Consider the following 47,242-nt stretch of genomic DNA (forward strand, 5'->3'; position numbering starts at 1 on the left):
TCGAAGGCATGAACCAAGCTGCACTGACCTTGGCCGTGATCATCTGGGTCTCTGCGGTCATCCTCGGATTCTGGGCACCCGGACGGCAGAAAACCGCAAAGGCGCTGCCGTCGGAATCGACAGCAGCGCCTTTGGCTTGACAGCTAGTGAGTGTCAGGCGGATGCGCGGTCACGTTCTGCAGCGAGGGTGAGCGCGATGTCGACGATCATGTCTTCCTGACCGCCCACCAGACGACGCTGGCCGGCTTCGAGCAGCAACGTGCGGACATCGATGCCGTAGCGCTCCGACGCGGTCTCCGCGTGGCGCAGGAAGCTCGAGTAGACACCTGCGTAGCCGAGCGTGAGGGTTTCACGGTCGACACGAACGGGCCGGTCCTGCAGCGGACGGACGATGTCGTCGGCAGCATCCTGCAATGCGAACAGGTCGCAGCCGTGCTCCCACTCCTCGATGTTGGCGACGGCGATGAATGCCTCGAGGGGGCAGTTACCGGCACCGGCACCGTGACCGGCGAGCGATGCATCGACGCGGGTGACGCCGTTCTGAACTGCCACAACGGAATTGGCAACCGAGAGCGACAGGTTCTCATGCGCGTGGATACCGATTTCGGTGCCCTCGTCGAGGATGTCGCGGTAGGCGCGAACACGGTCGGCGACGTCGTTCATCACCAGACGTCCACCCGAGTCGGTGACGTAGACGCAGTGCGCGCCGTACGACTCCATCAACTTGGCCTGCTTCGCCAGTTCTTCGGCAGGCGCCATGTGGCTCATCATCAGGAAGCCCGAGACGTCCATGCCGATCTCGCGGGCGGTTTCGATGTGCTGCGCGGAGACGTCGGCCTCGGTGCAGTGGGTGGCAACGCGAACCGAGCGCACGCCCAGGTCGTAGGCATGCTTGAGTTCACTGATCGTGCCGACACCCGGAAGCAGCAGCGTGGTGAGGCGAGCGTGCTCGAGCACCTCGGCCGCTGCTTCGATCCATTCCCAGTCGGTGTTCGAGCCGGGACCGTAGTTGAGCGAGCCGCCGGCGAGACCGTCGCCGTGTGCAACTTCGATCGCGTCGACGCCGGCAGCGTCGAGAGCGGTGACGATCCGCTTGACGTCGGTGGGCGAAATGCGGTGGCGGACAGCGTGCATGCCGTCACGAAGGGTGACGTCCTGGACGAAGATCTTGCGGTTGCTCACTTGGTTGCTTCCTTCTGCTGGGCGATGCGCTCCGCGATCTGCATTCCGGCGGACGTCATGATGTCGAGGTTGCCGGCGTACGCGGGCAGGTAGTGTGCAGCACCCTCGACCTCGAGGAATACCGACACCTGGTGGGTGGGGCGATTGCCGTCGACGAGCAACGTCTCGACCGGCTGGTCGGCCGGGATCTCGGTGATCTGGACTTCCTGCTTGAGGCGGTAGCCCGGGACGTAGGCGGAGACGTCGCCGACCATCTTCTCGATCGACGCACGGATCTCCTCGTGAACAGCCGGGTCCGGGGCGTCGACGAGGCAGAAGACGGTGTCGCGCATGATCAGCGGCGGCTCAGCCGGATTGAGGATGATGATGGCCTTGCCGCGGCGGGCACCGCCGACTGCCACGATCGCCTCGGATGTGGTCTCGGTGAACTCGTCGATGTTGGCGCGCGTTCCGGGACCGGCAGACTTGGAGGCAATGGACGCGACGATCTCCGCGTACGCCACCGGGACAACCCGAGAAACAGCGGCAACCATCGGGATCGTGGCCTGGCCACCACACGTCACCATATTGACGTTAGGTGCGTCCAGGTGCTCGTCCGCGTTGACGGCCGGCACGACGTACGGGCCGATCGCGGCAGGTGTCAGGTCGATCATGCGCTTGCCGAGCGGTGCCAGGCGTGCGTTGTTGGCGACGTGCGCCTTTGCCGACGTTGCGTCGAAGACGATCTCGATCTCGTCGAAGTTCGGCAGACCGACGAGGCCCTCGACGCCTTCGGCGGTGATCGGCACGTTCAGGCGCGCCGCGCGAGCCAAACCGTCCGACGCGGGATCGATGCCGACCATGGCACCCATCTCGAGGTAGTCGGAATTACGCAGCACCTTGATCATCAGATCGGTGCCGATGTTGCCCGATCCGATGATCGCGACCTTGACCTTGCTCATGCGATGTCCCCTTTAGTGGAAAAACTTGTGGTGACCGAACCGAGTCCGGATACGTTCACGGTGACGACATTTCCCGCTACAACCGGCGCCATGGGGCCGAGAGCGCCGGAGAGAATGACCTGACCTGCAGTCAACGGCTGACCGAGTTCGCGGGCCGTGCGGGCGAGCCAGACAACTGCCTCGATGGGATCGCCCAAGCAGGCGGTTCCGACGCCGGTGGACACCTCGGTGCCGTCGACGCTCATCGACATGACAACGTCAGCAGGTTCAACCTCGGCGAGGGTGTGACGCTCGGTGCCGAGGACGTACACGCCGGACGACGCGTTATCGGCCACGGTGTCACCGAACTTGATGTCCCAGGACTCGATGCGGCTGTCGCAGATCTCGATCGCCGCGACGGAGTATTCGATCGCGTCGCGAACCTGGGCGTTGTCCAGCGGTCCGTCGACGAGGTCAGCACCGAGTACGAAAGCAACCTCGGCCTCGACCTTGGGCTGGATCAGGCGGTCCATCGGGATCGACTCGCTGCCGGTGAAGTCCATATCGGCGTACAGAACACCGAGGTCGGGCTGATCGACGCCGAGTTGCTGCTGGACTGCCACCGAGGTCAGGCCGATCTTGCGGCCCACAACGACGGCACCGGCATTGCGACGGATTTCGTCGACGCGGCGCTGCACGGCGTATGCGGCAACGAGGTCTTCACTTCCGATCAGATCCCGCACGGGTGCGCAGGGCACGCCGGTTGCGGCGGCGGTCGCGAGGCGATCCGCGGCAGCGGCGATGTCGGTCTCGCTCGCTGTACTGGAATTCGAGGGCTGGCTCATGACCCCTACTTTCCAGGCTTGTACCCCACTACGCCAGGCTGATGTCTCACTCACCGATACGATTGACGAATGACTGGTGCCGCAAACCTCGACACCGTGCTCGGTAAAGCCGTGACGATCTTGCGCGCCTTCCGCCCCGACGACCACGCCGTGCCCCTCGCGACGCTTGTCGCGCGGACCGGATTGCACAAGGCGACAGTGCACCGCCTCGCCGGTGAACTGGTCGCGAACCGGCTACTCGACCGCGTCGAGGGTGGCTACCGCCTGAGCGGCGGCCTGTTCGAACTCGGCATGCTCGCCTCGCTCGAGCGCAGCCTCCTGGAAATGGCGATGCCGTTCCTGCAAGACCTGTACGAGCGAACCCATGAAACTGTGCATCTCGGTGTGCGCGACGGTCATGACGTCGTGTACATCGCCAAGATCGGTGGACATCGCCAAGCCAACTCCCCCTCGCGCACCGGTGGACGAATTCCGCTGTACTGCACGGCAATCGGCAAGGCTTTGCTGGCGTACTCGGATCCGGAGTTTCGCCGCGAAGTGCTCGCGGCACCGATGACCCGACGCACCCCGCACACGATCGTCGCACCCGGCATCCTGAGCAATCAGCTGGACCGGGTCTTCGAAACCGGAGTGGCCTTCGAACGCGAAGAATCAGCGCCGGGCCTCACGTGTGTGGCCGCGCCGGTATTCGGAAGCAACGACAAACTGGTGGCAGCCATCAGCGTCACCGGCCCCACCACTCGGTTCAAGCCCGAAAGCCAGGTAACCGTCCTGCGTGCAGCCGCCGAAGGGTTGCGCAGCACGATGGCCCGCCGCGAGCACCTGCGCTGACCAGGGAAATAGTCACGCCCGATACGCGGGCGCCTTGGCAGAGCTGCGAGTCTCCAGGGTCTCGAGCAACGGCAACGCCCGGAACGGCACAACCACCGACAGAACCATCACGCTGGTGGAGCGCGTGGCTACTCCCGAACGATTGAGGTCGAGCAGCGTCTGCTGCAAACCTTGATGCGACGCGGCCGCAACTCGGCACAGAACGTCACCGGCTCCCGTGGTCGCAAACGCTTCGATCACACCGGGTATGGCTTCGAGTTTGACCGTGACGGTGTCGAGCGCACCTTGGGCGATCTCCAGGGTCACAAATGCCTGCACACCGAAACCTGCTGCAGCCAAGTCGATATGGGGCTCGTAGCCGGCGATGATTCCGCCGTCCTCGAGCCGGCGCAGTCTGGCCTGCACAGTGGCCCGAGCTACCCTGGTCACCCTCGACAGTTCGAGTGCCCCCGCCCGCGGATGCGTGTGCATCGCTTCGAGCAGCGCCAGGTCCAGACCGTCGATCGACACTGCACTGCGTACCGATTCCGCCATGGCTTCCAACCTATACACAGCGACTGGAAAACCACACCCATCTAGCGGTATTCCGTCGAAACGGCTAGCAGGAAGCACGCCCGTTGACTAGCTGCATAGCGCCGGACTTAGCTACATGCATCGACACCGCTGGGAGGACACGAGATGACCATCGAACACAGCATCACCGACGAGGAACGACTGGCCGGACTCGATCTCGAACAACTACGCCAACTGGTGGGACTGGTCGAATACGACGACGCTTCGGATCCCTTTCCGGTCCACGGATGGGACGGACTCGAGTGGATCGTCGGCAACGCCACCCAGACTTCCCACTTCTATCAGTCCGCCTTCGGCATGACATTGGTGGCCTACTCGGGTCCATCCACCGGTAACCGCGACCACCACGCGTTTGTACTCGAAAGCGGCGCAGTGCGTTTCATCGTCAAGGGAGCAGTAGACCCGGCAAGCGAGTTGATCGAGCACCATCGCGTACACGGCGACGGTATCCGCGACATCACCTTGAACGTCCCCGATGTCGACAAAGCCATAGCGCACGCAATTACGCAGGGCGCGCAGGTCATTGCCGAACCGCACGACATTGCCGATGATCACGGCAGCGTCCGCCTCGCCACCATCGCGACGTACGGCGACACGCGCCACACACTTGTCGACAGGTCCGGATACCACGGACCGTATCTGCCCGGATATGTCAGTCGCACATCGTCATTCGTGGCCCGCCACAGCGCTCCCGAGCACATCTTCCAAGCTCTCGATCACGTGGTCGGGAATGTGGAACTCGGGAAGATGGACGAGTGGGTCGACTTCTACCGCCGCGTCATGGGCTTCACCAACATGGCGGAGTTCGTCGGTGGGGACATCGCAACCGACTACTCCGCGCTGATGAGCAAAGTGGTCTCCAGCGGCGACCACCGCGTCAAGTTTCCGCTCAACGAACCCGCCATCGCGAAAAAGCGATCACAGATCGACGAGTACCTGGAGTTCTACCAAGGCCCGGGCGCCCAACATCTGGCACTCGCCACTGCCGACATCCTGGCCGCCGTCGACGCACTTGTTGCCGAAGGAATCGAGTTCCTGTCGACACCGGCGTCGTACTACGAAGATCCCGAGCTGCGGGCCCGCATCGGCAAGGTACGGGTCCCCATCGACGAACTACAGAAACGAGGCATCCTCGTCGATCGAGACGAGGACGGCTACCTCCTGCAGATTTTCACCAAACCGATCGGCGACCGACCCACCGTGTTCTTCGAACTCATCGAACGCCACGGCTCACTCGGTTTCGGCTTGGGCAACTTCAAGGCACTGTTCGAGGCGATCGAGCGTGAACAGGCGATGCGCGGAAACTTCTAGGTGTCCGCGCTCCACTGCCACACAACAGACGGGCGACCCGTTGTACTGACCCGCACCCGCTCGTCGGTACGTTCCAGTCCGGGTAAGGATTTGAGTGTGCGGTTGAGATTGCCGGGGTCCGGACGGGCGCCGGAAAGTTCCTCGGCGACGGCCAACGCATAGGACGCCGGAAACGACGCACCGGTCAGTGCCCGAGTGAAGACCTCATCGCGCCACAACAGAGAGTCCGCAAGGATCGGCCGGGTATCCGCCACTATCCGATTGTGATCGAAGGCAAGATCACCCGGGTTATCCCAGCTCACCCATTCCGGGGTGATGTCACCCGTAGGCACGTCACCCGAAGTGATCACGGCCCACATCGTCACCGACAGTGTCGGACCACGCGGGTCTCGATGAGGTTCGTCGAACACCGCCAACTGTCCGCTCGCCAGAATCGCGTCATCGGGTAGCCCGAGCTTGGTGGTCACTGCTCGCCGAGCCGCATCCTGGAGCCGTTCACCCGCACCGAGCAGTACACCGGGCAACGCACGCTGCCCGGTGTACGGTTCTGCCTGCCGCTGCGCGACGGCAAAACGCAACTGGCCCGGTTCCGGATTGCCGAAACGCAGAGCGATAACGTCGATCGAGACAAGTGACTGTTCCACGCCATCCATCATGCAGGCACGCCGGCGCGAAGCCGACGGTCGGCCCGGTCCGGTCCGTCCGAAGTAAGCACTACCGGAACGCCGGCCTCGCTACCCAGGTAATCGATAAACGGCTCGGCTTCTGCCGGAACGTCCCGTCTCACAGCCGACATGGCCCGCAGCGCTTCCGTCAACGCTGCCTGGTGTTCGAGATCCTTCCACTCTCCGACGGGGATCAGTCCGACAGGTGTACCCGCGCACCCGTCATACCTGTCCACACCCTGGATCGGGGTTCCCGCCGTTGTCGCACGCTCCAGCGCGTCGAGGTGCGTGAGGGCCAACCCGTCGACGCCGCCGCAGACCTCGATCGCGTACCGCAGCAGCAGTGTGTCGAGGTGCCCTACCCGAAATGACCCCTGGTACTCGCCGACGCCGTTGTGCGGTTCCGGCAGGACCGCCCCGAGCGCGCTGTCCTCCGTCGGAAGGGGCCCGGCACCGTGACGCGTGGTGTACGTGCGGGTCACGCCGAGCACATAACTCTCCCTGCCTATTTCGGAGACCATTGCGCGGGCATTAGACGGTTCCACCGTCGACCACGTGGTGTGCGGGTGAAATCCACGCCACTCGTCCAGGAGGACACCCTGTGCGCCTTCGAAGACCAATCGGCCACGTGCACCGATGGACTCCAGCGCCCCAGGGCCTACAATATCCACTACTGCAGCACATTCCGCGTACATGTCGACCATGTCCACTATCTCTGGAAACCCATGACGACTGTCGGTGATCAACGGTCCGTAGTACGCCGCCATGTTCTCGAGCTTGCGAGCAAGCACATCCGGCCGTTGGCAGTCCCCGACAGTCGGCGCATCAGGGCGCTCGAGCGCGTACGCCGCCGTCTCACCGATTCCCTTGCCACACGAGCCATGTCGATTGTCACCTCGCGCATCCTCACGCGCTCGATTGGCCGCAACGTGAATCGGCGTGGTCAACAGTGCCCGCCCGTCGATGGTCAACAGATCGAATGGATCTTGCACGCCAACAGCTTCCAACGCTCGCGCTTCCCTCGCCAAAGAGATCGGCTCGACCAGCATGAACTGGGAGAGAAACGTGGGGACACCGTTGAGCGTCCCCGATCCGAATTGCGAGAAGGTGTGGTGGCGTTCTCCGTTCACGACATTGTGAGCGGCCTGCGCACCTCCGTTGAATCGAACCACTGCTGCCACATCGATATCTGCCTGCGGTGAGCAGAGCCAGTCGACCGTGGCACCCTTTCCGGCGTCGCCGAAGCCGAGGTCGACTACAATAATGTCACTCCGAGCGTCCATTGTGTCCTCCCTCAGTCTCTGTCCTAACTCAGTCGAAATCGACATCATCCGAGCCTGTTCCGAGATCCTTCGGCAATGCAGCCACCCGTGCGGGCGTCCTTCTCGTGATTCTCGCCAGTGCCTTGTGCACCGTCTTGGCCTCGGCTGTCGATCCCACATCGCGAAGGTCGGCCAATCCGTCACTCAAGTCGATGCGGTCTTCACCGATCCCCACGGTCAGGGCGATGAGTTCGCACACGGCAGCAGGATCGTCGAGCTTGAGGAAGCGTTCACCCAGGAGATCCGTCCAGTGGTCCGCGATCTCCGGATCGTTGTAGTACGACGACTGATTGGGCAACACGAAGTAGACGTTCCACTTTTGCTCCAGTTCCCGATACACCGAGGGAACGGAAATATCGCGCCGAACCTTGTCACCGATCACGTCGCGAATGTGACGACCCGACAGTCGCGGCTTGTTCAATTCGTCGCCGATGATGAACAGGTAACCTTTGCGGCCCCTCTTCTCCCAAGCGTCGGTGCTCGTGTGACGCGCCATGAAATATGCTGCCAGTTCGTAGCTTTCCGATTTCTGACCACCACCGTTTCCTTCGAGGAAGATGGTGCGCAACTGCTCGTCCATCGCGTTACCCGATTCGAATTGCCCTACCTGCAGGGGAACCCGATCGGAATCTGCGTCGCCGATTCCACCGAACAGAATCTGCGGGTCGTCTGCATATCCTTTGCGTTGCAGCAATCCGTGCAGCTTCCCGAGCTTGTCCTGCATGATGCGCGGAACGGCACCCATCGAACCGGTGACGTCGAAAAGCACTGCAATAGGCAAAGAATCAGGGTGTCCATCCGAATCCCGGCATTCTCGTTTGTCTACACCGAACGGATCGAGACTCGGATCTGCTTTCCAACTGTTTCGCGGACGCGACCGTAGCGTGTCGGTGTACCCGAAATCGTCGACACCGCGTGCGGCACGGAATGTCTTGCCCGCCAGGTATGTGTTGTCGTCCCAATATCCGTATCCCATGATGAATCACTGCCTTTCAGATTGGGCGGACGGTAAACGCCCGAAAGGTGCGTTCGCCGTATAGAAGCTCGAGGAGTTCGTCGAACTCGCCGAGGAGATCAGTGGCGTCGGGGCGTCGTCGTGGATTGTCTTGCATACACCCCAGTGCAAAAGTCTTCATACGACTGGGGATTCGGTCGCCGAGCATGGTCGTCATCAACTGATGCGCCATGTATATGTCCCACCCCGGGGAAGCTGCTTCGCCAAGTTCCGGTGGATAGGCACTTCGGCAGGAACTGATCTTTGCTGCCGGCCGCATTCCTGAACGAGTCGCAAACGACCAGCCCACCAGCACCAGGCCATGTAATTCGGGCTGTATCAGCACATTTTCCTCGACGATCGCTGTATGGACCCAATCCGCCTGGTGGGCTGCCGCAAGTGCGCGCAACAGGCGTCGGTGCATCCAGGCCCAGTCTCGTGGATCGAGGCCGTTCGGGTAAGCGCGGCGAACATCGGCGAGGGTGACAAAGCCGGTGGACAGATCATCGAGCACATTGATCCGGCGAACTTCCCCTGAAGTTGGGTCGGCCGCCGAAATGCGGTCGACCAGCGTCGGGACGTACGGCGCGCCGCGGATGTCGGTGAGCGCCGACCTCTCAGTCTCCATCAGCGGGTTCGCTCGCCGACTCCGAGGGATCTTCACCACAACAGATGCCCCGGATCGGTCCTGCGCACGGTAGAGAGTTGCCACCGAACCTCGGGCGAGGACATCACCCAACACGTACTCGTTGTTGTCCCCGACATATGTCGCGGATGACTGCACTGCTTCGGCTTCCGCCACCCAACTGCGGTACAGCTCATTCAACCGAGTTGTTGCGGCAGCGTATCGCGCAACATCACTCGCCTGCGCCCGATCCGGATGGATCGCAGCAACCAAGCAATGGAATTGACGCTTCGCCTGCCGGCGCGATTCCGAATCCGTGGTGGCGCTTCCGAACAGCTCGGTCGAGGTTGTTGCCGCCTCGACAGTTTCGAGATCGTTCTTCACCGTGTTCATGAGTTTTAGTCTAAGTGACTAAAACTGATCGCGCAAGACGGCTCCTTCCGAGCAGCACAGTCTTGCTAGGCCGGTTCCGCCACTAGCGCACCGGGGCGACTTCTTCCGAGGAATACCGCAGAAGCGAACAGGAAGAACAGTGCGCCGACAAAGGTGCCGATGTTCGCCACGTTGGGATCAAGCGTGTTCCCGTCTTTCAGAATGAACGAACCGACTGCGGACACGCCAAATGCGATAGATCCGAGAGCATTGAGCCACACACTTTGCCATTCCGCCGATCGAGACGCCCAGCGCGTATTCGAGCGCCACAGCATGAGTATCGCCAGAAAACTTGACGCCAAGAACGCAATCGACCCCTCGGCGTCGGGATTCCACACGAGGTTGATCTCTCCACGAACATTGAGCGTGCGCATAGCTGATCCGGTGCTGATATTGAACATGATGGTGCCGAGCAATTGCACCGCTGCAGACAACCACACAACGCGTACCGCAGGCCTACCCGAATCAGTGATGATGACGGGACCGGCGAGCGCCAATTGAACAATCGCCGCTGCGGTGAAGAACCACGACCCGACAAAGAAGAGAAGATTCACGAGCGTTGCTCCGAAAAGCGACGACAAGTAGGGGGCTGAACCAAGTGCAAAGAGCGTCGATCCGATCACGAAGCCCCAGGACTGTACGCGAAGTGTCGGATGAATCAGCATGCGCTGCATTGTAGTTCAATGGAAGTGCGATACCCGGCATTTCTGCTGTGCGCCACACTCCGTTCACCCGGCTCGTGTTCAGTTACAGAGGCGATACTCTCGCCCACTCACTCGGATCGTCGGGCACGTTCCTGCCCGTGAAGGGAATCACCATGGCCAGCGTTACTTTCGACCGCGCAACTCGTTCATATGGGGGAACCGATCGACCCGCACTCGACCAACTCGAGTTGGATATCACAGACGGAGAGTTCCTTGTACTCGTCGGGCCGTCGGGCTGCGGGAAATCGACGTCTCTGCGGATGCTCGCCGGACTCGAACCTGTTGATTCGGGCCGCATCCTGATCGGTGATCGTGATGTCACCGACGTCGAACCTCAGCATCGCGATATCGCGATGGTTTTCCAGAATTACGCGCTCTATCCACACATGAGCGTGGGAGCAAACATGGGCTTTGCTCTCAAGATCGCCGGGGTGCCGAAGCAGGAACGGGAAGCACGGGTCCTCGAAGCCGCACGAGTACTCGATCTCGAGCAGTACCTCGATCGCAAACCGAAGGCACTTTCCGGTGGGCAGCGGCAACGAGTTGCCATGGGTAGGGCCATTGTTCGCAATCCCCAGGTATTCCTTATGGACGAGCCGCTGTCCAATCTCGACGCCAAACTGCGAGTGCAGACTCGAACGCAGATTGCCTCCCTGACCCGCCGACTCGGTGTCACCACCGTGTACGTCACCCACGACCAGGTCGAAGCGATGACCATGGGTGATCGTGTTGCGGTGCTCAAAGACGGTGTGTTGCAGCAGGTAGATACGCCTCGCCGCCTGTACACGAGTCCCGCCAACATCTTTGTCGCCGGATTCATCGGCTCACCCGCCATGAGCTTCATCGATCTCGACCTCGACGACGGCGAGATGTCACTCGGCGGGACGGCGTACCGCGTTCCACGTTCCGTCGCCGATGCCTCACTGACTCCCCACGTCACAGTGGGTATCCGGCCGGAGTCGTTTGTGCGGGTGGACAAAGGAATTACCGTCGTTGTCGACGTTGTCGAAGAACTGGGCGCCGACGCATTTGTCTATGGCCACACCATGATCAACGGCAAGCGCCACGAGTTGGTGATTCGCGAGGAAGGAAATAGTGCGCCGCCGATCGGCTCACGATTCGACGTTCTTCCCGTAGCCGAAAGCATGCACCTCTTCGACCCGACCACCGGCACCCGCCTGTCCACCGATGACACCGCTGTGCACGTGTAAGCACTGAATCACGAAGGTCCCGCCGCAGTTTCGTTCGCGGTGGGACCTTCACGTCTTCAGATCGACTGCAATTCGAGCGACGCTGCTCGCCCAGCCACCAACTCCTCGAGGTCCGTGACCGACTTTCCGGCCAACGTCGCCCACAGGACAACGCCTGGATCTTCCTTCAGACTCACCATGTTCGGCACGCCCACTGCGACGGCGCCCGCGGCAATCGCCGACGCCAATCCCGGAATCGAGTCCTCGATCGCCACAACCTGATCCATGGAGATCGGGCCGGTCAGCGCCGAGAGATCCGTTCTGGCCCGCAAGTACGGCTCCGGGTGCGGCTTACCGTGCTCGACCATGTCTCCGGTAACCATCAACTGAAATGTTCCCGGTGGGAGCGCGCTCGCAACAGCCTCCGCCAACGGCGCCTCGCTCATCGTCACCAACACACTGGGTATTCCGGCGTCGCGAACCTGCGCCAACAACTCACGGGCACCCGGACGCCACTCGATGGACTGCCGAACACCCGCCACGACGGCGGCCACCAGTTCATCGACTATCTCGCGGATCGTGAGATCCGCCCCCGCCGCGCGAAGGATCGCAGCAGAGTCCGGCAAGGCCTTCCCCACCAGTGCTGTTGCCTGTTCGTCAGACCACTCCACCCCGTACCGCGACATCAAGGCACGCTCCGCCGCAAACCAACTCGGCTCGGTGTCCACCAGTGTGCCGTCCATGTCCCAGAAGACCGCTTGCAGCATCAGGACTTTCCTTCCTCTTGTAGCTCAACACGATCGGATCCAACGACGCGCACCACAACACCCTGTGCACGGATATCCTCGATAATCCCCAGTGGTGCACCGTCATCGGTGATCAACTCGTCGATCACGTCCCAACCACACACTCGATGTAGCGAGGTGTGCGCCAATTTGGAACTGTCCATCAGGAGAACCCGCCGACCGGCACACCGAATCATCTCCGATTTGAGCCGAACGACTTTCTCTTCCTGGTGATACATGCCGTCGCGATCAGCACTCGACGTCGAGAAGTACAGAGCGTCGACCCGCAGTTCGCGCACGGCCTTGGCTGCACCCTCGCCGACAAACGATTCATGACCGGAGTCGAAGTCGCCGCCGATAGCGGTCACCGAAATGCCGGTCACTTCGGACAGTTCACGAAGTGAGGGCAGATAGTTCGTCACAACCCGAAGTTCTTCGATCTCGATCAAGTGGCGGATCATGTGGGAGGCGGTGGTGGAATCGTCGAGCATTATCACCTGCCCCGGAGCAACCTCGGTGGCAGCAGCAGCGCCGATCGCCAACTTTTGTTCGGTGGCGATGCGACGCCTCAGCGGTGCTGCAATCTCATAACTGCTGGTTCGTTCGATGCTGACTCCGCCCCTGAACTTTCGGACTATTCCGCGGCGTTGAAGTTCGTCGAGATCACGGTGGACCGTCATCAACGACATGTCGAAGTGAGCGGCCAGCGATTGTGCGGACGCCGATTCATCTGCCATCAAGCATTCGAGAATGCCGTCCAGCCGTTCTTGCCTGGTGTGGGTGATCAATCGTCGACTCATCCAAGACCTTGCTGTTGCTGGTGTGATTACGAGTCATTTATATCACTCTTCCTGATATGAATGCTCGATGAACGAGTCGAGAAGCTTAGGCATGACAAACTGAAACTTCAGCTCGGTCACCGCCAGAACCGCAGACGCATAATTGACTAAATCTGCTGTGTAACAGCATATTTAACACGACTCGTAGACATTTCACACTCGCGAGATCTGCCCGTTTTGACCATTTGACGACCATCCGCACGGGTGAAACGATCACTGCGATCAACGAAGACGTAACACCGTCGATGTGATCTTCACCGTCTCGCATCAAGAAAGCGACACCCCCGGAAGAAATGGTCTCGACATGTCGTTGACAACTCAACGCCCGGCACCGCCGACGGTCTCCGCCCCTGTGAGTCGCGGATCAACCCGGGGTCGCCCTACCCGAAGGCGTGAGCGCAAGGGCTACAAGCTCTTTGTGCTCTTCACCTTCCCAAACCTGCTGCTGATAGCGGTCTTCGCATATTGGCCCGTTATCGGCAACATCTACCTCAGCCTCACTGAATGGGACATGATCGCGCCGACGCCGCTGTTCGTCGGCGTCGACAACTACACGAAGTTGCTGCACGATCCTGCGTTTCTCCGGGTGTTACGCCTGACCTTGGTATGGGTTGTTGCGATTGTCGGCATCAGCCTGAGCGTGGGACTGGCCCTGGCGTGCCTGTTCAATCGCCAATCACGAGGACGCGCAGCCGTTTCCGCTTTGGCATTTTCGCCGCACATCCTCTCGGGCGCGGCGGTGGCCGCGATTTGGTTGTTCATCTTCGATCCGAACTACGGACTGTCCCGAGCGCTGTTCGGGTTGTTCGGAGCAGATTCACCACACTGGACAACCTCGAGTTCATGGGCGATGCCCGCGCTGATCATCGTCTCGATCTGGAAAGGTGTCGGCTTTGTAGCCATCGTCTATCTAGCTGCGCTTCAGTCGATGCCGGCCGACGTCCTCGAGGCGGCACGTCTCGACGGGGCAGGGGCATGGCAGACATTCCGCCACATCACCATGCCGCTACTCTCACCGACAACGTTCTTCCTCCTGATCACCCAGGTCATCAGCGCCTTTCAGTCCTTCGACGTCATCGCGATGATGACCAGCGGCGGACCCGCAGGCGCCACAACCACTCTCAGCTGGTTCATCTACCAAGAAGGATTCAAGGCCTTCAGTGCCGGCACTGCCGCCGCCGGATCCATGGTGATGTTTGTCGTCCTGATGGGCGTCACAGTGTTCCAAATGCGATTCGTCGAGAAGAAAGTGCACTACTGATGTCCGCACCCAGCAGAACGACAACCCCGAACAAGACGCGCATTCGATTTCGCTTGTCCTGGATCGGACTGGTTGTTGTCGGCCTCGTCTTTGCCATCCCGTTCTACTGGATGATCTCGTCGGCGTTCAAGCCGGAGAGCGAGATCTACCAGTGGCCACTGCAATTCGTCCCCAGCCGTCTGGCGTGGGAGAACTTCAGCCACGCGTGGAATGCCGTTCCGTTCGGCGACTTCTTCGTCAACTCACTGATCGTCACGATCGTCGGTGCCACTGCGAAGGTCACCTTGGCAGTGTTCAGCGCCTATGCCTTTGCCTTCCTTCCCTTTCCCGGCAAGAAGTGGATCTTCCTCGCGGTCCTGGGAGCGTTGATGGTGCCGGGGCACGTGACACTGTTGCTCAACTACATCACCATCGGCAATCTCGGAATGATCAACACCTACGCGGGAATCATTCTCCCCGGACTCGCGAGCGCATTCGGAACATTCCTTCTACGCCAGCACTTTCTGAGTCTCCCGAAGGAAGTCATGGAGGCTGCAGAGCTCGACGGCGCCGGACACATCCGCAAGCTGTTCTACTTTGCATTACCGATGTCAGTTCCGGCGGTTGTCACCGTTGCGCTGATCGCTGTCATCGACGAGTGGAACGACTTCATCTGGCCTCTTCTCGTCACCAATTCCGTTCAGATGCGCACTCTTCCCATCGGTTTGATGGCACTCAAAGAGAGTGAGGGTGTTGACAACTGGGGCGCGATCATGGCCGGAACCACCATGGTTGTCCTCCCCATGCTGTTGCTCTTTCTCTTTGCCCAGCGGTTCATCGTTGCCGGGCTTGCCGGAGCGTCCGTTCGACGCTGATCAGTTTTCCGACCTTCCCCTGCCAGTTCAGCATCCTCCAGGAGATACCCATCATGTCGTTATTTGCCCGATCAGGCTCCGCGCAGAAGCCTGTGAACATCTCTCGCCGCAGCTTTCTCACTGCTGCCGGTATGACCGCGATCGCACTCCCCGTACTCGCGGCGTGCGGAAACGCCGGCGGCACGGCTTCGTTCTCAGCACCGGACGTCAAGGCCCCCAGCGAATTTGCCGGGAGGACAAACGTCGTCATCTGGAGCCCGTGGTCGGGCAACAACCACGAAGTCTTCACCGGAGTGGTCGACGGATTCAACCGCTCGCAATCCGATATCTACGCAGAAGTTCAGCAGTTCAACGGGTACGACGGCGTCACCGAGAAGATCGCCGCCGGACTCCAGGCCAGGCAGATCCCCGACATCGGCGTCTTCTCCGACGTGTCGTGGAACAAGTTCTTCCTCAACGACACACTCGAACCGCTCGGCGGATACTTCGACAACAACTTCGGTCCGAGCACGTTCAACGAGCGCCTGTTCACCGAGGGCGTTGTCCGCGGCGAGTCCTATTGGATCCCGTTCGGCCGATCGACACCACTGTTCTACTACAACAAAGAGATCTTCTCGTCCGCAGGTTTGCCGGATCGCGCCCCCACCACCTGGGATGAATTCCGTTCGTGGGGAAGACAAATCACCGGCCAGAACTACAATGGCAATTCTCTGAAGATGCGCGCATACACCGGTGCCGACGACTGGTACATGCAGGGACTGCTCTGGAACTTCGGCGGATCGATCTCCGACGGACTCGACGTCACCGTGGACTCCGCAGCTGCAATTGCCGCCGCAGAGTTCGACCGAGCCGTGATCAACGACGACAAGATCGCGTACCTCGCACAGGAAATCAACAACGATTTCATCAACGGCCAGGTCGCAACCATCACCAACTCCACCGGATCGCTGACCGGACTGATCAAGGGCGCCCAGTTCGAAGTCGGTGCCGGCTTCCTGCCCCAACAGACCACACACGGCGTGCCGACCGGTGGTGCCGGACTCGGAATCATGAAGAATGCCAGCCCGGAACGCAAGGAAGCTGCCGCGCAGGTACTCGCGTATCTATCCGGTGAGGAAGCGTCGTCGACCTGGACCGTCGGAACGGGATACCTGCCGTCGACAATCTCCGCGGCAAACTCCACCAAGGTGCGTCAGGTCATGTCCGACAATCCGAACTACAAACTGGCCGTCGACCAACTCGAGCTCGCCCGCCAGCCTGACGCGGTTCGACGGTACGTCCAGAGCACCATCACGGAAATGCGCACCGCAATTCAGAAGCTGTACACCGAAAATGCCGACGCCGGCGCAACTTTGAAGGCAACGGCAACCAAGCTGCGCGCAGACACGGAATCCGTGCGCAAACTCTACGAAAGCAAAGTGGCCTGACCATGCGATCCGAATCATTCACCTTGGTAGGCCATCGCGGCGCCATGGCTCACGCACCCGAGAACAGCATTGCGTCATTTCGTCTCGCCGAGGAGATGGGCGTCGACGAGATCGAACTCGACGTGCGCTTGACCGCCGACGGCGTTGCGATCGTGCTCCACGACGCGACGCTCGATCGCACCGCCGCCGACGATTCCGGGCGTGGGCTCGGTCCCGTCGCGGAACTCTCGTTCGACCAGCTCAAAGACATCGAATTGGACTCCGGACGCGGCGTCCTGACCTTCGACGAAGCGCTCGACAACACCACGGTGACCTTGCAGGTGGAGATCAAGGCCATCGAGGTGGTGCCGGAACTCGGACGGATCGTGGCGGCGCGGCCGGAAGACGCTCAGCGCATTCAGTTCACGAGCTTCTCAGCCGAGGCTCTGCTCGCAGTTGCCGAGGCAGCACCGTTCATCCCGCGAGGATTGATCGTGTCGGCGTATCCAAGCGCCGACGCTCACCCGGCGGGTATCGAATCCGTTCTTGCGGCCACCGGTTCCGGCGCGTTCTACTGCGGCTGGGACGGCCTGACAGCCGACCTGGTCCGCGACCTCCATGAAGCCGGACTGCAGGTTCACGCGTGGCCCCTGCGCACTCCGGCAGATGCAGTACGAGCCCTCCAACTCGGAGTGGACGGCACGACCACGGATTTCCCGGCGGACGCCAGGGAGTGGCTCGACCGCACCTGACGGAATTACCCCCAGCGCGACTGTCCACCGTCGAGGGGGATGGTTGCGCCGGTCAGGTAACCGGCATCTTCGCCGACCAGGAAGACGACGGCACGCCCGATATCAGTTTCGGGATCACCCACGCGACCCAGCGGGATTCCCGCGACAAAGGCTGCCGCTTCTTCCGGGTTCTTGTCCATCCACCACTGCAGCGCCGGGGTCTGCGCGTGTGGCGCAACGTTGAGGACACGGATATTGTCCTTGCCCCACTCGCAGGCCGCAGCGCGGGTGAGTGCGCGCATGCCCTCCTTGATGGAGCCGTAGGCACCGTAGTTGCTGGCATCCCAGCGCACGGCCGCGGAGGTGACCATGTTGATGATGACGCCGCCGCCGCGGCTGTTCATGTGGGGATACGACGCCTGCATCATGCGCAGGGTGGCGAGCGGTCCCGTCGCGAAAGAGCGTTCGAAGTCTTCGTCGAGCACGCTGAGCAGCGGGCCGGGCTTGCAGTCGTTGGCATTGTTGATCAGGATGTCGATTCCGCCGAACAGTTCGACGGTACGGTCCACGGCGGCGGTGATGTCGTCCTTCTTGCTGACGTCACACACGACTACCTCGCCGCGGGCACCGATGTCGGCGAGCAGCCCGCACGTGGTGTGGAGCTTGGACTCGGTGCGACCGGCTACCGCGATCTCGGCGCCTTCTTTCGCCAATGCCAAGGCAATGCCTTGCCCGATTCCCTGACCTGCACCGGTGATGAGTGCAACTTTGCCGTCAAGCGTGCCCATGTGATTGCTCCAATGTCCTGTTGCCTGCGGGGACTGGTCGATTCTGGTGACTGCCGGTGTTGGTCGTCTACACTCAACGAACTAAGCAACCAAGCATTTGCTTGACCCTATGACGACCGGCACTGTCGCGTCAATCACACTGGGCGGCAAATCGGCTCGGCCCCAACATCAGGAAGGCTCCACCGTGACACTCCCCAACCCCGTCGATTTCAGCGGACGCTCGGTGATCGTCACCGGCGGCACCAAGGGCATCGGCTTTGTCATCGCCGAAACCTTCCTGGCTGCCGGGGCAAACGTACTGGTCTGTGGCCGAAACGAGCCCGAAAAGCTCCCGTCGGCTGACGGACGCACTGCAGCATTCAAAGCCACGGACGTCCGCGATCCTGCAGACGCCGCAGCGCTCGTCCAGGATGCCGTCGATCGCTTCGGCCGACTGGACGTTCTGATCAACAATGCCGGCGGCTCCCCCGACGCCGACGCAGCCACCGTCTCCCCGCGCTTCGTGGAGAAGATCGTGGCGCTGAATCTGCTGGCCCCCTTCAACGTTGCTCAGGCTGCAAACGCCGTCATGCAGACACAGGACAACGGCGGCGCCATCATCAACATCGGCAGTGTCTCGGGCATCGACCCGCAGCCCGGCACCGCGGCATACAGCGCCGCCAAGGCCGGACTGCTGGTCCTGACAAAGGCTTTGGCGCTCGAATGGGCCCCCAAGGTCCGCATCAACCACATCACGACCGGCTTGATCCGCACGGAAGCAGCCGCAGAGGTCTACGGCGCCGACGGCGGCGCGGCCGTCACCGAGATCATCCCGATGGAGCGCATGGCCGTACCGTCGGACATCGCGAATTCCTGCCTGTTCCTGGCAAGTTCGCTCTCGTCGTACGTGACGGGAACCGACATCGCCGTCCACGGCGGCGGCGAATACCCGGCCCGTTACCTTGCTACCCACCCCGAGCTGTTTTCGCGAACCAGCTCGTAAGACCGAGCAACCAAGGAAGCCCTCGAGCAATTGCTCGAGGGCTTCCTCGTTTTGTGTGAACAACTGCGGGGCGCGACGGGGGGGTCAAGCGCCCCGCAGTTGAGTCTGCGGATGCTAGCGAGCGGAGAAGCTCACTCGCGCACCGGAAATCGCTACCTGACCATCCTTGTGCACCTGGAAGGCCAGGTCGTCAGGAGTACCCCACGCAACGATGGACGGCGCCTCACCCGGATGAATAGCCGCCGCAAATCGACCCTCGAGGCTCACGAGGTCTGCCGGATGCACTCCGGCGACCCGGGCAAGCTCGAGCGTGCTGGCAGCCAACGTGCACAGGCCGTGCATGATCGGGCGCGGCTGATTGATCCGTGCCGCGGCCTCTGGATCGATGTGGATGTGGTGCATGTCGCCCAGCAGGCGATACATCGCCGTCTGATTCTCCGCCGTGGTCAGCACACCGGTGAGTGAAGGCTCGCCCGTCGGCTCTGCGGGACGGGACGGCCCACGTTCTCCGCCGAATCCACCGGCGCCGGGAGCGAACAGCGACCAGGTCGCGACGAAGTACTCGCACTCGACCTTCACTTCGAAGACGGCTGCAGCACCCTTGTCCCACACCTCGCCGACCGAAGCCTTCAGCGTCACCTCACCGCTACGCGGCAGCGGAGCAAGCACTTTCAACTCTTGCGAGCCGTGCAGTGCCGTCGAGGTGTCGAAAGCGCCCGCCGAGCCCAGAGCGTCGGGAGCCCACTGCGCCAGTGTCAGAGCAAATGTCGGCAGCACCCGAAGCTGATCCTCGAAAACGAGGTCCAACTCGGTTGCCTTGGCGCCCACGGCAAGTGCGTACAGGATCGCGTCGCGCTCGGTGTACGACACGGTGCGGGTACCGAGATCGGCTCCGCGCCAATCGCCGGCAGTCTTCGCAGTTTCCGAAGTAGTCACGTTCAATTCCTCTCTCACACCACGCCGAGAATGAGACCACTGGTAGGTACTGCTGTTCCGGCAGTGACCAATACGTTCTCGACACCATCTGGCTGATTGGTCGACGTGCCACGAATGAGCCGCACACCTTCGGCAACACCGTTGACGCCGTGCAGGTACGCCTCGCCGACCTGACCACCGTGAGTGTTCGCCGGCAGGCGTCCACCGAGTTCCAGGTTGCCTTCGCGGATGAAGTCCTTGGCCTCGCCGGGCTTGCAGAATCCCAGTTCTTCGAGCTGTGGGAGGACCAGCGGAGTGAAGTGGTCGTACAGGATCGCCGCGTTGATGTCGTCCGGTGTCAGGCCGCTCTGGCTGTACAGCTGACGGCCGACCAGACCCATCTCCGGGATACCCGTGATGTCGGGTCGGTAGTAACTGGTCATCATGTGCTGATCCTTGCCACTGCCCTGAGCAGCGGCCTTGATGAAGGCCGGCTTGTTGGCCAGATCCTTGGCGCGCTCAGCGGAGACGACGACGAGCGCCTGGCCACCGTCGGTTTCCTGGCAGCAGTCGAGCAAGTGCAGCGGTTCGGCGATCCAGCGGGAATTCTGGTGATCCTCGAGTGTGATCGGACGCTCGTAGAACCAGGCAGCCGGGTTGTTGGCAGCGTGCTTGCGCGCCACCACTGCAACTCGTCCGAAGTCCTCACTCGTCGCACCGTACTGGTGCATGTACCGCCGTGCGAACATAGCGACCCACTGAGCGGGAGTCGACAGGCCCTGCGGGGTCATCCACGCATAAGCCGCGCGGTCCGCTGTGGTTGCCATCGGGCGATCATGCTGACCCAGGCCGTAACGCTCACCGGAGCGCTCGTTGAAAGCGCGGTAGCAGACCACGACATCGGCGACACCCGTCGCAACGGCCATGGCTGCCTGCTGCACGGGGCCGCATGCGGCGCCACCGCCGTAACCGATGCGGGAGAAGAACTTCAGCTCGCCGAGACCACAGTTGCGAGCCACAATGGCTTCGCCGTTGGTTTCCGCGGTGAAGGTCGAAAGTCCGTCAACCTCGGACGGGGCGATACCCGCGTCCGCGAGTGCCGCGACGATGGCCTCACAGGCCAACTGCAGTTCGGTGCGACCGGAGTTCTTGGAGAACTCGGTGGATCCGATGCCGACGATGGCAGCGGCTCCTGAGAGCGGGCTGATCGCCATCAGGGCTTCCCCTCTTCTTTGAAAGCAACTGTGACGGTGCCGGATGCATGGTTGCCGAGGCTGTTTGCGCCCTGCACCTTGACCACGACAACACCGTCTTCCTTGGACACGACCTCACCGGTCATCGTCATGGTGTCACCCGGGTAGTTGGGCGCGCCGAGACGAATGGCGATGCGACGCAGGGTCGATGCCGATCCAGCCCAATCCGTGACGTACCGGCCGACGAGACCGTTGCTCGTGAGGATGTTCATGAAGACATCCTTCGAGCCACGCTCCTGGGCCAGGCTCGGATCGTGGTGCACGTCCTGAAAATCGCGAGTGGCGATTGCCGTGGCGACGATCAACGTGCGGGTCAGCGGGATCGCCAACTCGGGCAATGCCTCTCCGACAACGACGTCTGCGTAGCTACGACCGGCAAGAACGGTCATGCGAGCACCTCCACACCGGATGCGAGCTGCGCACCCAGACGCGCGAGATCGGAGCTGGAACCGCCGAGGGTGGCAGCAATCTGCTTGCCCCACAAGAGGTGACGGTGAACCGGGTAGTCGGTGTCGACGCCCATACCACCGTGGACATGCGTGGTGCGATGCACGACGCGCTGTCCGCCGTCGGTGGCCCACCACTTGGCGACGAGTACCGAGGTGCCGAGATCCAATCCCACGGAGATGCGCCATGCAGCCTGCCACAGTGTCACTCGCATCGCTTCGAGATCGATGTAGCAATCAGCGAGCTGGTGGTTGACCGCCTGGAAGGTCGCGAGCGGACGGCCGAACTGCATGCGGCCGTTCAGGTACGTGACGGCCTGTGCAACAGCACCGGAGCCGACGCCCCATTGAATTGCGGCCAATGCCAGCTCAACTCGGTCGATCAGCCACGGAACCGTGGTGCCGTCAGCCGCGCCGATCAGCTGCGCGGGGGCAGCGGCAAACGTGAGGTTGGCACAGATCTCGTGGTTGGTGGACTGCGTCTGCTCCACCGTGACACCGTCTGCATTCAGATCCACCAGCAACAGAGCCGTTCCCGTGGACGTGGTTGCCGAGACGAGCGCGAGGTTCGCGATGTTCGTGATCGGCACAACGGCCTTCTCACCGGTCAGCGTCCAGTTACCGTCGGCATCCTCGGCAGCCGTCGTCAGCGGGTCGCCGCCCGTGTACGGCCCGAATTCCTCGAGCCCGATCGTCAGGAATCGACTGCCGTCGGCAACACTCGGAAGGAGCTCTGCGCGAAGGGAATCGGAACCGAACTCGTTGATCGCCAACGCGGCGAGCGCCGTTTCCCAGATCGGTACGGCCGCAACGTGGCGGCCCTGTTCCTCGAGCAGGGTGTACAGCTCGGACAAGCCGAGTCCGCCGCCGCCGAACTCTTCGGGCAGGGCGATACCGAGCAAGCCGGTGGTCGCGAGTTCGCGCCACAGTTCACGGTCGACGCGCTCGGCGGAGAGTTCGATCTCCTTGGTGCGCTCGATCGTGGCCTTGCTGGTGAAGACCTCGTCGGCCAGTGAGCGAATCGCGTCCTGCTCTTCGCTGAAATTGAAGTCCATCAGTGCTCCTCGCGTGCGGCCGGCCGGAACGCGGGAAGCGTCAAATCCGGGTCGGCGTCGATCCAGTCAAGTTCCACGGGCATGTCGACCACGACATCTTCGGGCGCGATACCCACCATGTTGGCGATCAATCGGGTTCCCTCTTCGAGTTCGATGACCGCAACGATGAGCGGGTAGTCGAACGCGTCGATCTTGGGATGGTGATTGACCACGAAGCTGTACACCGTGCCACGGCCCGACGCATCGATCGTGTCCCACTCGAGTGACTGGCACTCGCCGCACATCGGTCCGGTGGGATGACGCAACGTCTTGCAGGACGTGCAGCGCTGGATCACCAGACGGTGTTCCTTGGCCGCTTCGAACCAGAAAGCGTTGTCCGCATTGAGAGCCGGACGCGGACGCAGTGCGCGCGGAGCCTCCGGAGCCTTGGCTTCCTGCGGTTTGAACCGCAGCGTCCGCCACCGCTGCGTGCCGACAACTTCGTCGTCGCCGTTGCGGTAGGTCTTGAGCGTCGTCACGAAGTGTCCGACGCCGAGTCCGGTCTTCTTTTCCGGGGAAATCGACTCGATGACCTCGGTGTAGTTCACACGATCGCCTGGGCGCAGTTCGCCGAAGAACTCCTGATCGGAATCGGTGGCGACGACGGAACTGTAGCCCGCAGCGTCGAGGGTGGCGATCAGATCGGTCCACACCTGTGACGGGTCGTTGCCCGCCATCTTGTCGGTGAACGTCCGCATGATCCAGACCTGAAGCATCTGAGCGGGAGCGACGACGCCGTCACGGCCGGTGGCGCGGGCAGCTTCGTCGTCGAGGTAGACGGGGTTGGTATCGCCCATGGTCTCGGCCCAATGCCGGATCATGGGGATGTTGACCTCGTCGGGTCCCCAGGTGGTGGGAACAAGCGTCTGGCCGACAAAAGCGTCGAGTTGCGCCGAAATGTCGCTCACTTGACCCTCTTTTCGCGAACGAGTCCCAAGCCGATGGTGCCGACCATGTCACGCAGAACCTCGTTGACGCCGCCACCGAAGGTGTTCACGACACCCTGACGCGAGATCTGCTCGATCTGACCGGCAAGCAAAGCGCCCGGAGACTCGGGACGGATGCGTCCGGCGGAGCCGAGAATTCCGAGCAGGGTGCGGTAGACGTCGACGTGAGTCTCGGTCCCGTATGTCTTGGTAGCGCCGGCGTCGGCTCCGGAGAGCGTGTCCTGTGCGACGGCTGCCGTCATCTTCCAGTTCAGCAGTCGCATGGCCTCGAGCTTGGCGTGTGTGCGAGCGAAGTCCTGCTGCACCCACGGGATGTCGATGGCGCCGTTTTCCTTGGCCCAGTCCAGGACCAGGTTCCACAGGCCGTAGGTGCGGCCACCGATGGCCGCCAAACCGATTCGCTCGTGGTTGAGCTGCGCCGTGATGAGCTGCCAGCCGCCGTTGACCTCGCCGACAACGTCCTTCGACGGGACGCGAATGCCGGAGTAGTACGTCGACGTCACCATCAAGCCGCCGACGGTGTTGATCGGTGACCACTCGAAGCCTGCGTCCTCCGTGGGGACGATCAGGATCGAGATGCCCTTGTGCTTGGGGGCGTCCGCGTCGGTGCGGCAGGCCAGCCACACGTAGTCGGCAGTGTTGGCGCCACTGGTGAAGATCTTGTTGCCGTCGACGATCCACTCGTCACCGTCGAGGACTGCACGGGTCTTGAGCGAAGCCAAGTCCGTTCCGGCCTCCGGCTCGGTGTAGCCGATGGCAAAAACGATGTCGCCGGCAAGAATGCCCGGCAGGAATCGTTCCTTCTGCTCTTCGGTGCCGTACTTCATCAATGTCGGCCCGACGGTATTGACCGTCACGAAGGGGAACGGCAATCCCGCGCGCTGAACCTCGTCGAAGAACACGAACTGCTCTTCGATGGAGCGTCCCTGGCCACCGAATTCCTTGGGCCAGCCGATACCGAGCCAGCCGTCCTTGCCCAGCAACTTCACGATTTCACGGAAGTATTCGCCGCCAACACCCTGTTCACCGGCAGCGCGGCGCTTCTCCTCCGGCAGCAGCGTCGCGAAGTACGCGCGCAGCTCCTTGCGGAGCTCCTGCTGCTCGGGCGATTCCCTCAGATCCATCGCGGTTCTCCTATGGCATTCATGGCTAGCAACTTTGATCTGGACGCTAACTAGATGCATCTTTGGGCGCTGAATGTGTCTCGTTGAGCGGGAAGGCGAAACATGAGCGCCGTCACATAAGGTGAAATGCTGCCATGGAACCTTCGGATCGGATCGCCCTCACCGACTTGGCTGCCAGGTACGCACAGGCAGTCGACCGACGAAATCCGGCTGCTCTCGCGGCTCTGTTCACCGAAAACGCCACCTTTGTCCTGCCGCCCGCATTGAACGGCACCGACGGGCCGACCGAAATTCAGGGCCGGTCGACTCTGTCCGATTCGATAGTCGGCGCCGTCGCACACCTGCACTCGACGCGGCACATCGTCGAGCAGCAAGTCCTCGATCAGGACAGCGCCACCACGGCCCACGGCGAGGCTTACTGCTCCGCGCATCACATCTATCCCCGCGGCGAGGGGTTCCGGAACAACCGAATCGAGATTCGCTACCAGGACAGTTTCGACAAGGTCGACGGCACCTGGCTGTTTTCTCGTCGCGAATTGGTTGTGGACTTCGCTGAGGACGTGCCGGTCATTCTGCTCGGCAGTTAAAGGCGAGCGTCAACTCGCCATCATGGCGATGGCCGTTCGCAACCCACGACGCTTACCCGTGTGCGGATCGACTCCGAATACTTCCTTGATGCCGCCACGAACGCGAAACTTCAACTCGGAGTGCGTTTCCGGTGCGTCGTCCTGGGAGGCGGAGAGAAACCTGTTGGGGAGCGACAACTTCCAGATGGTGCGCAATGTCAGTCCGTACTGCTTCCACAGCGGACCTGTTGTGTACGGGAGATCGTACTTGTCACATAATTCACGAAGTGGCACAGCGATTTCCGAGTATCGGTTGCTCGGCAAGTCGGGGAAGCAATGATGCTCGATCTGGTAGCAGAGGTTGCCGCTCATAAATGCCATGATCGGTCCGGCGTGAAAGTTGGCCGAGCCGAGCATCTGTCGTAGGTACCATTGCGCGCGCGATTCGTTCTCGAATTCCTCGAGAGTGAACTTCTCGGCTCCGTCGGGAAAATGCCCGCAGAAGATGACTGCGTAACTCCAGTAATTGCGAATGAGATTTGCGACGATATTTGCCGTCAGCGTGGTCTTCCACGCTGGGCCGGTCAGAGCTGGGAACAGAATGTAGTCCTTGGTCACCTGCCGTGCGATCTTCTTGCCGATTTCCTTTGCCATCTCGGATTTGTCGGACCACTTCACCTGCCCCTTGCGAAGTTTGTCTGTCTCTAGATGGTGAAGTGCGACGCCCCATTCGAACAGTGTTGCCAACGCGAAATTGGTGATCGGCTGGAATAGATAGTCCGCGTGCCACTTCTGATCTCGCGTGACGCGCATGATGCCGTAGCCCACGTCATTGTCGAGACCGACGATATTGGTGAACTTGTGATGGGTGAAGTTGTGCGAGTGCTTCCAACCCGACGATGGGCAGGTGTTGTCCCACTCCCAGTTGCTCGAATGAATCTCGGGATCGTTCATCCAGTCCCACTGACCGTGAATGATGTTGTGGCCGAGTTCCATGTTCTCGATAATCTTGCCGACCCCCAGAAGCGCTGTTCCCAGGATCCATGCGGGCTTCTTCTTGCTGGCAAACAGGACGACACGACCGGCCACCATGAGAGAGCGTTGAAACGCGATAGTTCGCTGAACGTATCGAGCGTCACGCGCACCGCGCTTCTCCTCGATGTCGAGCCGAATAGCGTCCAATTCACGCCCGAGCGCCTCGACGTCTTCCTCGGTGAGGTGCGCATATTCCTTGATATCGGTGATCGCCACTGTATTCACTCCTGTCGCGGGGCCGGTTCGTCGGACGGTACCCCCAAGAATCGCCGGTGAAACGTCGACTCGCGCGCTACGTGCGTCACCGCGCAATCTGTGCCAGCATCAATGAGCGTGAGCACCGACAACCAGATCACCATCCGAACTGCCACTGAAGCCGACTGGCCGGCGATCCAGTTGCTCGACTCGACTGGGTTCGGGTTTCATCCGTCGAGCGCCGACAAAACACTCACTCGGACGCTCTACCGCCCCGAGGACATCGTCGTCGCGACAGAAGGTGATCAAGTTGTCGGACTGGCCATCGAGTTCGACATGGAAATCACGGTTCCGGGCGGGAACCAGCTACCCACTCGCGGAATCACATGGGTGTCCGTCGCCCCGACGCACCGTCGCCGCGGAATCCTGCGCTCGATGTTCGTCCGGTTGCACCACCACATCGCGTCGACGGGTGCTCCCCTGGTAGCTCTGACGGCCAGCGACGCGCGTATCTACAACCGGTTCGGCTACGGCCCCGCAACCGTCAGCGAGAGCATCACGATCGATCGACGTTTTGCCGATTTCCGCCCGCAGGCCCCAACCGGAAGCGGCGTGCGGATCACCGACGCGCAGACCGCAGCCACGCTACTGCCCGCAATCTACGACCGCTGGCGCCTCGTCACTCCAGGCGCGCAAAGGCGTCCGCAGGCGCATTGGGATTTCACATTTGCCGACCCGTCCGACCATCGTGCCGGCGCCTCGGGACTGTTCTTTCTGACACATCCCGACGGCTACGTTTCCTACCGCCACCGAAGTGACGGCTCCGACAGCGTCGTCGACATCGCCGAGTTCGTTGCCATCAACGACGACGCCTACGCCGCGCTGTGGCGGACAATGTGCGGGCTCGATCTCGTGACCCGCATCGAAGCCGAGCAGCATCCTGAAGATCCGCTGCGACTGATGCTGACGGACTACCGTTCGGTGCGGACAACCCGTCGATCCGACCGTCTGTGGCTGCGAATCATGGATGTTCCAGCAGCGCTCGAAGCTCGTGAATATGTCGCTGACCTCGACACTGTCATCAAGATCGAGGATCCGTTCCTCGACTCCGGTGGTACGTTCGCGCTCAGCATTCGGGGTGGAAAGGCCACCTGCCGACCCACGGACGCCGACGCACAGATCACGATGCCGTCCGATATCTTGTCCAGCATCTACCTGGGTTCGCATCAGGCTCGAATCTTCGCGGCAGCAGGGCGCGTCCAGGCCTCCACCCCTCAGGAGATACGCGACTTCGACTTCGCTTTCGGCACCACGCGCCCCGCAGTCATGGGGTATGGTTTCTGACTTTCCGAACGCTCCGGCGCTTGCGATTTTTATGCCTAACGGCACCGACACGGTTAGCCTCGACCAATGGCGTTTGTAGGAAAACTGGTCAATTGGCTTCCTGAGAAGATTCTCGTACGGGTTTTGCCGCACGCGGAGATGCTCAAGTTTCTGGTGGTCGGCGGCATCGCCTTCATCGTCACCACGGTGTTGTTCTTCGGCATCAAGTGGACCGTACTGCCGCAACATCCGGTTACCGCCAACATCATCGCGGTCCTGGTCGCGACGGTCCTGTCGTACGTACTGAACCGGGAATGGTCGTTCGCTGAGCGGGGTGGACGCCAACGTCATCACGAGGCGGCACTGTTCTTCATCGTCGCCGGTATCGGCCTGGCCATCAACCAGGTGCCACTCTGGATCTCGAGCTACGTATTCGACCTCCGCCAGCCAAACGTCTCCGTATTGATGGAGAACTTCGCCGACTTCATCAGTGGCTCCATCATCGGCACGCTGCTCGCAACGGCCTTCCGTTGGTGGGCGATGCGCAAATTCGTCTTCCCTGAAGAGTCCACGAACGGCGAAATGATCCTCGATACGGAAGCCACAGACGCTCCTTCACTCGACTGACGCCGGCAGCAACCGAAGAGCATCACGCATCGGCGAATTTCGTCAATATCTGCACTATTTCAACCTTCCCGAAAGGTGCAAATAACCCCGATCCTTTTGTGTAGCATTTCGCCAACAAAGCCTGTGGAATTGTTTCCACCGGGCTAGGTTCTCGCCGCACAAAAGAATGGAATCACAATGAGAGTGACTGTGTTTTCGTATATTTCGGGGGAATCGTCAACAAAGGATCGACATTCGAAACAAACCGTTTGTTTTCTCATCGCGTCCATCGTCATGGCGATGGGCGCACTGGTAGTTTCTCCTGCCGTGTCCGAGGCTGCCGTGATCGGCGCGGTCAAGACACCCAGTGGGCGATGCCTGGAAAACAAGTGGGGCGTGACATCGGACGGCAACCCGGTTCAGATCTACGACTGCAACGGCTCGGCCGCACAGATCTGGAGCGTTGAAAGCGATGGCACCGTCCGGGTACAGACGAAATGCCTGGGTCCCCAGGGTGGTTCTCTGGCGGCAGGGACTGCCCTGGTCATATCGAATTGCACAGGCGCAGCATTCCAAAAATGGACCTCCGGTCCCGGAGGTACCGTTCGAAGCCAGGTCAACGGACTCTGCGTCGAGAATCGCGGTGGTGTCAATGCAAACGGAAATCCAGCTGTCGTACAGGTATGCGATGGCACACAGGCGCAGAGTTGGTCGTACACCGGAGCCATCGTGACGCTTCCGTCTCCGTCAGGGGTTGCGGTACCGGTCGGCAATCTCAATGGATGGCGCCAGATCTTCTACGACGACTTCACCAAAGACGCTGCGCTGGGGACGTGGGCAAATACGTGTGATCCCAACAAGATCGTCTACACCGGCGCACAAGGGCAAAGGTGGCGAACATACCCGTCTTGTTATCTCGATACATATCAACAGCGGCCGTATCGCGCCGACCAAGTTCTCAGCGTCAAGAATGGCGTCCTCAATTTCAATCTGCACAATGTCAACGGGCAACCGGCGGGGGCAAGCCCGTCACCCGTCATCAACGGCCAGAATCAAAATCAAACCTACGGCCGCTATTCTGCGAGATTCAAGGTCGACAACCCGAATCTCAACGAATATTACGTTGCCTGGTTGTTATGGCCGCAGTCCGAAGTATGGCCGCGCGATGGTGAATTCGACTTCCCCGAAGGTGGACTGTCCGGCACTGCAGGCGGTTTCCACCACTACTCCGGTGCGGGTTCTTGCGTAGGCGGGTGTCAGGACCTCGCAACGGACATCGGAGCGCGGTTCACCGACTGGCACACATACACGATCGAGTGGTCGCCCGGGCGGATCAAATATCTACTCGACAACCAGGTAGTCCTGGAAAGCACGTCCTGGGTTCCGTCCACCCCGATGCGCTGGCAGTTGCAGACCGAGACAAAAGGCACGGGAACCAGCAACGGGAACCTGATGCTCGATTGGGTCTCGGTATATGCCTACGACACGAGCGCACGGCCGTAGCCTCAAACCAGAGAAGGTCCGCATGCCAGAGGCGCGCGGACCTTCTCGGTCGATTCGATGCGGAACTAGCTCAACCCACCGAAAACCACGACGAGACTGTTCACGGTGTTCGTCAGAGATTCGAACACGCCCTTGAGGACGAGGTCTGCGCTACCGACCGGGATCATGAGAATTGTCGAAAGGGAACCCATTGTGTGCCTCCATGATTGGACCAGGCCGAAGAAACCGGCCTTTTCGAGAAAATTGATCGCGCTCGGATAGAGCGCACGTTGAAGTGCGGTGGCGACTACTGGTAGTCACCGCAGTCCGGGCGCGCTATCAGCTACCGAACGCTCCACCGAGCACACCGAGGAGGTACTTGAACGCAGCCAAAGCCTGGCTCTGGGCAAGAAGATCGGCGATCGATCCCATGTGAAACTCCTTATGTGAAGGGTTGCTGTACTTGCGCTTTCGCTGGCCAAAGACAGCAAACATCGCTCGTGCCCGAGCTGTTCACCCGGGCACCATCGGATGCTAACACCGTGATCGAGAGCTGTGGGGTGCTACGAATTTGCCGTCAACTGCTCGAGTATTCGGCCTTCTCGTCGATGAACCCCAAGCTTCATTTCTTCTCGTGAAGCGTCGCCATCAGTTTCGGACCGTCCACCACTCGGCCGAGGAAGCGGTCGGCATCGGGGTCGGTTGCAAGCCAGACTGCGGCGGCTGCCGGAACCGACGCCGGTGTGGCGGCAAATCCTGCGTCCACGATCGCGTCCGCACCGCCGCGAGCCTTACCCGATTCCGTGATCACAAACCCCGGACTCAGATTGAATGCCTTGATACCGGCGCCGCGGTACTCCGAATTGATCGCACCCGCGATACGCCCGAAGCCGGCCTTCGACGCTGCATACGACAGGCCCCAGCCGCCTTCACCGGGAGGCGCCGGTGGGTCCGTGGTGGCCGAACCGGATGCGAGACCGATGACAACACCGTTGCCGCTCTTGATCATCGACGGAAGGATCACCTGGACCAAGGCGAGCTGATGCAGATAGTTGCCGACAACCATTGCCTGGGCATCGTCGATCTCGATGTCGAGAATCCGGTCCATGTTGCCGACGGTCTGTGCATAGGCGTTGTTGACCAGCACATCCACCCGGCCCCACTCGCGCAGTACCTGCTCACCGGCCGCAACAACCGATGCCCGATCGAGGAGGTCCATCGGAACGGCCATGGCCCGCACGCCGCAGGCCTCGATTTCGGAAACTGTCGTCTCGAGGCTTCCGGTAACAGGGATAACCTGCTCGCCGTCGCGCGTTCGCGGTGCGGCTCTGCCTTCACCTTCACGGACGGTGCGGGCAGTGATCGCGACATCGAACCCGGCGCGAGCAAATGCCAGTGCACATTCGCGGCCGATACCGCGAGAAGCCCCGGTTACCAGCGCAACTCGGTTCACAGGAACCTCGAACGACCGTGAGTCTCGAACTCTTTCTCGAGGCTCTCGATATCAGCTTCTGTCATCAGCGTGTACTCGGGAGCGCCGCGGCCCACCCAGTGGTACACCGGCTCGTCGGTCCGCCAGCGATCGACCTGAAGGTCACGCTTGAGCACCTTGTTGGAACCGGTGACGGGCAGGTTGGTCGATACGCGAATGAAGCGCGGCGCCGACTTTGTTCCCAAATCTGCCTGTGCGGCAAGGTAAGCCGCAAATTCGACGGGGTCGAAATCCGCCAGATCCGCAACCTCGATGCCCGCCATGACCTGATCACCCGAGCGCGGGTCAGGTACGGCAAACACACCGGTTGCGATCACCTTGGGGTGGCGACGCAGGATGTGCTCGATCATCAGAGCCGACGTGTTCTCACCGTCCACGCGGATCCAGTCACCCTTACGGCCGGCGAAGTAGATGAATCCCGCTTCGTCGACGTAACCGAGATCGCCTGTCCAGTACCAACCGTCACGGATCTTCTCCGCCATGGCGTCTTCGTTCTTGTAGTAGCCCTCGAACTTCTGCGAACCTGCCTTGTCGACCATTTCGCCGATGGACTCGTCCGAGTTGAGCACATGGCCGTGCTCGTCCAGGATCGCGCGCGGACGCTCTTCCTTGGTGTCGGGATTGACGATGACGATGTTCTCGTTAGCCGGACGTCCCAACGCTCCCGCGGGCTGGTTCGGATCGAGAACCACCGAACCGGCGCCTTCGCTCGAGCCGTAGCCCTCGAAAAGCTGTGCGCCGAAGCGACGAATGAACTCGGCCTTGTCACCCGGCGACGCTTCGGTACCAAAACCGTGTGTAAGGGTGTTCTCGATGTCGTCGGACTGCTCCGGCGTCGCCATCAGGTAGCCGAGTGCCTTGCCGACATACGTGAAATATGTTGCGCCGTAGAACCGGACGTCGGGCATGAAGCCCGAAGCGGTGAACTTGCGAACGAGGCAGACCGTAGCGCCCTGCGACAGCGCGGGAGCCCACAGTGCCATCAGCGCGTTGCCGTGGAAGAGCGGCATGCAGCAGTAGCAGACGTCATCGCGATCGATGTCGTACTTGGCACAGTTCGCGTATGCCAGACGCGTCAGACGACCCTGGCTGCATCGGACAGCCTTCGACATACCGGTAGTGCCGGAGGTGAAGAGGAGAAGGAAAAGCGTCGACGCATCGACGCCCAGGTCGATCTGCGGCGTCTCGACGCGATGCGCAGCAACGGTTTCGGCATACGACGCGTCGTCGACGAGGATGAAGCGGTCGTCGGTCAGACCGAGATCGAGACCAGCGAGCTTCTCGTGGCCGGCCTTGTCGGTGACGATCATCTGGCAATCGACATACCGGACCTCGGCTTCGAGTTCGGCACCGCGACGAGTCGGGTTGATTCCGACGATCGTGGCGCCCGTCAGTGCGGCGCCGCCAAGCCAGAACAGGAACTCGGGCTCGTTCTCGAGGAGAACACCGATGTGGAAGGGGCCCGGCGCGCGAAGCGACTTGGCGTACGAACCGCGGGCGGCACTTTCATGGACAACCTCGTCCCACGTCCAGTCCTGAGTACGCGTCCGCAGTCCCAGATGCTGATCACCGACACGATCGATCAACATCTGTGCGACGTCCGCGCGCTGCGGAGTGGCAACGGAACTGCTCGGAGGTGCTTCGGTGGCGGTGTTCGTCATCGTGATCCTGTGTCCTACTCGAGTGGGAGGGAATTCGTGTGCGCTCACGCTCATTCCTTCGGCTGCGATTCTTTCGGAACGCTAACTGCGCGTTATGTCAGTAACCCGCTCAGTCTCGCTCAGTGGTAACCGCCCCACAGATAGGATTGTCCCGTGACATTTTGTGACGTGAAAAGCGCCACAATACGAAAGGCCATTCCATGACTGCCCCCGCAGATCCGCAGTTGCTCCTGGACCAGGCGGTCTCGCGCCTCACCGGTCCCGGTGGGCCGTTCGAGATCGTCGAAGAAGAGGTTCTCGGCACCGTCATGCCCGTGATGAAGAATCGCGGACATGCCATCGGTGAGCTCATCTCCGCGTCCCGGGCCTGGGGCGACGGCGACTATCTCGTCACGAGCGACCGTCGGATTTCCTTCACGGAGCATGCCGACGCTGTAGCCGCGCTGGCGACTGCGCTTCGCGACAAGTACGGCGTCCGCAAGGGCGATCGAGTGGGAATTCTTGCCGCCAACAACCCTGAATGGGTCATGACCTTCTTCGCGACGCAGGCACTCGGCGCCATCGCGGTCGGTCTCAACGGCTGGTGGGTTCCGCGCGAGGTGACACACGGCATCGAGCTGTCGAGCCCGAAGGTGCTGGTAGTCGACGCCAAGCGGGGCGCTGCGCTTCCCGAACTGCCGGCAAGCATCAGCGTTCTGACCATGGAAGAGGATCTGCCCGCACTCATCGCCGAATACGCCGGCGCAGATGTACCCGCCACGGACATCGACGAGGACGATCCGGCTGTCATCCTTTTCACCAGTGGCACCAGCGGCCGCCCCAAGGGCGCCCTGCACTCACACCGCAACGTGATGGCTGTTGTCGACTACCACAAGTACAGCGACGCCATCGGCGCTGCGTTCACGGGCCGCGAGTACGACGGCTCCAAGCCCAGCCCGCTCCGCTACCTCCTGACCTCTCCCCTGTTCCACATCGCGAGCCTCCATAACCTGGTCATCCCGCGTCTGGCTACCGGCAGCGCTGTCGTGATGATCGACGGCGGCTTCGACGTGGACAAGGTGCTCGGATTGGTCGAACGCGAACGCATCACCAACTGGGGCGCGGTTCCCACCATGGCGTCGCGGTTGCTCGAACACGGCAACATCGGCAAGTACGACGTGTCCTCGCTGACGGCATTCTCCCTGGCATCGGCGCCGTCGTCGCCCGCGTTCAAGGAACGCCTCAAGGAGCAGGTACCGTTCGCCCGCAACGCCCTGGTCGACAGCTACGGCCTCACCGAGTGCAGCACGGCTATCGCCGTTGCCGTCGGAGCTGAGCTCGAAGAGTTCCCCGGGACGCTCGGACGTCCCATCATCACCGTGTCCATGGAAATTCGTGACCCCTTCGGTGAATGGCTGCCCGACGGCATCGAGGGTGAGGTCTGCGTGCGCAGCCCGTTCGTGATGCTCGGTTACTGGGAGAACGAAGAAGCCACCGCTTCGGCAATTTCTCCCGGACGCTGGCTCCGCACCGGCGATTTCGGCGTGATCGAGAACGGTCGCCTCCGTCTGACGGGACGCCGGTCGGATCTCATTCTGCGTGGCGGCGAGAACGTCTACCCCACAGAGATCGAACAGACCCTCGACGAGCATCCCGACGTCATCGAATGCGCCGTTATCGGTTCGCCTCACCCGGACCTCGGCCAGGAAGTGTCAGCAGTTGTCGTTCTGCGCGCCGGTGCAGTCACGACCGAGGAAGACCTCCGCGAATTCGCGGCTGAGCGTCTGTCGTACTTCAAGGTGCCCTCGAAGTGGCGTATAACCGGCGATCTGTTGCCCCGCAACGCAACCGGAAAGATGGTTCGCCGCGAGATCACGGTATGACCGAAGAGCTGTCACGGATCGTCGCCGAGTCGGCGATCCGTGACCTGCTCTGCGAGTACACGCACCTGATCGATCAGGGTAGGTTGCGTGATGTCGCATCATTGTTTGCGCACTCCGATTACGGCCAGTGCGGCGCGGACGGTGTTGCAACAACTCTGATTTCGTCCGATGCCGACGCTGTGTTCGCCGCGTGCAGCAGCTTCATCCGGATGTACGGCACTCCCGCGGTCCCGCGAACCAAACACCTGCTGACCAATACCCGTATCTCGGTTGACGGAAACGAGGCGTCGGCGCTGTCCTACATCACGGTCATCCAGGGCACCGAAGATTTTGCCCTGCAACCCATTTTGTCGGGACGGTACTTCGATCGATTCACGTGCGTCGAGGGATCGTGGCAGTTTGCATCACGACTCTTCTGCATGGACAACATGGGCGATATGTCTGCTCATGCCAACCGGTCACTCTGAGCACATCTCGCAGCACCTTCAACGGGGAGACGAACGATGTTCAAGGCAATCGCGCTACTCACTCGTAAGCCGGGACTCACGAAAGAAGAGTTCATCGACTACTACGAGAACAACCATGCCCCACTGATTGCCGCAACCTTCCCGTCGATCATCGAGTACCGGCGGAATTACCCCGATCTCGCTCAGGCTCTGCGCGCAGACGGCGTCCCCGACCCGGCTTTCGATGTCATCACCGAATTGTGGTTCCACGACAAGGCCGGGTACGAAGACATGCTGGCCACTCATGCCCGCCCGGAGGTCGGCGATCGAATCAGGGCCGACGAATCCAACTTTCTCGATCAGAGCAAGATCATTCAGTTTGTTACCGACGAGCGCGAATTGCCGCACTGCTGAGACTCGCCCGTCGTTCCCGCAGATTTTCGGAAAGGACTGTTTGCATGGAAATCGGTGTCAACGTATTGGGCCTCGAGGCACTGTTCGAGGGAAAGATCAGACCGGTTCTCGATTTTGCCGCTGCCGCTGATCACGCCGGCGTCGACTTGATCTGCACCGGCGATCACCTCGGGTTCAATGCTGACGCTCATGCGCAGCGCGTCAGCGAGCACAACTTCCTCTTTCCGTTGGATCATCCTTGGTACGAGCCGATTTCACTGCTCTCCTCAATTGCTGCAGTCACCGAACGCGCTCGCCTCGGAGTGTCGGTTCTCATTGCAACGGTTCGCCCACCGGCACTGCTCGCCAAACAAGTCGCCACCCTCGACGCACTGTCGGACGGACGCGTGACCATGGGCTTCGGAGTCGGCTGGCAAGAGGCCGAATACACCGCCACGAACATGCCTTTCGATGCCAGGTTCGGGCGCATGGAGGAAACCGTCGCAGCGTGCCGCGAACTCTGGACACAGGCTCCCGCCAACTTCAAGGGGCGCGACTTCTCCTTCGAGAACTACCACAGCATTCCGCTCTCGACCCAAGACCGCGTTCCTGTCCTCTTCGGGTTCGGGCCCAGCCAGCGGAACTTCGACCGCATCGCACGTGTCGCCGACGGTTGGACCGTCAACCCTGCCGATTTGGCGACCTTCACCGACAGTGTTGCGCTGCTGCGCAACACATTCGAAGCTCACGATCGTGATCCCGATACCGCGCGCGTGCAGGTGTCTGCTTCGCCGGTTCGTCGTGACAACGGAACCGTCGACCTCGAAGCCACTGCTGAGAAGGCTCACGACTGGTCCCACCGCGGCGCATCCGTCGTCGTCTTCCGTCCGGTCGTATTCGACTGTGCCAGCGAAGAACTACCGGAACTGCTCGACTGGATGATCAGCGTCAAGGAGTCCTGAAATGGAACGGCAATTGCAGGATCTGCTGGACAAGCAGGCTATTCGCGAAGTGGTCTTGACCTATGCCCGCGGCATCGACCGGCTCGATTTCGATCTCGTTCGCAGCGCCTATCACCCCGACGCCATCGATCATCACACCGGATTCGACGGCAACATCGACGAATACATTGCCTGGGTGAAGCCCAAACTCTCCGTCATCGGCGGCACGATGCATCACATCGGCAACCACCTCGTCGAACTGCACGGCGACCACGCGATCAGCGAGGCGTACTCGATGTCCACCCACTGGGGCGGACCCGAAGGCGTCGGGATGATCAACTTCACCAGCGGCGCACGTTTCATCGACCATATGGAGCGTCGAAATGGGCGTTGGGCAATCAAGGAACGATGGGCCGTACGCGAATGGACCCGCTCCGACGAAGGCCGTTTCGTGAATCCCGAGAGCGCCGGTCCCCGAGGACGACGCGACGATTCAGATCCGTTGGCCGCCTTACGAAAAACTCTCCCCATCCAATCTGCGTGAACCCCGCGAGTCTTTGAACCGGCAGGTTCAATCCTCTTAGCTGGTCACGCCCTCAGCGTGCGCTGCGGCCGCGACGGCTTCCGCAACTGCGGTCGCCACGCGAGGGTCGAGTGGGCTCGGAACAATCTTGTCCACGGCCAACTCGTCGCCGACCACCGACAGGATCGCCTCGGCGGCAGCGAGCTTCATACCTTCGGTGATACGACGGGCACCGGCGTCGAGCGCGCCCTTGAACACACCGGGGAAGGCAAGCACATTGTTGATCTGGTTCGGGAAGTCACTGCGACCGGTAGCCACGATCGCCGCGTACTTCGACGCGGTCTCCGGGTGAATCTCCGGATCCGGGTTCGAGAGCGCAAACACGATCGACTCCGGAGCCATCGACGCGATGAGCTCCTCGGGGATCTTGCCCGCCGAGACACCGAGGAAGACGTCCGCTCCGGCCAAAGCCTCGACGGCACCGCCGTGGACACTGCGCGGGTTGGTGCGCGACGCCAGCTCTACCTTGATCTCGTTGAGGTCGCTGCGCTCGCTCGAGATGATGCCCTTCGAGTCGAGCACGACGACATCGCTGATACCGGCGGCGAGCAGAATGTTCGCACACGCGACACCCGCTGCACCCGCACCGGAGATGACAACCTTGAGCGTGGTGATGTCACGGCTCTGCACCTTCACGGCGCCCTTGAGCGCAGCAAGAACCACAATCGCGGTGCCATGCTGATCGTCGTGCATGACGGGGCAGTCAAGTGCCTCGATGACCCGCTTTTCGATCTCGAAGCAGCGCGGCGCCGAGATGTCCTCGAGGTTGACCGCGCCGAAGCTCGGACGCAGACGGATCAGGGTCTCGACAATCGCGTCGGGATCGGTGGTGTCGAGCACCAGCGGGATGGAGTTCAGTCCGGCAAAGCTCTTGAACAGAGCGGACTTGCCCTCCATGACGGGCAACGATGCGCGGGGTCCGATATCGCCCAGACCGAGAACCGCCGTGCCGTCACTGACGACGACAACCAGTCGATTGGTCCACGTGTAGCGATCGGCAAGGGTCTCGTCAGCGGCGATGGCGCGGCTCACCTGAGCCACACCCGGCGTGTACGCGATCGACAGAGCGCGCTGCGTATCGAGCGGCGCGGTGGTCTCGACCGACAGTTTGCCACCGACGTGAGCGGCAAAGATTTCTTCGTCGGTCAGCTCGACCTTGGGTACGTTGATGGATTCAGTCACAAGGGACACAATGACACTCCTGAAAAGTTCGAGATACTGGCGATAACTGACGAGCTGCGTGGGGGGTCGAAGAAAGCCGACGCCGAACTGCATCCCCTACTGCCGAAGGTGCTCGCGTAAGGGCAACAAGTATGGGGCGTGCTCTTCGGCACTGTTCACGAAGGACACGCCCCATCTGGACAAACAAATAGGTCAGATCGCAGAGTCGAGTGTGTACTTGGCCAGTCCTGGCGCCCCTGCGAGAAGCGGTCCCAAATCCTTGATCATGCCTGGGCCGGCGCGCCATTCGCGGTATGCGGCATCCGCCTCGGCAGTAGACCATTTCTCGAAACACAGCCAGTGCGTTTCGTCGTCGGCATCAATCAATACGTCGACACCTTCGCAACCTTCGAAAGCACGGGTCTCAGTCAAGATTCGTCCCACCACCTCGCGTGCGGTAGCAAGACTCTCTTTCTTGAGTCGCAGGTCCAGAATCGCGGAAATCGTCACAGAAAACTCCTTGTTCTCAGGGGGTGAATTCGAATCATTCAGGAGCACCCACGTTTTCCAGGTGCACAACTCCAAGGTGCACAACGCACGTCCGACAGACTTCAGACTGCCGAAAGCACACTCTCGGACAAACTGTTGATGTCCGAGAGTGTGCCGAACCGATAGCGACAACCTTGTCGAGAGGTCAGTAAAGGAACAACGGATTGATCAGGACACCCGTCGAACGGTGGATGGCAGTCGGAGCCGCTACGACAAGACCTGTCGACGTATTTGTCTGCTTCAACGCCGCCACGGCCGGGCCGAGTAAGCAGTTGTCCACCAGACACAAACCGATCGCATAGATCAGGTTGTGCACTTCCAACGAGCCGGCAGGGTTGTTCCGGGCATCGTGGAAGTCCCACAGCACCAAGCCCGGATCCTTCGATGCGATCCAGACTGCACCGTCCTCACCGATACCTGGGCGCGCCACTGCTGCGGCGCCGCTCGGGTAGATGTTGCCGGCCGCCTCGTAGCGATCGCGCCCCTGGTAGATGATCAGCGCATCGCCAGGCTCGAGGGTGACTCCGGTTGCCGCGAGCGCTGCGTCCAGGTCCTCGCCGGTAACGGGGTGTTCGGCGTCGATCCACTCGACCCCTCGCGCTCCGGCGACATCGAGGACTACACCACGCGTGGCGATTCCATGGTTCGCCCACGCCACCATGGTGTCCTCGTCAGTCAGGGACGCCTCGGCGGGAATCGGCCCGTGCCAAGACCCTTCGGCACCGATGTGCGCCAAACCGTCCATGTGTGTGTTGTGGACTCCATGGGCGTCGTACTTGATCACGTCACCGCCGTGGGCCGAGCGCATACCGCGAACGCCGACCTGTACATCGAGTTCTACTGATCCGTGGCCAGAAGGCATCTCGGCAAGCCCCAGCTTTTCCCACTGCGCTGCCTCGAGTTCCGCCACAGCTCGACCATCGGCAAGGCGGCCGGGGCGGGTTTCCACCTCACGTTCGAGAGAGATGGCTTTCCCGTATCTGACAGCGGAAACGCCGCGCAGGCGGGCCGATTCATCGATGAGGTCCACGGAACCGCGGCACTGCACACCGTCCACGTGTCGTGATGAATCGTGCTCGTCCTTGATCTTACGGAGCCACGGGGCGAGGGGATCTGTTTCCAGGTCGTCGACTGTCATTCGTTTCTCCATATTCGTTTCCGAGGGGCAGAATCAGCTGATATTCGTTCCGAAGGGAAACGTCAGGCTGACAACGCCCCGATGCAGCGGTTGAGTTGCAGGGACTACTGAATCGAATCATCTTCACACACTGGGTATGTCGATCGGCACATCCGGTCCTGTTGTTCGATTCTGTCATAGATACTCGCCCAAACGAAGAAGTCGAGCGAGGCAATCTCTCCAGACCGAAACTCCGTCGATCACATGGCCAGTCGTAGACACAAAAGGTGTATCAGCTTGAACTGTGCCAGGTTTCGTCCGGAAACCGACTGCCTCGTTACCCAGACGCCATACACCCGTGGGCGACCCAGACATGCCCATTCCGCTAGCCGGAACATCCCGTTGACCAGGCATCCACGATGCAGTTATCTGAACCCCGGCGAACCATGTGCAGGCATCGTGACCTTTCGAAGCCGTCACTGGCCACGACATGGAGAATGCTATACGCTGCATTTATGGTAAATAGCTTGGGCGCCAGCGGTTTACGATTCGAACGTGAAGGCTCGATCGGATGGTGCATCATCGACCGTCCGGCTGCCAGAAATGCGTTGACCTCCGCGATGTACTACGGATTGAAGCGAGCAGTACGCCTCGTGAATTCCGACCCGGAACTGTCGGCATTGATAATCACCGGGGTTGACGACGTATTCGCCCCCGGAGGAGATCTGGGAAGGCGATCGGATCCGGGAGATGCTTTGCCGGAGGGCCTTTCGAGCATCGATATCGTTCCCTTCCTAACCATTCGAGACAGTCGCGCACCCGTCATTTCCGCGGTCAACGGAATCTGCCAGGCCGGTGGACTACTGATTGCAATGATGTCCGATATCGCTGTCGTCAGCGACCGGGCGACATTCCGTGTTCCCGAACTTCTACGAGGCATCCCGGATGCGACTTTCGCTGCAGTGCTGCCGGCACACATCGGAATCGCCGCAGCACGCGACTTGATGTTTTCCGCGCGCAAGTTCGATGCGGCAGAAGCGCTTCGGCTCGGAGTGATCTCCCGAGTTGTGCCACATGAGAACCTTCGGACTGCGGCACTCGAGGCTGCGCGTGAGGTACTGCAGACCGCACCTGTAGCCCGAGCCCAGGTCAAGCGAATGCTCAACGAGCGCTACGGGCAATTCGACTACGAAACCATGTTCGGCGCACTCGACACTTCTCCGGAACCACGTGAGGGAATGCGGGCGTTCATGGAAAAGCGTGACGCGTGCTGGATACCGGCGAATCTGCCGCGATAACGCGGCAGATTCGCCGCTCGTCATTCGTCGTTTGAAATCGAACCCGAACCTTCGAGCGCATCCCGCAAACCGTCACCGAACGTCGAGAATGCCAGGACGGTCAGCACAATCATGATCGCCGGTGCAGCAATCAGCTCCGGAGCTGTGTAGATATTGTCGAAAGCCTCACGCACCATTGAACCCCAGGAAGTCTGTGGCGGCTGAACACCGAGACCGAGAAAACTCAGACTTGCCTCGGCGACAATCGCGACACCCGCCGAGAACGAAAGCTGCACCAGTAAAGGCGAAGCCGCGTTTGGTAACACATGACTCCACAGCAGCCTGCCCTTGCCGCAGCCCAGCGCTCGGGCAGCTTCGATATACGTTTCCGTCGACACCGACTCCGCAGCACCTCGTGCCAACCTGTACAGCGATGGGGCCATAACCAGTCCGATCGCCATCATCGCGTTGGTCAATCCTGGACCGAAAATTCCGATGATCGCAATGGCGAGGATAAGAGGCGGCAAGGACTGCAGGGCATCAGAGATTCTACTGATCAGTCCCCCAGCCCATCCCCGGACAAGTCCCGCGAACAGCCCTGTGGGAATACCGATCACAGCCGCAACTCCCACCGCCTGGACAACCGCGAGCATGGTGACACTTGCCGAGGCGAGCAACCTGCTCATGACGTCACGACCATAGACGTCCGTACCGAGCCAGTGCTCCCCGGAAATTCCGGCCAAACTGTTTCCCAAGTTCTGCGCGTTCGGATCATCGGGCGCAATCATGGTGCCGAAACCCGCGACCAGAAACACCAGCACTAAGAAAACCAGCGAGATCATGGCCGGGATGTTCCTGCGCAGCAGTCGAAGTGGACGTGAAGTCCGCAGTGTGTGCATGAAGCGGCTTCGGCTCGAAAATGGTGTCGCGCGCCGCGGGTTATCGGGATCCGCAACAATACCGGTTTCACTCATGAAAATGCCTTTCGACAGCTGACCGGGTCAGGCCCGGGTCCTCGGGTTGAAGTAGCCGTAGGCCATATCGACGATCAGGTTGATGATCACGATGGCAACCGCCATGACCATGACGATGCCGAGGATCACCGGAATATCCCGGCTGAAAACAGAATTCACGGCAAGAGTCCCGAGGCCAGGTAGCGCGAAAACGAACTCGACTGTCACCGCGCCTGCAAATACTCGACTGACCTGTAGACCGAGGACCGTCACGATCGGAACTCCGGCGACCTTGAGGGCGTGCTTCAGCACGATCTGCTTGGTCCGCAGCCCCTTCGCCCGAGCAGTGCGGATGAAATCCTTGGCGAACGTGTCAACCATGGCCGCACGGGTTTGGCGCGCCACTTCCGCAGTGGAAATGGCCGCAATCGCGAGAGCCGGAAGAATCAGGTGTTGAAGCCAAACCCCAAACCCTTCGCTGAGCGGTGCGTACCCAGTCGCCGGAAAAACCGGCGCGGAGATTGCGAGGGCAATGACCAGAACCAAACCGATAATGAACGGTGGGACCGCCATCGCAACCGACGACACAGCCGTCAACGCGCGGTCGAGCATCGAATTGGCACGCATAGCGGCAATGATTCCGATCGGCAGACCGAGCAAGATCACAATTACCATGGTCACGACGGTCAAGGACAGAGTGGTCGGTATCCGATCCGCGAGGATCTGAGTGACGGACTGAGAACTGTAGAGCGAGGTGCCGAAATCACCGGTAATGATGTGACCGAGCCACTCGACGTACCGGATCAGCAGTGGCCGATCCAGACCCAGTTGTTCGCGAACCGAAGCGATTTCGTCCTGCGTTGCGTTGTCACCGGCAAGCCCAGCTGCAGCGTCTCCTGGCATGAAGTCAACCAGCACGTAAACGAAGAAGCTGAGGAACAGCAACAGTGGGATTGCCGAAAGCACCCGTTTTCCCAACAGATTCGCCATTATGACCCTCCCGTCGGTACTGAAACTCTGCGACGACGGTTCCTCGGGTCCGGAACTGCCGAGACCAGCATCTTGGTGTACGAGTGCTGCGGATTCTCGAACAACTCCTCCGCGGTCCCGGCTTCGACTACCTCGCCCCGGTACATAACGATGACGTGGTGGGCGAGATATCGCACGAGGGAGAGATCATGCGAGATGAAAATATAGGCCAAGCCGCGCTCGGCCTGCAGGTCGAGCAGCAGGTTGAGAACTTGAGCTTGGATTGAAACATCCAATGCAGCAACAGGTTCGTCACACACAATGAAGTCGGGATCGAGTGTGAGCGCCCGGGCAATCGCGATCCTCTGAAGCTGACCGCCGGAGAACTCTCGTGGATACTTGTCGAGTTGGTCCTCGCGCATACCGACCCTCTGCAGAATTTCCACGACACGCCGATCACGCTCTGCCCCAGCGATTCCGAAGTGGATCGACAACGGTTCGCCCACCGCATTGCGAATCGTCATATGCGGATCGAGCGAGCTGAACGGATCCTGAAAGATCATCTGCGCGCGCCGCCGAAAGGACAGCAAATCCTTGCCCTTGAACTTACGGACATCGTGTCCGTCGAACCGGATCGTGCCGGAGTCGGGTTCGATCAAACGCAGAACCTGACGTCCGATCGTCGACTTCCCCGCTCCGGATTCGCCCACAATGCCGAGCGTTTCACCACGTTCCAGGGTAAAACTCACATCGTTGGTCACCACGGACCGCTCTCTCACGCGACCGAGAAAGTCTCTCTTGACCGGATACGACTTGCGTAGTCCGGAGACCTCCAATAACGGACTCATCCGGTAAGTCCCTTCAGATTCAGTTCGCCCTCACGCACGCAACGTACTGACCGATTGCGAGCGATGTCGTGCAGTATTATCGGTTCCGAATCGCATCGACCAGCATCTGCGTAGTTGCAACGATCCTGGAACCGGCACGTTTGCGGCCAGTCCCATGGAGCTGGAACTGCACCCGGAATCGACGACAGACGTATACCTTTGGCCCTCGGGTCGGGAATTGCTGCCAGCAGACCCTCCGAGTACGGATGGCGTGGGTCGTCGAACAGGTCATCGATCAAGGTCGATTCAACAACCTGCCCCGCATACATCACCGCCACTCGGTCGCACATCTCGGCAACGACCCCCAAATCGTGAGTGATGAACAGAATCGATACGTCGAACTCGTGTTGCAGATCCTTCATCAATCGCAACATCTCTTTCTGCACCGTCACGTCCAGCGCGGTCGTGGGTTCGTCCGCAATGAGCAGTTTCGGTCGACATACCATTGCGATTGCCAACATGACGCGCTGACACATGCCACCGGAGAACTCGTGCGGGTATGCCTTTGCCCGATTGCGTGCATCGGGAATACCGACCGCGTCGAGCATCTCGACAGCGCGGGCAAACGAGTCCTTCTTCGACAAACCTTGGTGACGACGGACAACCTCGGCGATCTGATCCCCGACAGTGAATGCCGGAGACAGACTTCGCCTTGGTTCTTGAAAGACCATCGATACGTCGACCCCACGAATGCCGGACAACTCCGACTCCGACAACCCCACCACCTCACGGCCGGCGATACGGATCGATCCAGTTACCCGACAACCCTGGGAAGGCAGTAATCCCATTGCAGCCAAGGAAGTTACGGTTTTCCCGGATCCGGATTCACCCACCAGCCCGACCGTCGTGCCGGGTGCTACTCGCAAGGACACGTCGTCGACGACTCGAGTCCAGCCGCGATCGGTATCGAAGTCGACCGAGAGATTCTCGATCCGCAGGATATCGCTGTCCGTCGCGTCGAGCGACGACAACGGTAGATCAGTTGCCATGGACAGGATCTCCTAGCGTCAGGTAGTGGACGGCGACAACGGGCGCACCGCCCAAACTGGATATGAGTGAGACTTCGACTATTCGCGCAGAATCATTTCGCGACACCGACGTAGCGCAGGTCCATCACCCCGGTGTAATGCGAAACGCCCATATTCGAAGCACCGATTACATTGTCTGCGAAGGCAAACTGTGTACTTACAGCACAGAGGAAGACGTCGAAAGCGTTCTCGACCGCAACGGCTGATGTCGCTTCGAGAGCAGCAGTACGGTCTACCTCGGACACGTTGGGATCAAACGCCGGCGCCAATGAGTTCTTGAACTCCGCGGGAAGTGTTCCCGGAAAAAGGCGTGGGACTGTGTAGTTGCGGTTGAGGAACTGTGCAGAACTCGGATCGCCAACTCGCACACTGACGATGGACGGTTGTGCCTTCGCTGCAAACTGAGCAGTCATGTCGACCAGATCCACCGGCTTGGCATTCATCGTGACACCGACTTCGGCGAACTGCGCTTGCAGGGCCGACGCGATCTCGTCCTGCGGCGAAAGTCCCGCACCGAGAAGCGTATTGAATGTGAGACCGTTGACCCCTGCCTCCGCGAGCAAAGCCCGCGCCCGATCCGGATCGTAGGTGTAATCGATCGGCGGATCCGAAAGGTGCCCGTCCGCGCCGACCGAAAGCGGTTGGCCGGAGACCTGGCACTGATTGTTGAGCAACGACGAGTTGATACCTTCCCGGTCAACGGCAAAGTTCAGCGCTTGACGCACCCGCACATCCGAGAACTCCGGGCTGTCGATATTCATGGCCATCGTGTACAGCTGTGCAGGCGGATAAGAGAAGAACCCGTATCCAGATCCGAGCGCCGATGCCTGCGGGTACTGACCGATCTTGGATATCATCAGATCGATCTGACCTGATCGCAGCGCGTTCAGTCGAGCATTGTCGTCGACGATGCCGGTGATCGTGATCGTCTTGGACAACTGTGCTGCAGGATCCCAGTACCCCTCCCGACGCTCGTATGTCACCGAATCACCTATCCGGACCGAGGTCGCGACGTACGGACCCGAACCCACCGGATTGATGTCCAGATCCGGATTGTCGAGAGCCTTCGGACTGATCAATGCCGCTTCCACACCGGAGAGCACAAACGGCAAATCTGCGGCGGGTCGGGTAGCGATGACCTTTACCCGGTTCGGATCGACCACCTCTACCGAATCGATCATCGAAAAGGTCGACGCCACAGTCGATCCCGCCGCCGTCTTCGCATGATCAAGCGTTGCCTTGACTGCGGCGGCATCGAGAACTTCACCATCGGTGAAAGTGATCCCGTCACGCAATGTGAAGACGACCTCACGGCCGTCCTCGGAAAACTCCCACTCGGTCGCAACCATCGGAGCTATCGCGAGAGACCCATCCTCGTCGACCATTTGGGTGAGCCTGTCGTACACCGGAGTCAGATACGGGTACGCGGCCGGCGCAGACGGCATCTTGTGCGGGTTCAGCGCCGGTGTCGCCACAGTGTGGCCGACCCGGAGATGTCCGTTCGGATCGGCGTCAGCGGCCGCTGCGCCGACGGCACCACCTAACGCCGGGGACGAATTGCCGGCACTTCCACTGCCACAGGCGGAAAGCACCAGGCTAAGAGCGGCAATGGCAACGCCGATACGTACGGAACGTGTGATCACTATCTTGGTGTTCCTCTCGATTGGGTTAGGTACGCGGCAGTGGTTTAGGTGCGG

The 47,242-nt window shown here is 60.9% G+C and carries 49 protein-coding genes (1 of these 49 cut by a window edge); 19 read left to right on the forward strand and 30 right to left on the reverse strand.

Features of this window, described 5'->3' with window-relative positions:
- A protein-coding gene (locus FEZ60_RS28195) for an MFS transporter (protein ID WP_172937653.1) crosses the window boundary here: on the forward strand, positions 1 to 140 show its 3' portion. Its footprint begins 1,432 nt before the window's first position; 140 of the gene's 1,572 nt are visible here — the last part of the coding sequence; its start codon lies beyond the left edge, outside the window; its stop codon occupies positions 138 to 140.
- Positions 141 to 153: 13 nt separating this feature from the next.
- Here FEZ60_RS28195 and dmpG read toward each other — a convergent pair whose 3' ends face one another.
- Genes dmpG through FEZ60_RS28210 form a run of 3 tightly spaced genes read right to left on the reverse strand, consistent with a single transcriptional unit; the run spans position 154 to position 2,947 of the window.
- Positions 154 to 1,182 (reverse strand): 4-hydroxy-2-oxovalerate aldolase, encoded by a 1,029-nt coding sequence (gene dmpG / locus FEZ60_RS28200; protein ID WP_033236646.1) that lies wholly within the window; start codon positions 1,180 to 1,182, stop codon positions 154 to 156.
- Complete coding sequence (locus tag FEZ60_RS28205) at positions 1,179 to 2,123, reverse strand: acetaldehyde dehydrogenase (acetylating) (RefSeq protein ID WP_033236645.1); 945 nt, start codon at positions 2,121 to 2,123, stop codon at positions 1,179 to 1,181. The genes dmpG and FEZ60_RS28205 overlap by 4 nt, the downstream gene beginning before the upstream one ends.
- The gene (locus FEZ60_RS28210) at positions 2,120 to 2,947 is read right to left on the reverse strand and encodes a fumarylacetoacetate hydrolase family protein (protein WP_033236644.1); all 828 of its coding nucleotides are present in this window, start codon (positions 2,945 to 2,947) and stop codon (positions 2,120 to 2,122) included. The genes FEZ60_RS28205 and FEZ60_RS28210 overlap by 4 nt, the downstream gene beginning before the upstream one ends.
- A gap of 69 nt (positions 2,948 to 3,016) precedes the next feature.
- Here FEZ60_RS28210 and FEZ60_RS28215 point away from each other — a divergent pair, with 69 nt between their 5' ends.
- Complete coding sequence (locus tag FEZ60_RS28215; protein ID WP_033236643.1) at positions 3,017 to 3,778, forward strand: IclR family transcriptional regulator; 762 nt, start codon at positions 3,017 to 3,019, stop codon at positions 3,776 to 3,778.
- A 12-nt stretch (positions 3,779 to 3,790) separates the two neighbouring features.
- On the opposite strand, the gene FEZ60_RS28220 is transcribed toward FEZ60_RS28215, so the two are convergent.
- Complete coding sequence (locus FEZ60_RS28220; RefSeq protein WP_172937654.1) at positions 3,791 to 4,312, reverse strand: Lrp/AsnC ligand binding domain-containing protein; 522 nt, start codon at positions 4,310 to 4,312, stop codon at positions 3,791 to 3,793.
- 144 nt (positions 4,313 to 4,456) lie between these two features.
- Here FEZ60_RS28220 and hppD point away from each other — a divergent pair, with 144 nt between their 5' ends.
- On the forward strand, positions 4,457 to 5,662 hold the full coding sequence (hppD, locus tag FEZ60_RS28225; protein ID WP_116104787.1) for a 4-hydroxyphenylpyruvate dioxygenase: 1,206 nt from the start codon (positions 4,457 to 4,459) through the stop codon (positions 5,660 to 5,662).
- On the opposite strand, the gene FEZ60_RS28230 is transcribed toward hppD, so the two are convergent.
- The 5 genes from FEZ60_RS28230 to FEZ60_RS28250 all read right to left on the reverse strand — a co-directional run bounded on the left by FEZ60_RS28230 (position 5,659) and on the right by FEZ60_RS28250 (position 10,365).
- Complete coding sequence (locus tag FEZ60_RS28230) at positions 5,659 to 6,318, reverse strand: NUDIX hydrolase (protein WP_172937655.1); 660 nt, start codon at positions 6,316 to 6,318, stop codon at positions 5,659 to 5,661. The two genes, hppD and FEZ60_RS28230, sit on opposite strands and share 4 nt — an antisense overlap.
- Entirely contained in the window at positions 6,315 to 7,610 is a 1,296-nt protein-coding gene (locus FEZ60_RS28235) for an adenylosuccinate synthetase (RefSeq protein WP_172937656.1), read from the reverse strand. The genes FEZ60_RS28230 and FEZ60_RS28235 overlap by 4 nt, the downstream gene beginning before the upstream one ends.
- A gap of 28 nt (positions 7,611 to 7,638) precedes the next feature.
- Positions 7,639 to 8,625 carry a hypothetical protein gene (locus tag FEZ60_RS28240; protein WP_095887105.1) on the reverse strand — a complete coding sequence of 329 codons (987 nt, stop codon included), beginning with the start codon at positions 8,623 to 8,625 and terminating at the stop codon, positions 7,639 to 7,641.
- Between the two features lie 16 nt (positions 8,626 to 8,641).
- Positions 8,642 to 9,661: a serine/threonine-protein kinase gene (locus FEZ60_RS28245; protein ID WP_172937657.1), complete on the reverse strand. Its 1,020-nt coding sequence runs from the start codon at positions 9,659 to 9,661 to the stop codon at positions 8,642 to 8,644.
- 65 nt (positions 9,662 to 9,726) lie between these two features.
- Positions 9,727 to 10,365: a hypothetical protein gene (locus tag FEZ60_RS28250; RefSeq protein ID WP_033236690.1), complete on the reverse strand. Its 639-nt coding sequence runs from the start codon at positions 10,363 to 10,365 to the stop codon at positions 9,727 to 9,729.
- Positions 10,366 to 10,517: 152 nt separating this feature from the next.
- Between FEZ60_RS28250 and ugpC the strand changes: the two genes are divergently transcribed.
- Positions 10,518 to 11,615 (forward strand): sn-glycerol-3-phosphate ABC transporter ATP-binding protein UgpC, encoded by a 1,098-nt coding sequence (gene ugpC / locus FEZ60_RS28255; protein ID WP_116104792.1) that lies wholly within the window; start codon positions 10,518 to 10,520, stop codon positions 11,613 to 11,615.
- Between the two features lie 56 nt (positions 11,616 to 11,671).
- Here the strand turns inward: ugpC and FEZ60_RS28260 are convergent, their stop codons facing one another.
- Together FEZ60_RS28260 and FEZ60_RS28265 are read right to left on the reverse strand one after the other, a co-directional pair.
- A complete protein-coding gene (locus tag FEZ60_RS28260; RefSeq protein ID WP_116104782.1) occupies positions 11,672 to 12,361 on the reverse strand; it encodes an HAD family phosphatase in 690 nt (229 codons plus the stop codon).
- Positions 12,361 to 13,179 carry a DeoR/GlpR family DNA-binding transcription regulator gene (locus FEZ60_RS28265; RefSeq protein WP_045064910.1) on the reverse strand — a complete coding sequence of 273 codons (819 nt, stop codon included), beginning with the start codon at positions 13,177 to 13,179 and terminating at the stop codon, positions 12,361 to 12,363. Before FEZ60_RS28265 ends, FEZ60_RS28260 begins: the two co-directional genes overlap by 1 nt.
- Positions 13,180 to 13,522: 343 nt before the next feature.
- On the opposite strand from FEZ60_RS28265, the gene FEZ60_RS28270 reads away from it, so the two are divergent.
- Genes FEZ60_RS28270 through FEZ60_RS28285 form a run of 4 tightly spaced genes read left to right on the forward strand, consistent with a single transcriptional unit; the run spans position 13,523 to position 17,491 of the window.
- Positions 13,523 to 14,479 carry a sugar ABC transporter permease gene (locus tag FEZ60_RS28270; protein ID WP_051730728.1) on the forward strand — a complete coding sequence of 319 codons (957 nt, stop codon included), beginning with the start codon at positions 13,523 to 13,525 and terminating at the stop codon, positions 14,477 to 14,479.
- Positions 14,479 to 15,333 carry a carbohydrate ABC transporter permease gene (locus FEZ60_RS28275; RefSeq protein WP_033236635.1) on the forward strand — a complete coding sequence of 285 codons (855 nt, stop codon included), beginning with the start codon at positions 14,479 to 14,481 and terminating at the stop codon, positions 15,331 to 15,333. Before FEZ60_RS28270 ends, FEZ60_RS28275 begins: the two co-directional genes overlap by 1 nt.
- A gap of 53 nt (positions 15,334 to 15,386) precedes the next feature.
- A complete protein-coding gene (locus FEZ60_RS28280; RefSeq protein WP_172937658.1) occupies positions 15,387 to 16,760 on the forward strand; it encodes an ABC transporter substrate-binding protein in 1,374 nt (457 codons plus the stop codon).
- A 2-nt stretch (positions 16,761 to 16,762) separates the two neighbouring features.
- On the forward strand, positions 16,763 to 17,491 hold the full coding sequence (locus tag FEZ60_RS28285; protein WP_172937659.1) for a glycerophosphodiester phosphodiesterase: 729 nt from the start codon (positions 16,763 to 16,765) through the stop codon (positions 17,489 to 17,491).
- Between the two features lie 5 nt (positions 17,492 to 17,496).
- On the opposite strand, the gene FEZ60_RS28290 is transcribed toward FEZ60_RS28285, so the two are convergent.
- Positions 17,497 to 18,258, reverse strand: a complete 762-nt coding sequence (locus FEZ60_RS28290; RefSeq protein WP_033236632.1) for an SDR family oxidoreductase — start codon at positions 18,256 to 18,258, stop codon at positions 17,497 to 17,499.
- Between the two features lie 184 nt (positions 18,259 to 18,442).
- Between FEZ60_RS28290 and FEZ60_RS28295 the strand changes: the two genes are divergently transcribed.
- On the forward strand, positions 18,443 to 19,240 hold the full coding sequence (locus FEZ60_RS28295; protein WP_033236686.1) for an SDR family oxidoreductase: 798 nt from the start codon (positions 18,443 to 18,445) through the stop codon (positions 19,238 to 19,240).
- A gap of 114 nt (positions 19,241 to 19,354) precedes the next feature.
- Here the strand turns inward: FEZ60_RS28295 and FEZ60_RS28300 are convergent, their stop codons facing one another.
- Genes FEZ60_RS28300 through FEZ60_RS28325 form a run of 6 tightly spaced genes read right to left on the reverse strand, consistent with a single transcriptional unit; the run spans position 19,355 to position 25,019 of the window.
- The gene (locus tag FEZ60_RS28300; RefSeq protein WP_033236631.1) at positions 19,355 to 20,176 is read right to left on the reverse strand and encodes a MaoC/PaaZ C-terminal domain-containing protein; all 822 of its coding nucleotides are present in this window, start codon (positions 20,174 to 20,176) and stop codon (positions 19,355 to 19,357) included.
- A gap of 14 nt (positions 20,177 to 20,190) precedes the next feature.
- On the reverse strand, positions 20,191 to 21,369 hold the full coding sequence (locus FEZ60_RS28305) for a lipid-transfer protein (protein ID WP_033236630.1): 1,179 nt from the start codon (positions 21,367 to 21,369) through the stop codon (positions 20,191 to 20,193).
- A complete protein-coding gene (locus FEZ60_RS28310) occupies positions 21,369 to 21,797 on the reverse strand; it encodes a MaoC family dehydratase (protein ID WP_033236629.1) in 429 nt (142 codons plus the stop codon). Before FEZ60_RS28310 ends, FEZ60_RS28305 begins: the two co-directional genes overlap by 1 nt.
- Positions 21,794 to 22,909, reverse strand: coding sequence for an acyl-CoA dehydrogenase family protein (locus FEZ60_RS28315; protein ID WP_033236628.1), 1,116 nt, complete (start codon positions 22,907 to 22,909; stop codon positions 21,794 to 21,796). The genes FEZ60_RS28310 and FEZ60_RS28315 overlap by 4 nt, the downstream gene beginning before the upstream one ends.
- Positions 22,909 to 23,856, reverse strand: a complete 948-nt coding sequence (locus FEZ60_RS28320) for a MaoC family dehydratase N-terminal domain-containing protein (RefSeq protein ID WP_033236627.1) — start codon at positions 23,854 to 23,856, stop codon at positions 22,909 to 22,911. The genes FEZ60_RS28315 and FEZ60_RS28320 overlap by 1 nt, the downstream gene beginning before the upstream one ends.
- Positions 23,853 to 25,019, reverse strand: a complete 1,167-nt coding sequence (locus FEZ60_RS28325) for an acyl-CoA dehydrogenase family protein (protein ID WP_033236626.1) — start codon at positions 25,017 to 25,019, stop codon at positions 23,853 to 23,855. The genes FEZ60_RS28320 and FEZ60_RS28325 overlap by 4 nt, the downstream gene beginning before the upstream one ends.
- A 134-nt stretch (positions 25,020 to 25,153) precedes the next feature.
- Between FEZ60_RS28325 and FEZ60_RS28330 the strand changes: the two genes are divergently transcribed.
- A complete protein-coding gene (locus FEZ60_RS28330; protein ID WP_033236625.1) occupies positions 25,154 to 25,606 on the forward strand; it encodes a nuclear transport factor 2 family protein in 453 nt (150 codons plus the stop codon).
- 9 nt (positions 25,607 to 25,615) lie between these two features.
- On the opposite strand, the gene FEZ60_RS28335 is transcribed toward FEZ60_RS28330, so the two are convergent.
- A complete protein-coding gene (locus tag FEZ60_RS28335) occupies positions 25,616 to 26,836 on the reverse strand; it encodes a fatty acid desaturase (RefSeq protein ID WP_033236624.1) in 1,221 nt (406 codons plus the stop codon).
- Between the two features lie 111 nt (positions 26,837 to 26,947).
- Here FEZ60_RS28335 and FEZ60_RS28340 point away from each other — a divergent pair, with 111 nt between their 5' ends.
- From FEZ60_RS28340 to FEZ60_RS28350, 3 genes are all read left to right on the forward strand, one after another.
- Positions 26,948 to 28,159: an enhanced intracellular survival protein Eis gene (locus FEZ60_RS28340; RefSeq protein ID WP_072782759.1), complete on the forward strand. Its 1,212-nt coding sequence runs from the start codon at positions 26,948 to 26,950 to the stop codon at positions 28,157 to 28,159.
- A gap of 66 nt (positions 28,160 to 28,225) precedes the next feature.
- On the forward strand, positions 28,226 to 28,765 hold the full coding sequence (locus tag FEZ60_RS28345; protein ID WP_045064928.1) for a GtrA family protein: 540 nt from the start codon (positions 28,226 to 28,228) through the stop codon (positions 28,763 to 28,765).
- Between the two features lie 279 nt (positions 28,766 to 29,044).
- Positions 29,045 to 30,247 (forward strand): ricin-type beta-trefoil lectin domain protein, encoded by a 1,203-nt coding sequence (locus FEZ60_RS28350; protein ID WP_230590376.1) that lies wholly within the window; start codon positions 29,045 to 29,047, stop codon positions 30,245 to 30,247.
- Positions 30,248 to 30,312: 65 nt separating this feature from the next.
- On the opposite strand, the gene FEZ60_RS32990 is transcribed toward FEZ60_RS28350, so the two are convergent.
- The 3 genes from FEZ60_RS32990 to FEZ60_RS28360 all read right to left on the reverse strand — a co-directional run bounded on the left by FEZ60_RS32990 (position 30,313) and on the right by FEZ60_RS28360 (position 33,379).
- Positions 30,313 to 30,438 carry a hypothetical protein gene (locus tag FEZ60_RS32990; RefSeq protein WP_255285241.1) on the reverse strand — a complete coding sequence of 42 codons (126 nt, stop codon included), beginning with the start codon at positions 30,436 to 30,438 and terminating at the stop codon, positions 30,313 to 30,315.
- Between the two features lie 410 nt (positions 30,439 to 30,848).
- On the reverse strand, positions 30,849 to 31,679 hold the full coding sequence (locus tag FEZ60_RS28355) for an SDR family NAD(P)-dependent oxidoreductase (RefSeq protein ID WP_172937660.1): 831 nt from the start codon (positions 31,677 to 31,679) through the stop codon (positions 30,849 to 30,851).
- On the reverse strand, positions 31,676 to 33,379 hold the full coding sequence (locus FEZ60_RS28360) for an AMP-binding protein (RefSeq protein ID WP_045064930.1): 1,704 nt from the start codon (positions 33,377 to 33,379) through the stop codon (positions 31,676 to 31,678). Before FEZ60_RS28360 ends, FEZ60_RS28355 begins: the two co-directional genes overlap by 4 nt.
- Before the next feature lie 200 nt (positions 33,380 to 33,579).
- On the opposite strand from FEZ60_RS28360, the gene FEZ60_RS28365 reads away from it, so the two are divergent.
- Genes FEZ60_RS28365 through FEZ60_RS28385 form a run of 5 tightly spaced genes read left to right on the forward strand, consistent with a single transcriptional unit; the run spans position 33,580 to position 37,565 of the window.
- Complete coding sequence (locus FEZ60_RS28365; RefSeq protein WP_033236621.1) at positions 33,580 to 35,241, forward strand: class I adenylate-forming enzyme family protein; 1,662 nt, start codon at positions 33,580 to 33,582, stop codon at positions 35,239 to 35,241.
- On the forward strand, positions 35,238 to 35,708 hold the full coding sequence (locus FEZ60_RS28370) for a nuclear transport factor 2 family protein (RefSeq protein ID WP_045064933.1): 471 nt from the start codon (positions 35,238 to 35,240) through the stop codon (positions 35,706 to 35,708). The genes FEZ60_RS28365 and FEZ60_RS28370 overlap by 4 nt, the downstream gene beginning before the upstream one ends.
- 36 nt (positions 35,709 to 35,744) lie before the next feature.
- Positions 35,745 to 36,101: an EthD domain-containing protein gene (locus FEZ60_RS28375; RefSeq protein WP_095887111.1), complete on the forward strand. Its 357-nt coding sequence runs from the start codon at positions 35,745 to 35,747 to the stop codon at positions 36,099 to 36,101.
- Positions 36,102 to 36,145: 44 nt separating this feature from the next.
- Positions 36,146 to 37,042: a TIGR03619 family F420-dependent LLM class oxidoreductase gene (locus FEZ60_RS28380; RefSeq protein ID WP_116104848.1), complete on the forward strand. Its 897-nt coding sequence runs from the start codon at positions 36,146 to 36,148 to the stop codon at positions 37,040 to 37,042.
- A gap of 1 nt (position 37,043) precedes the next feature.
- Complete coding sequence (locus tag FEZ60_RS28385; protein ID WP_172937661.1) at positions 37,044 to 37,565, forward strand: nuclear transport factor 2 family protein; 522 nt, start codon at positions 37,044 to 37,046, stop codon at positions 37,563 to 37,565.
- A gap of 36 nt (positions 37,566 to 37,601) precedes the next feature.
- On the opposite strand, the gene FEZ60_RS28390 is transcribed toward FEZ60_RS28385, so the two are convergent.
- From FEZ60_RS28390 to FEZ60_RS28400, 3 genes are all read right to left on the reverse strand, one after another.
- On the reverse strand, positions 37,602 to 38,795 hold the full coding sequence (locus tag FEZ60_RS28390; RefSeq protein WP_172937662.1) for an NADP-dependent malic enzyme: 1,194 nt from the start codon (positions 38,793 to 38,795) through the stop codon (positions 37,602 to 37,604).
- Between the two features lie 183 nt (positions 38,796 to 38,978).
- Positions 38,979 to 39,275, reverse strand: coding sequence for an antibiotic biosynthesis monooxygenase (locus tag FEZ60_RS28395; protein ID WP_033237388.1), 297 nt, complete (start codon positions 39,273 to 39,275; stop codon positions 38,979 to 38,981).
- A 184-nt stretch (positions 39,276 to 39,459) separates the two neighbouring features.
- The gene (locus tag FEZ60_RS28400) at positions 39,460 to 40,452 is read right to left on the reverse strand and encodes a cyclase family protein (RefSeq protein WP_172937663.1); all 993 of its coding nucleotides are present in this window, start codon (positions 40,450 to 40,452) and stop codon (positions 39,460 to 39,462) included.
- 494 nt (positions 40,453 to 40,946) lie between these two features.
- Between FEZ60_RS28400 and FEZ60_RS28405 the strand changes: the two genes are divergently transcribed.
- Complete coding sequence (locus FEZ60_RS28405; protein ID WP_092805074.1) at positions 40,947 to 41,729, forward strand: enoyl-CoA hydratase/isomerase family protein; 783 nt, start codon at positions 40,947 to 40,949, stop codon at positions 41,727 to 41,729.
- Positions 41,730 to 41,749: 20 nt separating this feature from the next.
- On the opposite strand, the gene FEZ60_RS28410 is transcribed toward FEZ60_RS28405, so the two are convergent.
- The 5 genes from FEZ60_RS28410 to FEZ60_RS28430 form a co-directional block, all read right to left on the reverse strand.
- Positions 41,750 to 42,682, reverse strand: coding sequence for an ABC transporter permease (locus tag FEZ60_RS28410; RefSeq protein WP_051730852.1), 933 nt, complete (start codon positions 42,680 to 42,682; stop codon positions 41,750 to 41,752).
- A 27-nt stretch (positions 42,683 to 42,709) separates the two neighbouring features.
- The gene (locus tag FEZ60_RS28415; RefSeq protein WP_033237386.1) at positions 42,710 to 43,651 is read right to left on the reverse strand and encodes an ABC transporter permease; all 942 of its coding nucleotides are present in this window, start codon (positions 43,649 to 43,651) and stop codon (positions 42,710 to 42,712) included.
- Positions 43,651 to 44,478 carry an ATP-binding cassette domain-containing protein gene (locus FEZ60_RS28420; protein ID WP_051730853.1) on the reverse strand — a complete coding sequence of 276 codons (828 nt, stop codon included), beginning with the start codon at positions 44,476 to 44,478 and terminating at the stop codon, positions 43,651 to 43,653. Before FEZ60_RS28420 ends, FEZ60_RS28415 begins: the two co-directional genes overlap by 1 nt.
- Positions 44,475 to 45,506 (reverse strand): ABC transporter ATP-binding protein, encoded by a 1,032-nt coding sequence (locus FEZ60_RS28425; RefSeq protein WP_051730854.1) that lies wholly within the window; start codon positions 45,504 to 45,506, stop codon positions 44,475 to 44,477. The genes FEZ60_RS28420 and FEZ60_RS28425 overlap by 4 nt, the downstream gene beginning before the upstream one ends.
- A gap of 92 nt (positions 45,507 to 45,598) precedes the next feature.
- Entirely contained in the window at positions 45,599 to 47,188 is a 1,590-nt protein-coding gene (locus FEZ60_RS28430) for an ABC transporter substrate-binding protein (RefSeq protein ID WP_051730855.1), read from the reverse strand.
- Positions 47,189 to 47,242 lie beyond the last annotated feature (54 nt).

Origin of the sequence: Rhodococcus sp. MS16 (assembly GCF_013277795.1) — a bacterium.
GTDB lineage: Bacteria > Actinomycetota > Actinomycetes > Mycobacteriales > Mycobacteriaceae > Rhodococcus_F > Rhodococcus_F globerula.

Excerpts from the sequence above, each read along its gene's own strand:
- FEZ60_RS28260 (WP_116104782.1), bottom strand. The coding sequence starts at position 12,361 with ATGCTGCAAGCGGTCTTCTGGGACATGGACGGCACACTGGTGGACACC.
- FEZ60_RS32990 (WP_255285241.1), bottom strand. The coding sequence starts at position 30,438 with ATGGGTTCCCTTTCGACAATTCTCATGATCCCGGTCGGTAGCGCAGAC.
- ugpC (WP_116104792.1), top strand. The coding sequence starts at position 10,518 with ATGGCCAGCGTTACTTTCGACCGCGCAACTCGTTCATATGGGGGAACC.
- FEZ60_RS28205 (WP_033236645.1), bottom strand. The coding sequence starts at position 2,123 with ATGAGCAAGGTCAAGGTCGCGATCATCGGATCGGGCAACATCGGCACC.
- FEZ60_RS28315 (WP_033236628.1), bottom strand. The coding sequence starts at position 22,909 with ATGGACTTCAATTTCAGCGAAGAGCAGGACGCGATTCGCTCACTGGCC.
- FEZ60_RS28380 (WP_116104848.1), top strand. The coding sequence starts at position 36,146 with ATGGAAATCGGTGTCAACGTATTGGGCCTCGAGGCACTGTTCGAGGGA.
- FEZ60_RS28410 (WP_051730852.1), bottom strand. The coding sequence starts at position 42,682 with ATGAGTGAAACCGGTATTGTTGCGGATCCCGATAACCCGCGGCGCGCG.
- FEZ60_RS28290 (WP_033236632.1), bottom strand. The coding sequence starts at position 18,258 with ATGGGCACGCTTGACGGCAAAGTTGCACTCATCACCGGTGCAGGTCAG.
- FEZ60_RS28280 (WP_172937658.1), top strand. The coding sequence starts at position 15,387 with ATGTCGTTATTTGCCCGATCAGGCTCCGCGCAGAAGCCTGTGAACATC.
- FEZ60_RS28285 (WP_172937659.1), top strand. The coding sequence starts at position 16,763 with ATGCGATCCGAATCATTCACCTTGGTAGGCCATCGCGGCGCCATGGCT.
- FEZ60_RS28240 (WP_095887105.1), bottom strand. The coding sequence starts at position 8,625 with ATGGGATACGGATATTGGGACGACAACACATACCTGGCGGGCAAGACA.
- FEZ60_RS28330 (WP_033236625.1), top strand. The coding sequence starts at position 25,154 with ATGGAACCTTCGGATCGGATCGCCCTCACCGACTTGGCTGCCAGGTAC.
- hppD (WP_116104787.1), top strand. The coding sequence starts at position 4,457 with ATGACCATCGAACACAGCATCACCGACGAGGAACGACTGGCCGGACTC.
- FEZ60_RS28245 (WP_172937657.1), bottom strand. The coding sequence starts at position 9,661 with ATGAACACGGTGAAGAACGATCTCGAAACTGTCGAGGCGGCAACAACC.
- FEZ60_RS28305 (WP_033236630.1), bottom strand. The coding sequence starts at position 21,369 with ATGGCGATCAGCCCGCTCTCAGGAGCCGCTGCCATCGTCGGCATCGGA.
- FEZ60_RS28270 (WP_051730728.1), top strand. The coding sequence starts at position 13,523 with ATGTCGTTGACAACTCAACGCCCGGCACCGCCGACGGTCTCCGCCCCT.
- FEZ60_RS28215 (WP_033236643.1), top strand. The coding sequence starts at position 3,017 with ATGACTGGTGCCGCAAACCTCGACACCGTGCTCGGTAAAGCCGTGACG.
- FEZ60_RS28210 (WP_033236644.1), bottom strand. The coding sequence starts at position 2,947 with ATGAGCCAGCCCTCGAATTCCAGTACAGCGAGCGAGACCGACATCGCC.
- FEZ60_RS28350 (WP_230590376.1), top strand. The coding sequence starts at position 29,045 with ATGGGCGCACTGGTAGTTTCTCCTGCCGTGTCCGAGGCTGCCGTGATC.
- FEZ60_RS28405 (WP_092805074.1), top strand. The coding sequence starts at position 40,947 with ATGGTAAATAGCTTGGGCGCCAGCGGTTTACGATTCGAACGTGAAGGC.
- FEZ60_RS28385 (WP_172937661.1), top strand. The coding sequence starts at position 37,044 with ATGGAACGGCAATTGCAGGATCTGCTGGACAAGCAGGCTATTCGCGAA.
- FEZ60_RS28235 (WP_172937656.1), bottom strand. The coding sequence starts at position 7,610 with ATGGACGCTCGGAGTGACATTATTGTAGTCGACCTCGGCTTCGGCGAC.
- FEZ60_RS28400 (WP_172937663.1), bottom strand. The coding sequence starts at position 40,452 with ATGACAGTCGACGACCTGGAAACAGATCCCCTCGCCCCGTGGCTCCGT.
- FEZ60_RS28425 (WP_051730854.1), bottom strand. The coding sequence starts at position 45,506 with ATGGCAACTGATCTACCGTTGTCGTCGCTCGACGCGACGGACAGCGAT.
- FEZ60_RS28275 (WP_033236635.1), top strand. The coding sequence starts at position 14,479 with ATGTCCGCACCCAGCAGAACGACAACCCCGAACAAGACGCGCATTCGA.
- FEZ60_RS28325 (WP_033236626.1), bottom strand. The coding sequence starts at position 25,019 with ATGGATCTGAGGGAATCGCCCGAGCAGCAGGAGCTCCGCAAGGAGCTG.
- FEZ60_RS28415 (WP_033237386.1), bottom strand. The coding sequence starts at position 43,651 with ATGGCGAATCTGTTGGGAAAACGGGTGCTTTCGGCAATCCCACTGTTG.
- FEZ60_RS28250 (WP_033236690.1), bottom strand. The coding sequence starts at position 10,365 with ATGCTGATTCATCCGACACTTCGCGTACAGTCCTGGGGCTTCGTGATC.
- FEZ60_RS28310 (WP_033236629.1), bottom strand. The coding sequence starts at position 21,797 with ATGACCGTTCTTGCCGGTCGTAGCTACGCAGACGTCGTTGTCGGAGAG.
- FEZ60_RS28370 (WP_045064933.1), top strand. The coding sequence starts at position 35,238 with ATGACCGAAGAGCTGTCACGGATCGTCGCCGAGTCGGCGATCCGTGAC.
- FEZ60_RS28340 (WP_072782759.1), top strand. The coding sequence starts at position 26,948 with ATGAGCGTGAGCACCGACAACCAGATCACCATCCGAACTGCCACTGAA.
- FEZ60_RS28360 (WP_045064930.1), bottom strand. The coding sequence starts at position 33,379 with ATGACGAACACCGCCACCGAAGCACCTCCGAGCAGTTCCGTTGCCACT.
- FEZ60_RS28265 (WP_045064910.1), bottom strand. The coding sequence starts at position 13,179 with ATGAGTCGACGATTGATCACCCACACCAGGCAAGAACGGCTGGACGGC.
- FEZ60_RS28375 (WP_095887111.1), top strand. The coding sequence starts at position 35,745 with ATGTTCAAGGCAATCGCGCTACTCACTCGTAAGCCGGGACTCACGAAA.
- FEZ60_RS28345 (WP_045064928.1), top strand. The coding sequence starts at position 28,226 with ATGGCGTTTGTAGGAAAACTGGTCAATTGGCTTCCTGAGAAGATTCTC.
- FEZ60_RS28420 (WP_051730853.1), bottom strand. The coding sequence starts at position 44,478 with ATGAGTCCGTTATTGGAGGTCTCCGGACTACGCAAGTCGTATCCGGTC.
- FEZ60_RS28230 (WP_172937655.1), bottom strand. The coding sequence starts at position 6,318 with ATGATGGATGGCGTGGAACAGTCACTTGTCTCGATCGACGTTATCGCT.
- FEZ60_RS28365 (WP_033236621.1), top strand. The coding sequence starts at position 33,580 with ATGACTGCCCCCGCAGATCCGCAGTTGCTCCTGGACCAGGCGGTCTCG.
- FEZ60_RS28220 (WP_172937654.1), bottom strand. The coding sequence starts at position 4,312 with ATGGCGGAATCGGTACGCAGTGCAGTGTCGATCGACGGTCTGGACCTG.